Annotated in this window: 53 protein-coding genes, 1 other RNA gene, 1 pseudogene and 1 other annotated feature (1 of these 56 running past the window's edge); of the genes and pseudogenes, 37 read left to right on the forward strand and 18 right to left on the reverse strand. The window is 50.4% G+C overall.

Annotation, left to right across the window (positions count from 1 at the left end):
• A partial coding sequence (htpX, locus tag UC14_RS01400; RefSeq protein ID WP_112197119.1) for a protease HtpX occupies window positions 1-617 on the forward strand: 617 nt, incomplete at its 5' end.
• 56 nt (window positions 618-673) lie between these two features.
• On the opposite strand, the gene UC14_RS01405 is transcribed toward htpX, so the two are convergent.
• Window positions 674-2,071 (reverse strand): MFS transporter, encoded by a 1,398-nt coding sequence (locus tag UC14_RS01405; RefSeq protein WP_037037455.1) that lies wholly within the window; start codon window positions 2,069-2,071, stop codon window positions 674-676.
• Between the two features lie 239 nt (window positions 2,072-2,310).
• Here UC14_RS01405 and kdgR point away from each other — a divergent pair, with 239 nt between their 5' ends.
• The gene (gene kdgR / locus UC14_RS01410) at window positions 2,311-3,102 is read left to right on the forward strand and encodes a DNA-binding transcriptional regulator KdgR (protein WP_013576147.1); all 792 of its coding nucleotides are present in this window, start codon (window positions 2,311-2,313) and stop codon (window positions 3,100-3,102) included.
• Between the two features lie 87 nt (window positions 3,103-3,189).
• Here the strand turns inward: kdgR and UC14_RS01415 are convergent.
• From UC14_RS01415 to hxpB, 5 genes and pseudogenes are all read right to left on the reverse strand, one after another.
• Window positions 3,190-4,580: pseudogene (locus tag UC14_RS01415) on the reverse strand (L-cystine transporter).
• 189 nt (window positions 4,581-4,769) lie between these two features.
• The gene (locus tag UC14_RS01420) at window positions 4,770-5,327 is read right to left on the reverse strand and encodes a metal-dependent hydrolase (RefSeq protein ID WP_013576145.1); all 558 of its coding nucleotides are present in this window, start codon (window positions 5,325-5,327) and stop codon (window positions 4,770-4,772) included.
• A gap of 152 nt (window positions 5,328-5,479) precedes the next feature.
• Window positions 5,480-6,241 carry a 2-dehydro-3-deoxy-D-gluconate 5-dehydrogenase KduD gene (gene kduD, locus UC14_RS01425; protein ID WP_013576144.1) on the reverse strand — a complete coding sequence of 254 codons (762 nt, stop codon included), beginning with the start codon at window positions 6,239-6,241 and terminating at the stop codon, window positions 5,480-5,482.
• A gap of 78 nt (window positions 6,242-6,319) precedes the next feature.
• Window positions 6,320-7,156 (reverse strand): 5-dehydro-4-deoxy-D-glucuronate isomerase, encoded by an 837-nt coding sequence (gene kduI / locus UC14_RS01430; protein WP_013576143.1) that lies wholly within the window; start codon window positions 7,154-7,156, stop codon window positions 6,320-6,322.
• A 308-nt stretch (window positions 7,157-7,464) separates the two neighbouring features.
• Window positions 7,465-8,130 (reverse strand): hexitol phosphatase HxpB, encoded by a 666-nt coding sequence (gene hxpB, locus UC14_RS01435; RefSeq protein WP_013576142.1) that lies wholly within the window; start codon window positions 8,128-8,130, stop codon window positions 7,465-7,467.
• A 193-nt stretch (window positions 8,131-8,323) separates the two neighbouring features.
• Here hxpB and UC14_RS01440 point away from each other — a divergent pair, with 193 nt between their 5' ends.
• Window positions 8,324-8,872, forward strand: a complete 549-nt coding sequence (locus UC14_RS01440; protein ID WP_013576141.1) for a YniB family protein — start codon at window positions 8,324-8,326, stop codon at window positions 8,870-8,872.
• A 105-nt stretch (window positions 8,873-8,977) separates the two neighbouring features.
• Here the strand turns inward: UC14_RS01440 and UC14_RS01445 are convergent, their stop codons facing one another.
• On the reverse strand, window positions 8,978-9,847 hold the full coding sequence (locus tag UC14_RS01445) for a fructosamine kinase family protein (RefSeq protein WP_112152167.1): 870 nt from the start codon (window positions 9,845-9,847) through the stop codon (window positions 8,978-8,980).
• 319 nt (window positions 9,848-10,166) lie between these two features.
• On the opposite strand from UC14_RS01445, the gene UC14_RS01450 reads away from it, so the two are divergent.
• Window positions 10,167-10,802: a transglycosylase SLT domain-containing protein gene (locus UC14_RS01450; RefSeq protein ID WP_013576139.1), complete on the forward strand. Its 636-nt coding sequence runs from the start codon at window positions 10,167-10,169 to the stop codon at window positions 10,800-10,802.
• A 23-nt stretch (window positions 10,803-10,825) separates the two neighbouring features.
• On the opposite strand, the gene UC14_RS01455 is transcribed toward UC14_RS01450, so the two are convergent.
• Window positions 10,826-11,506, reverse strand: a complete 681-nt coding sequence (locus UC14_RS01455) for a MarC family NAAT transporter (RefSeq protein ID WP_013576138.1) — start codon at window positions 11,504-11,506, stop codon at window positions 10,826-10,828.
• A gap of 289 nt (window positions 11,507-11,795) precedes the next feature.
• Here UC14_RS01455 and thrS point away from each other — a divergent pair, with 289 nt between their 5' ends.
• From thrS to UC14_RS01565, 23 genes are all read left to right on the forward strand, one after another.
• On the forward strand, window positions 11,796-13,724 hold the full coding sequence (gene thrS / locus UC14_RS01460) for a threonine--tRNA ligase (RefSeq protein WP_013576137.1): 1,929 nt from the start codon (window positions 11,796-11,798) through the stop codon (window positions 13,722-13,724).
• A gap of 3 nt (window positions 13,725-13,727) precedes the next feature.
• Window positions 13,728-14,279 (forward strand): translation initiation factor IF-3, encoded by a 552-nt coding sequence (gene infC / locus UC14_RS01465; RefSeq protein ID WP_013576136.1) that lies wholly within the window; start codon window positions 13,728-13,730, stop codon window positions 14,277-14,279.
• 95 nt (window positions 14,280-14,374) lie between these two features.
• Window positions 14,375-14,572, forward strand: a complete 198-nt coding sequence (rpmI, locus tag UC14_RS01470) for a 50S ribosomal protein L35 (protein WP_013576135.1) — start codon at window positions 14,375-14,377, stop codon at window positions 14,570-14,572.
• A 42-nt stretch (window positions 14,573-14,614) separates the two neighbouring features.
• Entirely contained in the window at window positions 14,615-14,971 is a 357-nt protein-coding gene (gene rplT, locus UC14_RS01475) for a 50S ribosomal protein L20 (RefSeq protein WP_013576134.1), read from the forward strand.
• Between the two features lie 125 nt (window positions 14,972-15,096).
• Window positions 15,097-15,221, forward strand: a sequence feature (Phe leader region).
• Window positions 15,102-15,146, forward strand: coding sequence for a pheST operon leader peptide PheM (pheM, locus tag UC14_RS26850; RefSeq protein ID WP_106120997.1), 45 nt, complete (start codon window positions 15,102-15,104; stop codon window positions 15,144-15,146). Its footprint overlaps the feature before it by 45 nt.
• A 99-nt stretch (window positions 15,222-15,320) precedes the next feature.
• The gene (gene pheS / locus UC14_RS01480) at window positions 15,321-16,304 is read left to right on the forward strand and encodes a phenylalanine--tRNA ligase subunit alpha (protein WP_013576133.1); all 984 of its coding nucleotides are present in this window, start codon (window positions 15,321-15,323) and stop codon (window positions 16,302-16,304) included.
• 14 nt (window positions 16,305-16,318) lie between these two features.
• Complete coding sequence (gene pheT, locus UC14_RS01485) at window positions 16,319-18,706, forward strand: phenylalanine--tRNA ligase subunit beta (protein WP_112152168.1); 2,388 nt, start codon at window positions 16,319-16,321, stop codon at window positions 18,704-18,706.
• A 4-nt stretch (window positions 18,707-18,710) separates the two neighbouring features.
• Complete coding sequence (ihfA, locus tag UC14_RS01490) at window positions 18,711-19,007, forward strand: integration host factor subunit alpha (protein WP_004089944.1); 297 nt, start codon at window positions 18,711-18,713, stop codon at window positions 19,005-19,007.
• Between the two features lie 779 nt (window positions 19,008-19,786).
• Window positions 19,787-20,185, forward strand: coding sequence for a DUF2502 domain-containing protein (locus UC14_RS01495; protein ID WP_112197120.1), 399 nt, complete (start codon window positions 19,787-19,789; stop codon window positions 20,183-20,185).
• Window positions 20,186-20,338: 153 nt separating this feature from the next.
• Window positions 20,339-21,346 carry a vitamin B12 ABC transporter permease BtuC gene (gene btuC / locus UC14_RS01500; protein ID WP_037035293.1) on the forward strand — a complete coding sequence of 336 codons (1,008 nt, stop codon included), beginning with the start codon at window positions 20,339-20,341 and terminating at the stop codon, window positions 21,344-21,346.
• A 72-nt stretch (window positions 21,347-21,418) separates the two neighbouring features.
• Window positions 21,419-21,970, forward strand: coding sequence for a glutathione peroxidase (locus UC14_RS01505; protein ID WP_112197121.1), 552 nt, complete (start codon window positions 21,419-21,421; stop codon window positions 21,968-21,970).
• A gap of 19 nt (window positions 21,971-21,989) precedes the next feature.
• Window positions 21,990-22,739 (forward strand): vitamin B12 ABC transporter ATP-binding protein BtuD, encoded by a 750-nt coding sequence (btuD, locus tag UC14_RS01510; RefSeq protein WP_013576127.1) that lies wholly within the window; start codon window positions 21,990-21,992, stop codon window positions 22,737-22,739.
• A 348-nt stretch (window positions 22,740-23,087) separates the two neighbouring features.
• Window positions 23,088-24,230 carry a UDP-4-amino-4-deoxy-L-arabinose aminotransferase gene (arnB, locus tag UC14_RS01515; protein ID WP_013576125.1) on the forward strand — a complete coding sequence of 381 codons (1,143 nt, stop codon included), beginning with the start codon at window positions 23,088-23,090 and terminating at the stop codon, window positions 24,228-24,230.
• Complete coding sequence (gene arnC, locus UC14_RS01520; RefSeq protein WP_112197122.1) at window positions 24,230-25,210, forward strand: undecaprenyl-phosphate 4-deoxy-4-formamido-L-arabinose transferase; 981 nt, start codon at window positions 24,230-24,232, stop codon at window positions 25,208-25,210. The genes arnB and arnC overlap by 1 nt, the downstream gene beginning before the upstream one ends.
• The gene (gene arnA, locus UC14_RS01525; RefSeq protein ID WP_112197123.1) at window positions 25,210-27,192 is read left to right on the forward strand and encodes a bifunctional UDP-4-amino-4-deoxy-L-arabinose formyltransferase/UDP-glucuronic acid oxidase ArnA; all 1,983 of its coding nucleotides are present in this window, start codon (window positions 25,210-25,212) and stop codon (window positions 27,190-27,192) included. Before arnC ends, arnA begins: the two co-directional genes overlap by 1 nt.
• Before the next feature lie 13 nt (window positions 27,193-27,205).
• Complete coding sequence (arnD, locus tag UC14_RS01530; protein ID WP_112197124.1) at window positions 27,206-28,105, forward strand: 4-deoxy-4-formamido-L-arabinose-phosphoundecaprenol deformylase; 900 nt, start codon at window positions 27,206-27,208, stop codon at window positions 28,103-28,105.
• A complete protein-coding gene (arnT, locus tag UC14_RS01535) occupies window positions 28,105-29,775 on the forward strand; it encodes a lipid IV(A) 4-amino-4-deoxy-L-arabinosyltransferase (protein WP_013576121.1) in 1,671 nt (556 codons plus the stop codon). The genes arnD and arnT overlap by 1 nt, the downstream gene beginning before the upstream one ends.
• A complete protein-coding gene (arnE, locus tag UC14_RS01540; protein ID WP_013576120.1) occupies window positions 29,772-30,104 on the forward strand; it encodes a 4-amino-4-deoxy-L-arabinose-phosphoundecaprenol flippase subunit ArnE in 333 nt (110 codons plus the stop codon). Before arnT ends, arnE begins: the two co-directional genes overlap by 4 nt.
• Window positions 30,101-30,490: a 4-amino-4-deoxy-L-arabinose-phosphoundecaprenol flippase subunit ArnF gene (gene arnF, locus UC14_RS01545; RefSeq protein ID WP_013576119.1), complete on the forward strand. Its 390-nt coding sequence runs from the start codon at window positions 30,101-30,103 to the stop codon at window positions 30,488-30,490. Before arnE ends, arnF begins: the two co-directional genes overlap by 4 nt.
• A 154-nt stretch (window positions 30,491-30,644) precedes the next feature.
• The gene (locus tag UC14_RS01550) at window positions 30,645-31,124 is read left to right on the forward strand and encodes an NlpC/P60 family protein (protein WP_013576118.1); all 480 of its coding nucleotides are present in this window, start codon (window positions 30,645-30,647) and stop codon (window positions 31,122-31,124) included.
• A gap of 96 nt (window positions 31,125-31,220) precedes the next feature.
• On the forward strand, window positions 31,221-32,234 hold the full coding sequence (locus UC14_RS01555; RefSeq protein ID WP_112197125.1) for a lipoate--protein ligase A: 1,014 nt from the start codon (window positions 31,221-31,223) through the stop codon (window positions 32,232-32,234).
• A 516-nt stretch (window positions 32,235-32,750) separates the two neighbouring features.
• Complete coding sequence (locus UC14_RS01560; protein ID WP_112197135.1) at window positions 32,751-33,479, forward strand: EAL domain-containing protein; 729 nt, start codon at window positions 32,751-32,753, stop codon at window positions 33,477-33,479.
• Window positions 33,480-33,621: 142 nt separating this feature from the next.
• Window positions 33,622-35,076 carry a YdiU family protein gene (locus tag UC14_RS01565; RefSeq protein WP_037035284.1) on the forward strand — a complete coding sequence of 485 codons (1,455 nt, stop codon included), beginning with the start codon at window positions 33,622-33,624 and terminating at the stop codon, window positions 35,074-35,076.
• Window positions 35,077-35,122: 46 nt separating this feature from the next.
• Here UC14_RS01565 and UC14_RS01570 read toward each other — a convergent pair whose 3' ends face one another.
• The 6 genes from UC14_RS01570 to UC14_RS01595 all read right to left on the reverse strand — a co-directional run bounded on the left by UC14_RS01570 (window position 35,123) and on the right by UC14_RS01595 (window position 41,140).
• Window positions 35,123-35,911 (reverse strand): heme ABC transporter ATP-binding protein, encoded by a 789-nt coding sequence (locus UC14_RS01570; RefSeq protein WP_013576113.1) that lies wholly within the window; start codon window positions 35,909-35,911, stop codon window positions 35,123-35,125.
• The gene (locus UC14_RS01575; RefSeq protein WP_013576112.1) at window positions 35,904-36,932 is read right to left on the reverse strand and encodes an iron ABC transporter permease; all 1,029 of its coding nucleotides are present in this window, start codon (window positions 36,930-36,932) and stop codon (window positions 35,904-35,906) included. Before UC14_RS01575 ends, UC14_RS01570 begins: the two co-directional genes overlap by 8 nt.
• Window positions 36,929-37,759, reverse strand: a complete 831-nt coding sequence (locus tag UC14_RS01580) for a hemin ABC transporter substrate-binding protein (RefSeq protein WP_112152174.1) — start codon at window positions 37,757-37,759, stop codon at window positions 36,929-36,931. The genes UC14_RS01575 and UC14_RS01580 overlap by 4 nt, the downstream gene beginning before the upstream one ends.
• Entirely contained in the window at window positions 37,756-38,793 is a 1,038-nt protein-coding gene (locus UC14_RS01585) for a hemin-degrading factor (protein ID WP_013576110.1), read from the reverse strand. The genes UC14_RS01580 and UC14_RS01585 overlap by 4 nt, the downstream gene beginning before the upstream one ends.
• Window positions 38,794-39,142: 349 nt before the next feature.
• The gene (locus UC14_RS01590) at window positions 39,143-40,189 is read right to left on the reverse strand and encodes a 3-deoxy-7-phosphoheptulonate synthase (protein WP_037035279.1); all 1,047 of its coding nucleotides are present in this window, start codon (window positions 40,187-40,189) and stop codon (window positions 39,143-39,145) included.
• Between the two features lie 129 nt (window positions 40,190-40,318).
• Window positions 40,319-41,140, reverse strand: a complete 822-nt coding sequence (locus UC14_RS01595) for a pyruvate, water dikinase regulatory protein (protein ID WP_013576108.1) — start codon at window positions 41,138-41,140, stop codon at window positions 40,319-40,321.
• A 508-nt stretch (window positions 41,141-41,648) separates the two neighbouring features.
• On the opposite strand from UC14_RS01595, the gene ppsA reads away from it, so the two are divergent.
• The gene (gene ppsA / locus UC14_RS01600) at window positions 41,649-44,024 is read left to right on the forward strand and encodes a phosphoenolpyruvate synthase (RefSeq protein WP_112152175.1); all 2,376 of its coding nucleotides are present in this window, start codon (window positions 41,649-41,651) and stop codon (window positions 44,022-44,024) included.
• Window positions 44,025-44,161: 137 nt separating this feature from the next.
• On the opposite strand, the gene rprA is transcribed toward ppsA, so the two are convergent.
• Together rprA and ydiK are read right to left on the reverse strand one after the other, a co-directional pair.
• Window positions 44,162-44,272, reverse strand: an RNA gene (rprA, locus tag UC14_RS01605) — antisense sRNA RprA.
• A gap of 187 nt (window positions 44,273-44,459) precedes the next feature.
• The gene (ydiK, locus tag UC14_RS01610) at window positions 44,460-45,557 is read right to left on the reverse strand and encodes an AI-2E family transporter YdiK (RefSeq protein ID WP_013576106.1); all 1,098 of its coding nucleotides are present in this window, start codon (window positions 45,555-45,557) and stop codon (window positions 44,460-44,462) included.
• 327 nt (window positions 45,558-45,884) lie between these two features.
• On the opposite strand from ydiK, the gene UC14_RS01620 reads away from it, so the two are divergent.
• Window positions 45,885-48,941 (forward strand): FAD-binding and (Fe-S)-binding domain-containing protein, encoded by a 3,057-nt coding sequence (locus UC14_RS01620; protein ID WP_013576104.1) that lies wholly within the window; start codon window positions 45,885-45,887, stop codon window positions 48,939-48,941.
• Window positions 48,942-48,956: 15 nt separating this feature from the next.
• Window positions 48,957-49,376 (forward strand): hotdog fold thioesterase, encoded by a 420-nt coding sequence (locus tag UC14_RS01625; RefSeq protein ID WP_013576103.1) that lies wholly within the window; start codon window positions 48,957-48,959, stop codon window positions 49,374-49,376.
• Between the two features lie 116 nt (window positions 49,377-49,492).
• On the opposite strand, the gene UC14_RS01630 is transcribed toward UC14_RS01625, so the two are convergent.
• Window positions 49,493-49,897 (reverse strand): hypothetical protein, encoded by a 405-nt coding sequence (locus tag UC14_RS01630; protein ID WP_013576102.1) that lies wholly within the window; start codon window positions 49,895-49,897, stop codon window positions 49,493-49,495.
• 456 nt (window positions 49,898-50,353) lie between these two features.
• Here UC14_RS01630 and sufA point away from each other — a divergent pair, with 456 nt between their 5' ends.
• The 7 genes from sufA (at window position 50,354) to UC14_RS01665 (ending at window position 57,378) form a co-directional block, all read left to right on the forward strand.
• Window positions 50,354-50,725, forward strand: coding sequence for a Fe-S cluster assembly scaffold SufA (gene sufA, locus UC14_RS01635; RefSeq protein ID WP_013576101.1), 372 nt, complete (start codon window positions 50,354-50,356; stop codon window positions 50,723-50,725).
• A gap of 46 nt (window positions 50,726-50,771) precedes the next feature.
• Window positions 50,772-52,295, forward strand: coding sequence for a Fe-S cluster assembly protein SufB (sufB, locus tag UC14_RS01640; protein WP_013576100.1), 1,524 nt, complete (start codon window positions 50,772-50,774; stop codon window positions 52,293-52,295).
• Between the two features lie 123 nt (window positions 52,296-52,418).
• Complete coding sequence (sufC, locus tag UC14_RS01645; RefSeq protein ID WP_013576099.1) at window positions 52,419-53,165, forward strand: Fe-S cluster assembly ATPase SufC; 747 nt, start codon at window positions 52,419-52,421, stop codon at window positions 53,163-53,165.
• Window positions 53,140-54,441 (forward strand): Fe-S cluster assembly protein SufD, encoded by a 1,302-nt coding sequence (sufD, locus tag UC14_RS01650; protein WP_013576098.1) that lies wholly within the window; start codon window positions 53,140-53,142, stop codon window positions 54,439-54,441. The genes sufC and sufD overlap by 26 nt, the downstream gene beginning before the upstream one ends.
• Complete coding sequence (gene sufS / locus UC14_RS01655; RefSeq protein ID WP_112197126.1) at window positions 54,441-55,661, forward strand: cysteine desulfurase SufS; 1,221 nt, start codon at window positions 54,441-54,443, stop codon at window positions 55,659-55,661. The genes sufD and sufS overlap by 1 nt, the downstream gene beginning before the upstream one ends.
• A 28-nt stretch (window positions 55,662-55,689) precedes the next feature.
• A complete protein-coding gene (sufE, locus tag UC14_RS01660; protein WP_112152177.1) occupies window positions 55,690-56,103 on the forward strand; it encodes a cysteine desulfuration protein SufE in 414 nt (137 codons plus the stop codon).
• A 261-nt stretch (window positions 56,104-56,364) separates the two neighbouring features.
• The gene (locus tag UC14_RS01665; RefSeq protein ID WP_013576095.1) at window positions 56,365-57,378 is read left to right on the forward strand and encodes a L,D-transpeptidase family protein; all 1,014 of its coding nucleotides are present in this window, start codon (window positions 56,365-56,367) and stop codon (window positions 57,376-57,378) included.
• 214 nt (window positions 57,379-57,592) lie between these two features.
• Here the strand turns inward: UC14_RS01665 and UC14_RS01670 are convergent, their stop codons facing one another.
• Window positions 57,593-57,671, reverse strand: partial view of a major outer membrane lipoprotein gene (locus tag UC14_RS01670; RefSeq protein WP_013576093.1) — the end only. Its footprint extends 158 nt past the window's final position; 79 of the gene's 237 nt are visible here — the last part of the coding sequence; its start codon lies off the right edge, out of view; it ends in the stop codon at window positions 57,593-57,595.

Consider the following 57,671-nt stretch of genomic DNA (forward strand, 5'->3'; position numbering starts at 1 on the left):
CGGGCATTGCGATGCCACAGGTCGCGATTTATCACGCACCCGATATTAACGCCTTCGCCACGGGCGCACGTCGCGATGCCTCTCTGGTGGCGGTGAGCACCGGATTGCTGCAAAGCATGAGTCAGGACGAAGCCGAGGCGGTTATCGCCCATGAAATCAGCCACATTGCGAACGGCGATATGGTAACCATGACGCTGATTCAGGGGATCGTGAATACCTTCGTGATCTTCATTTCACGTATTATTGCGCAGGTGGCCTCGGGCTTCCTTTCCGGCAACCGTGATGGCGAAGAGAGCAGTAACGGCAATCCGCTGATTTATTTTGCCGTGGCGACCGTGCTTGAACTGGTCTTCGGTATTTTGGCCAGCATCATCACGATGTGGTTCTCACGTCACCGTGAATTCCATGCGGATGCCGGTTCTGCAAAACTGGTGGGCCGTGAAAAAATGATTGCTGCGTTGCAGCGCCTTAAAACCAGTCATGAACCGCAGGAAGCGGGGAGCATGATGGCGTTTTGCATCAACGGTAAATCGAAGTCATTCAGCGAGCTGTTTATGTCCCACCCGCCACTCGACAAGCGTATCGAAGCGCTGCGCAGTGGTGCATACATCAAGTAATTTGTTTCCAGCAATGCTGAACAAAAAGCCCGGCTACTCTGCCGGGCTTTTTCATATCAGGATTTCAGATTTTCCGATTCCTTCTGGCTGCTGGTTTTCTGCGTCATCCTCAGTAAACTGACCAGCGCGCCGGTTCCGGCCAGCATTCCTGCAAGGATCAGTGATGCGTGAGTGCCATGCTGCGGGAACAGGTTAAACATCAGGGCAACCATCGCCGCGCCGGTTGTCTGACCCAAAAGACGCGCAGTGCCCAGCAGTCCGCTCGCGCCGCCACTACGGTTTCGCGGGGCTGAACTGATGATTGTGTGATTATTCGGCGACTGGAATAACCCAAAGCCGGCACCACACAGCAACATGCGCCAGATAATGTTCAGATGCGAAGGCTCTGATGGCAGTAATGACAGGGAAAAGAGCCCGAATGAGAACACGATCAGACCAATCCCGCCCAGCATTCCCGGATGGAAGCGCTCAACCAGACGGCCGGCGATCGGCGCCATCACCATCGTCGCCAGCGGCCACGGCGTGAGCAGAAGGCCTGTTTCCACGGAATTCAGACCGAGAGTGTTTTGCAGGAAGAAGGGCAGTGAAACAAAAGCCAGCATCTGGGCGCTGAAAGAACACAGCGAAGTGCCCAGAGACATACTGAAAATAGGAATGCGCAATAAATCGATCGGCAGCAGCGGGAAAGGCTGGGAAAGCTGACGGCGTACGAAGAACCAGCCGATGATCAGGAGGGCAATGACTTCGCTCAGGATCAACATAGGGTTCTGACCTTGCGCAAATCCACTGATGGCGCTGATCAGCAGGCCAAAGGTCAGGGCATTCATCACGCTGCTGATGATATCAAAACGCTGACCCTGACTTCGCGTCGAGTTCGCCGGTAAAAACTTCAGACCGAGTATCAGAGCCACAATACCAATCGGAACGTTGATGGCAAACAGCCATTGCCAGGAGGCCACCGACAGAATACCGGCGGCAATGGTGGGTCCGGCCGCTGCTGAGACGGCAACGATAAGTGCATTAATACCGACACCACGTCCTAAGAAACGCTGCGGATAAATAATACGTATCAGCGCGGTATTTACACTCATGATCGCTGCCGCACCGAAACCTTGTAACACACGGGCGACAGTCAGTGTCATCAGTGAATCCGACAAGGCGCAAAAGAGCGAGGTGATACTAAATACCAGCAAACCCGTCTGGTAAATGCGGCGGTAGCCAAATATGTCGCCCAGTGACGCCAGAGAAAGCAGAGAAATCGTGATCGCCAGCTGATAGGCGTTAACCACCCAGATAGAGGTTGCCGGGCTGGCATGGAAATCATTAGCGATGGTGGGCAGTGCGACATTAGCGATAGCGCCATCCAGTACAGAAACGGTAATACCCAGCGCAATGGCCAGAATGGCACCATATCGTTGTGGAATGGGTAATCCGTCAGCAGGTGTAGAAGTCATGAGTTCTGTCAGTGCGTAGTCATCAGAGAGGGGAATATTACTACGCTAATTAACGTAAAGTGACAATTGTCACATGATGTAATGAATTTTTTATCTCTCTGTCGGGAATGAAACTGGCTTAACAGTTCTTACATTCTTGATCAATGGGTTGATTGCTTCTCAGCGATGCTTGCCAGTATAATAAAAACCACGTTCTATTTTTTTTGAAACAAACTCAACGCGAGCAGGTAATACACCCTATGGCTATCGCAGATCTTGATAAGCAACCCGATTCCGTCTCCTCAGTCCTGAAAGTTTTTGGCATTTTACAGGCGTTGGGGGAAGAGCGTGAGATTGGCATTACTGAACTTTCTCAGCGCGTAATGATGTCTAAAAGTACGGTCTACCGTTTTCTTCAGACCATGAAATCCCTGGGTTATGTCGCGCAGGAAGGAGAATCAGAGAAATATTCCCTGACGCTCAAGTTGTTTGAACTGGGTGCCAAAGCGTTGCAAAACGTCGATCTGATCCGCAGCGCTGATATTCAGATGCGCGAATTGTCCCGTCTGACCCGCGAAACGATCCACCTCGGTGCACTGGATGAAGACGGGATTGTCTACATCCATAAAATTGATTCGATGTACAACCTGCGCATGCATTCGCGTATTGGTCGCCGCAATCCGCTGCACACCACCGCAATCGGTAAAGTGCTGCTGGCGTGGGGCGATAAAGCAGAAGTCAGCGCGCTGTTGCAGGAAATTGAATTTACCCGCAGCACTGAAAATACCATCATGAATGCTGCCGATTTGCAGACTGCGCTGGATCAGGTTCGCGCGCAGGGTTTCGGCGAAGACAATGAAGAGCAGGAACAAGGGCTTCGTTGTATCGCAGTTCCGGTATTCGACCGCTTTGGCGTGGTGATTGCTGGTTTGAGTATTTCTTTCCCGACGATTCGTTTCTCCGAAGAAAGCAAAAGTCATTACGTAGAAATGCTGCATACTGCCGCGCGGAATATTTCAGAGCAAATAGGTTTTCACGACTATCCGTTCTGAATAATCGCGTTCTGAGTGATTGCGGAATTTCAGACATAAAAAAACCGAAGCCACTGGCTTCGGTTTTTTGTTTGCAGCAATCTGAAATTAACGGTGAGCCAGCTCAGCCGTTTCTTCAGCATCCATCACCGCTTTATCCGTCTGTTTCAGCAACTGACTTGTGATAGTGCCTGCCGTCATTGAACCGCTGACATTCAGCGCGGTACGGCCCATATCAATCAGCGGCTCAACAGAAATCAGCAGGGCAACCAGCGTAACCGGCAGGCCCATGGCCGGCAACACGATCAGGGCTGCAAATGTCGCACCACCACCCACACCGGCAACACCGGCAGAGCTCAGGGTAACAATACCCACTAATGTTGCAATCCATACCGGATCAAACGGGTCGATGCCGACGGTTGGCGCAACCATGACGGCAACATGGTTGGATACAGACCTGCACAGCCGTTCTGACCAATCGTTGCCCCGAACGATGCCGCAAAGCTGGCGATAGATTCAGGAATACCCAGACGGCGTGTCTGCGCTTCAACGCTCAGCGGGATGGTCGCGGCACTTGAACGGCTGGTGAAGGCAAAAGTCAGCACCGGCCAGACTTTACGGAAGAATTTCGCCGGATTAACACCGGTGAACGACAGCAGTATCGCGTGAACAACAAACATAATGCCAAGACCCAGGTAAGACGCGACCACAAAGCTGCCGAGTTTAATGATGTCCTGAATGTTCGAGCCGGCGACCACTTTGGTCATCAGAGCCAGTACCCCGTACGGGGTCAGTTTCATGACCAGACGCACCAGCTTCATCACCCATGCCTGCAGGGTATCAATAAAGGCCAGAATGCGCGGACCTTTTTCTGCATCATCTTTCACCAGTTGCAGGGCGGCTACACCAACGAAGGCGGCGAAGATCACGACGCTGATGATTGATGTCGGACTTGCGCCTGTCAGATCAGCAAACGGGTTCTTAGGTATAAAGGAAAGGATCAACTGAGGCACGCTCAGGTCAGCCACTTTGCCGACATAGTTAGACTGAATTGCCGTCAGTCGCGCCGTTTCCTGCGTACCCTGTACCAGGCCGTCAGCGGTGAGGCCGAACAGGCCCGTCACGAAGATACCCACCAGAGAAGCGATCAGTGTGGTGAACAGCAGGGTACCGATGGTCAGGAAGCTGATTTTCCCCAGCGATGACGCGTTATGCAGTTTCGCTACCGCGCTCAGAATAGAGACGAAAACCAGCGGCATGACGATCATTTGCAGCAACTGGACGTAGCCGTTACCGACAATATTGAACCAGGTAATTGAGGTTTTTAGTACCGGATCATCGGAACCGTAGATCAGCTGTAAAGCCAGGCCAAATACGACACCCATAGCCAGACCCAGTAAAACTTTTTTTGCCAGGCTCCATTGCTTGTGGCGGGTTTGTGCCAGCAGCAAAAGCAGGGCAACGAAAACCACTACGTTAAGAACGAGCGGAAGATTCATACCAGACTCCAAACTTATAATTTTGATAAATGAAACGGGTGTTTCCGGAAAAGGACTGCACCATCCCAAAGCATTGGGGGGCAGAATATCAGTTTGAGGGTCTGAGTATTTATATCCAAAAGGAATTCATTATAACTTTTTGTTGGTATTTGTATTAATTTTCATCATATCGGCAATATTTCATGCTATTCAGATGAATAATTTCAGGATGTGATTAAAAAAGTCAGGATTTATTGCACCAATGATGGGCGTCCAGTCTGGCCAGAAAAGCGTCAGGCCGACCAGCATAAGGCAGAGCGTGCGCTCGAGTTGATTACCTTTCTGGCTGTTAATCAGCGGTAGCCGGAAACGCCATCGACAAGGCCAGAGCAGCGGCACTCCTGCAGGCGTCAGCATATCTGCCAGGATATGGCTCAGGTAACCGATAATCATGGCGTGGAAAGCATCAGCGGGGATCACCCAGTCGTGAGGGAAATGAGTGCGTAGCAGGAAAATCCCTCCAGCCACCGCCAGCAAACTGTGAGTGAATCCACGGTGACCAAAAGCCCGGGCGATGGGGGCCGACAACCATTTGAGACGCTGGCCCAGCACCGATTTGGGGTGATCAATATCGGGCAGCAGACAGGTAAGCAAAGACCCTGGAATGATGTGCCACCAGTCACCATGCGCCAGTTCGGGAGAAAGCTGGGCCTTCTTAGCAAATACTGCACAGGCAATTGAGAAAATGAGATGGCCTTCCGCCGTCATGACGCGTCCGAACTGGATAACTGTTATTTTATCCAGTATAAGTGAAACTGTCACAATCTTGGAAGAGATGCCCTGTAACTAATTGTCAACGGACTGATAAAAAACAAAAAAGCGTATAAGAATACGCCTTTCTGGTGTCACTTATTCTGCCCTTAACGCGCGAGCCAACCACCATCGACGGCAATGGTGTAACCATTAACGTAATCAGAGGCTTTCGATGCCAGAAAGACTACCGGCCCCATGACATCTTCCGGCAGACCCCAGCGTCCGGCGGGGATTCTGTCGAGGATTTCTTTGCTGCGTTCTTCATCGGCGCGCAACTGTTCTGTATTGTTAGTCGCCATATACCCCGGCGCAATCGCATTCACATTGACGTTATGCTTCGCCCATTCATTGGCCATCAGTCGGGTCAGACCCATTACTGCGCTTTTTGACGCGGTATAGGAAGGCACCCTGATCCCCCCCTGATACGAGAGCATAGAGGCAATATTTATAATTTTGCCACCGTTACCCTGTTTGATGAACTGCTTCGCCACGGCCTGAGACATAAAGAACAGCGTTTTGCTGTTCACATTCATCACATCATCCCAGTTTTTCTCGCTGAATTCGATGGCATCTTCACGGCGGATAATACCGGCGTTATTGATCAGAATATCGATATGACCAAATTCCCCGACTGCTTTCTCGATCAGCTCAGGAATGCCTGTGATGGTGCTCAGATCAGCCCTCAGATCGAGAAAACGGCGGCCTAACATGGTGACTTTTTTTTCAGTTTCTTCAGGGGCGGAAACGTTAATGCCCACAATATCGCATCCCGCCTGCGCGAGACCCAGCGCCATGCCTTGTCCCAGCCCGGTATTGCAACCGGTGACGATTGCGACTTTGCCGCTTAATTCAAATGAACGGAGGATCATATTCAGAGTCTCTTTTGCAACGGCGCGTTCGCCATAAAAAATGAGTTGCTCTGCCGGTGAAGGCAGAGCAAGGGGGAGTTAGCGCAGTTCGCTGACTTTGACGTGATCCATGTCATCGAATACCTGGTTCTCACCGACCATACCCCAGATGAAGGTATAGTTTTTGGTACCCACTCCGGCGTGAATTGACCAACTAGGAGAGATGACAGCCTGCTCGTTGTGCACTAATAAATGACGGGTTTCCTGTGGTTGCCCCATCATATGGAACACGGCAGTTTCCGCTTCCATATTGAAGTAGAAATACACTTCCATACGACGTTCATGGGTGTGGCAAGGCATGGTATTCCACAGGCTCCCCTCTTCCAGTTTGGTCAGCCCCATGGTCAGCTGACAGGTTTCCAGAACGTCGGGCACGATGAATTTATTGATGGTGCGGCGGTTGCTGGTAGCTGCATCGCCGATGGTCTGCGGAGAGGCTTCCGCCAGTGTGATTTTTTTGTTCGGGAAAGTCGTGTGTGCCGGCGCACTGTTGTAGTAGAACTTGGCCGGTCTGGAGGCATCAACGCTGCTGAACTCGACCCGCTTTGCCCCTTTGCCGACATACAACGCTTCTTCATGACCGATTTCATAGGTTGTACCGTCAACCACGATCAGACCCGGGCCGCCGATATTAATCACGCCGAGTTCGCGACGTTCAAGAAAATAGCTCACACCAAGCTGTTTACCGACTTCATCACCCACGGATACCGTTTTTTCAGCGGGCATGACGCCGCCGACAATGATGCGGTCGATGTGGCTGTAAGTCATGGTATAGGCATTTTTCTCAAAGATTTTCTCAATGAGGAATTCACGGCGTAATTCAGCGGTATCAAGCGTTTTTGCGTGGTCGCTGTGGATACTTTGACGAACTTGCATGTCGGTGCCTCTCATGAATGACGATATCAAGGAGGACTTACCGGGCTAGTCTGACCGTTGCGTGGCAGTGACAGCGTACAGAAGCAGGAGAGCTCCCGGCTCGTCCTTGTTGCAGGAATCATAGGTTCATTGACATGCGAATTCAATAAAAATGAAATAACGTTTTATTTATTTTATGAGTCAGTTCAAGATTTACGAAATTAAACGAAGCTTCAAAAATTGTGGCAGGAGAAATGCGTAGATAAGGTATATGGAAAGGAGAGAAAGCAGAGAAGGTGCGCAGCGGCATGAGCGGCTGCGCATAAATTTTAGCTGATGTGTGCCACACGCAATTCTTCGAGGGAAGAAAGTTTGACATCGGCAAGCGCCCAGCGTGGATCCACACTGTATTCATGGTCCGGCACCACCACCGAGCGCATACGCGCGGCTTTGGTGGCGATCATGCCATTAAAGGAATCTTCCAGCGTCACACAGTTGAGCGGATCAACCTGTAATTCTCCGGCAGCCAGCAGATAGACCTCAGGATGCGGTTTGCTGTAAGGCAGCTTTTCCGCTGAAACACGAACCTTAAAGAAGGAGTGTAAATTAAACATTTCCAGCACGGTATCGAGCATAAACAGCGGTGATGCCGACGCGAGACCAATCTTCAGCCCCTGATCACGGCAAAGCTCAAGGGCATGATTCACGCCAGGCAGCAACGGCCGGGTTTGTTCTACCAGTTCAATCGTGCGGGCAATAATCATTGAGGACACTTCTTCCTGACCCGGACCCTGCCACGGAAGCGCCTGATACCACATCCTGACCACCTGATCGATACGCAAACCTAGCGTATCCGGCAGCAAATGGCGCTGGGAAATATCAACGCCCAGGCGACTGAAAACGTCCAGCTCAGCCTGAGTCCATAACCGTTCAGAATCAATTAACAGACCATCCATATCGAAAATTGCTGCATTAACAGGGCGGACATAAGCCATGAAAGCGGACTCCCTCACAATAAATAGAAACCCACTTTAACATCGGTGGGAATGCAGGTGAAATCTGATGTGAAAATGAACAGGATGGACGTTCCCGGTACAGCGTTACGCTAACTGATTAAAACATTGGGCGGAGCAGGCTTTCTGTGGGTAAACTTAGCCGTTGCTTTAGGTATCCTAACAAGGGGAATTCATGACGTACCAACAAGCCGGACGTGTGGCAGTAATTAAACGAATTGCGGGATGGATCATTTTTATCCCTGCGCTGCTTTCTACGCTGATTTCTTTGCTGAATTTTATCAACGAGCACACTAAGACGGAGCAGGGCATCAACGCGGTCATGCTGGATTTCATCCACGTGATGGTGGATATGGTGAAGTTCAATACCTCGTTTCTCAATGTCTTTTGGTACAACTCACCGGTGCCAGCTTTAGGGCAGGGTTTCACCAGCGCGAACATCATGTTCTTCATTATCTACTGGCTGATTTTTGTGGGGCTGGCACTTCAGGCTTCCGGCGCGAGAATGTCCCGTCAGGTAAAACACATTCGCGAAGGGATCCAGGATCAGCTTATTCTGGAACAGGCGAAAGGTGCTGAAGGCCGGACACGTCCGCAAATTGAAGAGCGTATCGTGATACCGCGACACACGATTTTGGTGCAGTATTTTCCATTGTATATTTTGCCAATTATCATCGCTGTCATCGGCTACTTCATTTTGAAATTATTAGGATTAATGGCCTGATAATTTGACGACATATTTATAACGGGTTTCTGTGAAAATGAAAAATAAGGCCTGAATATTAACGTTTTCAGGTCTTATTTGTTCAGAGCTGAAATATTTATCCCGCTAACTGATATCTTCGTGTAACAGCCTTTCTATGGCGCGTTGCGCCACCACAAGATGCTGACCACCGAATAAATTACTGCGGTTAAGCAGGTAATATAACTGGTAGATCGGTTGCCTCGAAATGAAGTCGTCAGGGAGTGGCGTTATACTCTGATAACCGTCATATAATTGCGGCGGAACATTCGGATATAACGGCAGCATCGCCAAATCGCATTCCCGATCTCCCCAGTAACAGGCCGGGTCAAAAATCACCGGACCATCATCAGATAAGCCACAGTTATGCGGCCATAAATCGCCGTGTAAAAGTGAAGGTTGCGGCTGATGATTCTGCAAGCGGGCATGAACCATGGCGGTGATATCTTCGATATTACCAAATATCATCCCTTTTTCAGCAGCCAGTTGCAGCTGCCAGCCAATGCGCTGCTCGGCAAAGAAGGCAGCCCAGCGCCGTTGCCAGCTGTTGGGTTGCGGAACTGTCGCCAGTTCATTATCGAAATCCAGACCGAATTGCAGTTGTTCACTCCACTGATGCAATGCGGCAAGTTGTTGGCCTAAAACATAGGCATTATGTGCATCCAGAGGTTTTTGCGGGATGTATTCGAGCAAGAGGAAACTGTAATCACGGTCGCTACCTACACCATAAACTTCCGGCACCCTGACGGTCTGGCTGCGCGCAAGTAAGGCCAGCTGATCGGCTTCAGCGGCAAAGATAGGCAACATTTCGCGTGCATTGCATTTCACAAACACGTTTCTGTCGCCGTAGCTCAGCCGCCATGCCGGGTGGATTTCGCCTCCCGGAAGCTCAACACGTTCGCGGATTTCAGCATTGCCTAAGTGTTCACTCAACAAACGATTGACGGCTTGCCACATGGTATGACCCCTTCTGACTGGCCAGATAATTCATTAAGTTAGCGTTTTTTCAGCTTCGAAAACCCGATCCGGCGCACGGCTGAATCAGATGATGATGTCAATTTATGCAATTTCTCAGATGTCTAAATAGAACGTATCATCAGCGGACAGATTAATTTAGGAATATGTGACATGAAACGGGTTTTATAAACGGAATTGTCTTATCGACATCCCTCTAACCCCTTTGTTTAACAAAACAATAATAATAGACGAAAAATATATTCAGGTGTTGGAAGAAGATGTATATGCTACATCTCGTCCCAGTCGCGAGAGAGATAACGTGAAACCAAACATTCTTTATTTGATGGCCGCGCTATTGCTGGCGGGTTGCGCTAAAGAAACACCGGTTCAGACGACGCGTTTTTTGAATCCATCGCCGCCACCTCAGCGCGATACTTCATTAATGCATCCAGGGCCTTATGGTGATGTTATTCACCAGGCGGCAAATACCTATGGCGTCGACGAAACACTTGTTAAAGCAATCATTCAGGTCGAATCTGGATATAACCCAACCGTTGTCAGCAAATCGAATGCGATTGGGTTAATGCAGCTAAAGGCCTCAACGGCAGGACGCGATGCCTACCGGATGAAAGGACGTTACGGTCAGCCCACGCCGCGTGATTTAAAAGATCCGGCGGTGAACATTGACCTAGGTACGGCTTATTTAAGTATTTTACAACAGCAGCTTGCGGGTATTAATAACCCTGAAACTCGTCGTTACGCCACCACACTGGCATATGTGAACGGAGCAGGGGCGTTGTTGAGAACGTTCGACAAAGATAAGACGTATGCGATTGCGAAAATCAATCTGATGACGCCTGCTGAGTTTTCTGCCCATGTGCAGAAAAAACACCCGGCGCCACAAGCGCCACGCTATCTGTGGAAAGTGAACAATGCCTACCTCGCGATGCGGTAAGCATTGATGTTTCCGCCAGCGGCTCAGGCTGCTGGCGGGAAGGTTTTAATAATCTCAAGAACCCCGTTGATAACGAACTGAACGCCCATACACACCAGCAAGAATCCCATCAGACGTGAAATAGCCTCAATCCCGCTTTTCCCGACCAGACGCATAATCGCCCCCGAACTGCGCAGAGATATCCACAAAATCAAACCCACTAAAAAGAAAATCATCACCGGAGCAACGGTAATAATCCAGTGCGGGAAATCAGATGATTTCACCGTTGAAGCACTGCTGATGATCATGGCAATGGTGCCCGGCCCGGCGGTACTTGGCATCGCCAGAGGAACAAAAGCGATATTTGGCGAATCCTGTTTTTTCATTTCCGCCGTTTTGTTCTCGATAAGGATCCTTTCTTCCACGTGTGGCTGTGGGAAAAGCATTCTGAAACCGATAAAGGTGACGATAAGTCCCCCCGCAATACGCAGGCCGGGAATGGAAATCCCGAACGTATTCATCACCAACTGTCCCGCGTAATACGCCACCATCATGATGATAAAGACATAGACCGAGGCCATCAGCGACTGCTGGTTTCTTTCCTGTGTGGTCATATTCCCGGAAAGACCGAGCATCAAAGCCACGGTCGTCAGTGGATTTGCCAGCGGAAGCAGTACCATCAGGCCCAATCCCAGTACTTCAAATAACTGCCTGACTTCTGTCATATCCTTCCCTTTTTTAAATGCTGCTCTGGTTACCTTAACGTGTCAGGGGGGATTACACGAAAAATATCCGCGTTTAGCAACACAGGTTGCTGGAAATTCGCACTTTACGAATGCTAAACTTATGGACTGTTTTCGCGTCGCATCCCGATACAATTACGTGATGTATTCAGGGTGCCTATATTTGGCAAGGTAAAGCTAAATAGCGTGAATAACTACGTGAATTTAAACTCAAATATTTTTCTAGATGTGCTCTGTCGTGTGGGGCACCACTGTAGATTAAGGAATTAGCATGCCTGTCATTACTCTTCCTGATGGAAGCCAGCGCGTTTTTGATCGCCCCGTTTCTCCCCTTGATGTTGCCCTTGATATCGGCCCTGGCCTGGCGAAAGCCTGTATCGCTGGTCGTGTTAACGGCGAACTGGTTGATGCAACCGACCTGATTGAGGTTGACGCGCAACTGGCGATCATCACCGCTAAAGACGAAGCCGGTCTTGAAATTTTGCGCCACTCCTGTGCGCACCTTTTGGGTCATGCCATTAAACAACTGTGGCCAGACACCAAAATGGCAATCGGCCCGGTTATCGATAATGGCTTCTATTACGACGTCGATTTAGATCGTACGCTGACTCAGGAAGATATCGAACTGCTTGAAAAGCGCATGCACGAACTGGCTGAAAAGAATTACGACGTCATTAAAAAGAAAGTCAGCTGGCAGGAAGCGCGCGATACCTTTGCAAGCCGTGGCGAAGAATACAAAGTGGCGATTCTGGATGAAAACATCAGTCATGATGACCATCCGGGTCTGTATCACCACGAAGAATACGTGGATATGTGCCGTGGTCCGCACGTACCGAACATGCGTTTCTGCCATCATTTCAAACTGCAGAAAACCTCCGGTGCTTACTGGCGTGGCAACAGCGATAACAAAATGTTGCAACGTATCTACGGCACTGCGTGGGCGGATAAAAAGCAACTGAATGCTTACATTCAGCGTCTGGAAGAAGCCGGTAAACGTGACCACCGTAAAATTGGTAAGCAACTTGACCTGTACCATATGCAGGAAGAAGCACCAGGTATGGTGTTCTGGCACAACGACGGCTGGACCATTTTCCGTGAGCTGGAAGCCTTTGTACGCATGAAACTGAAGTCTTATGACTATCAGGAAGTAAAAGGTCCGTTCATGATGGACCGCGTGCTGTGGGAAAAAACCGGTCACTGGGAAAACTACAAAGAAGCGATGTTCACGACCTCTTCTGAAAACCGTGAATATTGCATCAAGCCAATGAACTGTCCGGGACACGTTCAGATCTTCAATCAGGGTCTGAAATCTTACCGTGATCTGCCATTGCGTATGGCTGAGTTTGGCAGTTGCCACCGTAATGAGCCATCTGGTGCATTACATGGCCTGATGCGTGTTCGTGGCTTCACTCAGGACGATGCTCACATCTTCTGTACAGAAGAGCAGGTGCGTGATGAAGTGAACAGCTGTATCCGCATGGTGTATGACATGTACAGCACGTTTGGCTTCGAAAAAATCGTGGTGAAATTGTCCACCCGTCCTGAGAAGCGCATTGGTACTGACGAAATGTGGACTCGTGCTGAGGATGACCTGGCGGCTGCGCTGACGGAAAACGACATTCCGTTCGAATATCAGCCGGGTGAAGGGGCGTTCTACGGTCCAAAAATTGAATTTACCTTGCATGATTGTTTGGATCGTGCGTGGCAGTGTGGTACCGTGCAGCTCGACTTTTCATTACCTGGTCGTTTGAACGCCTCTTATATTGGCGAAAGTAACGACCGTCAGGTTCCGGTAATGATTCACCGTGCTATCCTGGGTTCAATGGAACGCTTCATTGGTATTCTGACTGAAGAATACGCGGGCTTCTTCCCAACCTGGATGGCTCCGGTTCAGGTAGTGATTATGAATATCACTGATTCACAAGCTACCTATGTCGAAGAATTAACTAAAAAACTGCAAGATGCAGGCATTCGCGTTAAAGCCGACTTGAGAAATGAGAAGATTGGCTTTAAAATCCGCGAACACACGCTACGCCGTGTTCCTTATATGTTAGTTTGTGGCGATAAAGAGGTCGAAGCAGGCAAAGTTGCTGTTCGTACCCGCCGCGGCAAAGACTTAGGAAGCATGGATGTTAGCGAAGTCGTTGACAAACTGCTGGCGGAAATCCGCAGCAGAAGTCTTCATCAACTGGAGGAATAAAGTATTAAAGGCGGAAAACGAGTTCAACCGGCGCGTCCTAATCGCATTAACAAAGAGATTCGCGCGCAAGAAGTTCGCCTCACCGGCGTCGATGGCGAGCAGATTGGTATTGTCAGTCTGAATGAAGCTCTTGAAAAAGCTGAGGAAGCGGGCGTCGATTTAGTAGAAATCAGTCCGAATGCCGAGCCGCCAGTTTGTCGAATCATGGATTACGGCAAATTCCTCTACGAGAAGAGCAAGTCGACCAAAGAGCAGAAAAAGAAACAAAAAGTTATTCAGGTTAAGGAAATCAAATTCCGACCTGGTACCGATGATGGCGACTATCAGGTCAAACTACGCAACCTGATTCGCTTTCTGGAAGATGGCGATAAAGCCAAAATCACCCTGCGTTTCCGTGGGCGTGAAATGGCGCACCAACAGATCGGTATGGAAGTGCTTAACCGCGTCCGTAAAGACCTGTGTGAAGATTCTGAACTGGCCGTTGTCGAATCCTTCCCTACGAAGATCGAAGGTCGTCAGATGATCATGGTGCTCGCACCTAAGAAGAAACAGTAAGGCTTCCAAGTAATCCTGCTACGCGGTGTTCGCACCGCGTATTCTGGATTCGCCTTTCTGATTCATGTTAATAACAATGCGAAGTGGAATTTAAAATGCCAAAGATCAAAACAGTACGCGGCGCCGCTAAACGCTTCAAAAAAACCGCCAATGGTGGTTTTAAGCGTAAGCACGCAAACCTGCGTCATATTCTGACCAAAAAAGCTACTAAGCGTAAACGTCACTTGCGTCCAAAAGGCCTGGTATCCAAGAACGATTTGGGTCTGGTCTCTGCATGTCTGCCGTACGCATAAATACACTTTTTTTCATCTAGAATATAAAACTCAGGAGAGCATATGGCTCGCGTAAAACGTGGTGTGATTGCACGTGCACGTCACAAGAAAATCTTAAAACAGGCGAAAGGCTACTACGGTGCCCGTTCTCGCGTATATCGTGTTGCATTCCAGGCTGTTATCAAAGCTGGTCAATACGCTTACCGTGACCGTCGTCAAAAGAAACGTCAGTTCCGTCAGCTGTGGATCGCGCGTATCAACGCAGCAGCTCGTCAGAACGACATGTCTTACAGCAAATTCATTAACGGCTTGAAAAAAGCTTCTATTGAAATTGACCGTAAGATCTTGGCTGACATCGCAGTATTCGACAAAGTGGCATTCTCTGCACTGGTCGAAAAAGCGAAAGCAGCTCTGGCGTAAGTCAGGTGAAAGAGGGAGCTTGCTCCCTCTTTTATATTTTGTGTTTAAAAACATTCTGTTTCGTTGTTTAATACCCACAGTTTCGTTTCAATTACGGCACAAGATTTACAACCGACAAGGTAACGCAAGCATGAATGCTGCTATTTTCCGTTTCTTTTTTTACTTTAGCGCCTGACTTTGGAAGGCTTTCGCGCGTAAGAGAAGAAACGAAAAGTAGCGCCTAAGCCTCCCTCGTGGAGGCTTTTTTGTATCTGTGCTTTATACGCTAAGGTTCAGGGTCAAAATCGCGCCCCTGATTAATCACGGTTATTTTACATCGGGCCATATTGGCCAGAAGAAGAGGAAAGCAATGCCACATCTCGCAGAGCTGGTTGCCAATGCCAAGGCAGCCGTAGAGAGTGCTCAGGATATCGCCGCGCTGGATAATGTGCGTGTCGAATATCTGGGTAAGAAAGGCCACCTGACACTCCAGATGACAACCCTCCGTGAATTACCTGCGGAAGAACGCCCGGCTGCGGGCGCGGTCATCAATGAAGCGAAAGCGCAGGTTCAGGAAGCCCTGAACGCGCGTAAAAATATGCTGGAGTCCGCTGAACTGAATGCCCGCCTGGCAGAGGAAACAATTGACGTTTCCCTGCCTGGCCGTCGCATCGAAAACGGTGGTCTGCACCCGGTGACCCGTACTATCGACCGCATTGAAACCTTCTTTGGTGAATTAGGCTTTACCGTGGAAACCGGCCCTGAAATCGAAGATGACTATCACAACTTTGATGCCCTGAACATTCCGGGTCATCACCCGGCACGTGCCGATCACGATACTTTCTGGTTTGATGCCAAGCGCCTGCTGCGTACGCAAACTTCCGGTGTTCAGATCCGCACCATGAAAGACCAGCAGCCGCCAATTCGTATTATCGCGCCGGGCCGCGTCTATCGTAACGATTACGATCAGACTCACACCCCGATGTTCCATCAGATGGAAGGCCTGATCGTTGATAAAGACATCAGCTTCTCTAACCTGAAAGGCACATTGCACGATTTCCTGAATAACTTCTTTGAAGCTGATTTGCAGATCCGTTTCCGTCCTTCCTATTTCCCGTTCACAGAACCTTCCGCAGAAGTGGATGTAATGGGCAAAAATGGCAAATGGCTGGAAGTGCTGGGTTGCGGCATGGTGCATCCGAATGTCCTGCGCAATGTGGGCATCGACCCTGAAGTGTATTCCGGTTTTGCCTTCGGAATGGGGATGGAACGTCTGACTATGTTGCGTTATGGCGTGACTGATCTGCGTGCATTCTTCGAAAACGATCTGCGTTTCCTCAAACAGTTTAAGTAAGGCGGGAATATCACATGAAATTCAGTGAACTCTGGTTGCGTGAGTGGGTAAACCCAGCCATTAGCAGCGAAGCATTATCAGACCAAATTACTATGGCCGGCCTGGAAGTTGATGGCGTTGAGCCGGTTGCAGGCGCATTTAATGGCGTGGTTGTCGGTGAAGTTGTCGAATGCGGTCAGCATCCAAACGCAGACAAACTGCGTGTGACTAAAGTCAATGTGGGCGGCGATCGTCTGCTGGACATCGTTTGTGGCGCGCCAAACTGTCGTCAGGGCCTTAAAGTTGCAGTTGCAACGGTGGGCGCCGTATTGCCGGGTGATTTCAAAATCAAAGCTGCCAAATTGCGTGGCGAGCCTTCAGAAGGCATGCTGTGTTCGTTCTCTGAGCTGGGTATTTCAGAGGATCACGACGGTATTATTGAACTGCCACTTGATGCGCCAGTCGGTACAGATATCCGTGAATTCCTGAAACTCGATGACACCACGATTGAAATCAGCGTAACGCCAAACCGTGCTGATTGCCTGGGTATCCTCGGCGTGGCGCGTGATGTTGCTGTCATCAACCAGTTGCCACTGGTTGAGCCGGAAATGAACCCGGTGAAAGCAACGATTGATGCCACCATCCCCATTGATGTGCAGGCGCCACAAGCGTGTCCGCGCTATCTGGGCCGTGTCGTTAAAGGCATCAACGTTAAAGCACCTACACCATTGTGGATGCGTGAAAAACTGCGTCGCTGTGGCACCCGTTCTATCGACGCCGTGGTCGATATCACGAACTACGTGTTACTCGAACTCGGTCAGCCAATGCATGCGTTTGATCTGAATCGCATCAGTGGTGGCATCGTCGTGCGCATGGCGCAGAAAAACGAAGCATTAACGTTGCTCGATGGCACAGAGGCGAAACTGGCGGAAGATACGCTGGTCATCGCAGACCATGAGAAAGCCCTGGCAATGGCCGGTATCTTTGGTGGCGAACATTCCGGTGTGAACGACGAGACGCAGGACGTCCTGCTGGAATCTGCATTCTTTGCTCCGCTCTCAATTACTGGCCGTGCACGCCGTCAGGGTCTGCACACGGATGCTTCTCATCGCTATGAACGTGGTGTGGATCCTGAGCTGCAGTTCAAAGCTATCGAACGGGCTACTGCGTTGTTGCTGAGCATTTGTGGTGGTGAAGCCGGTCCGGTCATTGAAGCGACCTCCGACGTTGATTTGCCGAAAGCGGCAACCATCACCTTGCGTCGTGAAAAACTGGATCGCCTGATCGGGCATCATGTTGAAGATGCTCAGGTGACTGACATCCTGACCCGTCTGGGGTGTAAGGTTCAGCATAATGGCGACCACTGGGTAGCTGTGGCGCCAAGCTGGCGTTTCGATATGCAAATCGAAGAAGACCTGGTGGAAGAAGTCGCGCGTGTCTACGGCTACAACAACATTCCTGATGTGCCGGTTAAAGCCAGTCTGGTGATGACCAAACACCGTGAAGCGAACCTTTCACTGAAACGTGTGAAAAATCTGCTGGTTGATCGTGGTTTCCAGGAAGCGATCACTTACAGTTTTGTCGATCCAAAAGTGCAGGCTCTGCTGCATCCTGGCGAAGAAGCGCTGATTTTACCCAGCCCGATCTCGGTTGAAATGTCTGCAATGCGTCTTTCCCTGTGGTCTGGCCTGCTGACTGCTGTAGTAAATAACCAGAATCGTCAGCAAAGTCGCGTACGTTTATTTGAAAGCGGCCTGCGCTTTGTACCTGATACGCAAGCCGATTTGGGTATCCGTCAGGACGTCATGCTGTCTGGTGTAATCTCCGGTACTAAAAATGAAGAGCATTGGGATCTGGCGCGTCAGGCAGTTGACTACTACGATTTGAAAGGTGATCTTGAGGCTATTCTTGAGCTTACCGGCAAAATGAACGATGTACAGTTCAAGGTGGAAGCGAATCCTGCGTTGCATCCTGGGCAGAGCGCAGCAATTTATTTACGCGGCGAACGTATTGGTTTCATTGGTGTAGTACACCCTGAGCTGGAACGTAAACTCGATCTTAATGGTCGTACCGTGGTCTTCGAACTGTTGTGGAATAAGGTCGCAGACCGCGTACTGCCTGATGCGAAAGAGATTTCTCGCTTCCCGGCGAACCGTCGTGACATCGCTGTTGTAGTGGCCGAAAACGTGCCCGCAGACGATATTTTGGCAGAGTGCAAGAAAGTTGGCGCAAATCAGGTAGTTGGCGTAAACTTGTTTGATGTGTACCGTGGCAAGGGCGTAGCTGAAGGTTACAAGAGCCTGGCTATCAGTCTGGTGTTGCAGGATACCGGCCGTACACTGGAAGAAGAGGAGATCGCCGCTACCGTTGCAAAATGTGTAGAGGCTCTAAAACAGCGATTCCAAGCATCCTTGAGGGATTGAACCTATGGCGCTTACTAAAGCTGAAATGTCAGAACACCTGTTTGAAAAGCTCGGGCTGAGCAAACGGGATGCCAAAGACCTTGTTGAAATATTTTTCGAAGAAGTACGTCGTGCTTTGGAAAATGGCGAGCAAGTTAAACTGTCTGGCTTTGGCAATTTTGATTTGCGTGACAAAAACCAACGTCCGGGACGTAACCCGAAAACCGGCGAAGATATTCCGATCACGGCGCGTCGTGTGGTGACTTTCCGTCCGGGACAGAAATTGAAAAGTCGTGTAGAGAATGCCACGCCGAAAGAATAAGTGAAAACATCAAAAAGGCCGCGAAAGCGGCCTTTTTTTTATCTGATTTTTAAGAGTGCAGTGTCATCGGAAACAATAGGTTTTAACGCTTTTAAGTAATTAGCACAGAAAGTGAAAAGATAGCGTTAAAGGGGTAGGCGGTTCAGGATTAGTCTGATAGATTAAATTTCAAGGCCTGAAAAGAACTTTGGTTTATTATTTATCCGGATGCCATTCAAATAAAACGGGGCCGAAGCCCCTATGGTAAGTCACTCATTATGTTCAGTTAATAATATGTACATATTAATATCTGAATAAAAGGCACCGGACAAATTAACCGGGAACGGGAGAATGGAATTATAAAAGGTGACTAGTGGTTATAGAACATACGAGGTCCACCCGGACCGCCGCCACCGTGCCCACCGCCGCCATGACCGCCACCACCAGGACCCCAAAATGGTGGGAATAAACAGCCACTGAGGCTGATGACAACCAGAGCAATGCTCAACAGAGCGAAAATACGACGCATAAAATACATCCTTCGTTTGAATAAACAGGTCGATTATAAATAGAATGCAGACAGGTTGTTGTCAGGCTTGCGTTAAGATTTGTTAGTGTCTTAATAGGAATTGAATAGATAACACACACCGTCTTGTTGAATTATTTCAACCAGGACATGTTTGTGTTTTTATTGTAAGGTCAGAGCAAGTTATCCGAAAATACGCTTATTTCTTATATTTTCTTCAATACCTGACTGATATAAAAATCACGTCATAAAAAATAAAGAAGGCGTAACTAACGTGAAAAAATCTCTCTTATTGCTTTGTTGTGCACTGGCTTTGCCTGTGATCGCGCAGGCAAATGTTTCTATTGACCTCAACGTACCTGGCGTATCACTTCACCTCGGGGATCAGGATCAGCGCGGTTACTATTGGGATGGCTATGACTGGCGTCCACCGCAGTGGTGGCGTGATCATCAGGGCCATCATTACGGTGAGCGTAATGAACATGGCATGTACTGGCACGGTAATCGCTGGGACGCTAAACCACCGCAGCGTAACCATGATAAGCCGGGGCGTAATCAGCCAGGACCGCAGCCCCATAACCCGGGCCGTCCGAACGGTAATGATCATCATGATAATAATGGTCATCAGGGGAACGGCCAGCCGATCCCGCCGAATGGTTATCAGGGACACTGATTTTCCCTGTAAATGCCCAACGTGTCCGAAGCCGGTGCTCAGTCACCGGCTTTTTCAATTTCTATTTATGGTATTCAGCCGTTCTTCGCTAGAGCTAACTGCCTAATATCGGTAGGATAGTCACTTCCCGTGAGCCCCAGGAATTAGCCATTCATGCCTATCCCGCAGACCTTTTCTGCCTTTGAACAGCAACAGAAATACCGTGACCGCCGCTGGTTATACGGGCTGGGTATGTTCTTGTTGTTGATATGGGTGTTCAGTCTGAGTGCGGGTGAACGCTGGCTGTGGCCGGATCAATGGCTCAGCACTGAGGCGCGTCTGTTCGTGTGGCAATTACGGTTTCCGCGCGCTGTCGCTGTCATTTTGGTGGGCGCAAGTCTCGCTGTCTCCGGGGCAGTGATGCAGTCGTTGTTCGAAAATCCTCTTGCCGAGCCCGGTTTACTCGGTGTTGCCAATGGTGCCTGCGTCGCGCTGGTTTTATGTGTCATGTTAAGCCACGGCCTGTTGCCTGTTTGGATCATGAGTCTGGCAGCCATCGCGGGCGCTCTGATTGTCACTTTCTTTCTGCTATATATTGCCCGTAAACGCCTTTTGACGAATGCCCGTATGCTTCTTGTCGGGATTGCTATTGGGATTGTCTGCAGTGCTTTAATGACCTGGGCGATTTATTTCAGCAACAATCTCGATTTACGGCAGTTGATGTACTGGATGATGGGCGGATTTGGCGGTGTTGACTGGAATCAGCTCTGGCTGGGATTAATGTTGCTGCCTGTTTTACTGTGGCTGGTCTTACAGGGGAATGCACTCAATCTATTGTCTCTCGGGACGCAGCAGGCGAGGCAACTCGGCATATCGCTGAACACCTGGCGTTATATTCTGGTGCTTGCCGTCGGCTGGATGGTCGGGTTGAGCGTCGCCTTATCGGGCGTCATCGGTTTTATCGGGCTGATCATCCCGCATATTCTCAGGCTTTGCGGGATCACCGATCAGCGCCGTTTGCTGCCCGCCTGTGCGCTTTGCGGCGCTTCAGTTTTACTGTTAGCGGATGTGCTGGCGCGAATTGGTTTATCTGCGGCGGAATTACCGATTGGTGTGGTGACTGCCACGCTGGGTGCACCGGTATTCATCTGGTTGCTGACCAGAACCGGACAAATCCGCTGATGCTTTTCGGTGTGTCGGCTATGCTGTTCACTGAAACCCTTCCCCTAACCTACAAATATCAGGACGAAAACGATGAGTAATGAAATTTATAATATCTCCCTGAAAACTATCGATGGCGAAACCACGACGCTCGGTGCTTATAAAGGTTCTGTATTGCTGGTCGTGAATGTGGCATCACAATGTGGCCTGACCAAGCAATATGAGGGGCTGGAAAATATCTACCAGGCCTGGCACGATCGTGGTTTTGAAGTGCTGGGGTTCCCGTGCAATGAATTCGGCGCACAGGAACCGGGCACTGAAGATGAGATCAAAACCTTCTGCACCACCCATTTTGGCGTGAAATTCCCGATGTTTAGCAAAATTAACGTCAACGGAGACAACCGTCATCCGCTGTATTCAGCGCTGATTGCAGCCTGCCCGACAGCCGTCAAACCGGAAGACAGCGCGTTCTACGAACGTCTGGCCAGCAAAGGTCGTCAACCTCTTAAGCCCGATGATATCTTGTGGAATTTTGAGAAATTCCTGATTGGTCGTGACGGCACCGTGGTTCAGCGTTTTGCACCCGATATGACACCGGAAGATCCGATCCTTATGGAAACCATCAAAGCCGCACTGGCGAAATAATTTGCGTGTGAATACACCAATGCTGGAATGTCGTGAGATAACCGTTGCGGGGCGGCTTAGCGCATTTAGCGCGCAGATTGTGCCGGGCTGTCGGATCCATATTATCGGCCCGAATGGCGCCGGGAAAAGCACTTTACTGACCCGTCTGGCGGGTATGTCGGCAGGGGGAGGCGAGGTTATTCTCGACGGACAACCGCTTGCCGACGTTCCCGGACCCAGGCTGGCACGTCTTCGCGCCTGGTTATGCCAGCAACTGACCCCGGCATCCCTGATGCCGGTATTTCAATATTTGTCCCTTCATCAGCCGCGAGAAGTGGATCCTGCTGTTCTTGAGCGCACGGTTTCATGTTTATGTGATGCTTTACATCTCAGCGATAAACTTGGCCGGCCGGTCACGCATTTATCCGGCGGGGAATGGCAGCGGGTGAGGCTGGCGGCTGCTTTATTGCAAGTGTGGCCGACGGTGAATCCTGATAGTCAGCTTTTATTCCTTGATGAGCCGATGAACAGCCTGGATGTTGCCCAGCAGCAGGCGCTGGATCAGTTACTTGCGGAGTTTTGCGCGGCAGGACGTTCCGTGGTGTTAAGCGATCATGATCTCAACCATACCCTCCATTACGCACATCAGATCTGGCTTATGTCGCAGGGTCAGGTGATGGCGGCGGGAAAATGTGCTGATGTCATGCAGCCTGAAATACTTTCAGACGTGTACAAAGTGGCATTTCAGATACACGAACTGGCAGGCAGGCAATGGATAATGGCGACCTGAGCTTAATGCATAGCGGTTTAATTATATTATTATTGGGGTTTACGCTTTACCCCAATTCTTATTTGTTCATAAAAAACGCAGAAGATGCATTGTTTTAATAAAGTTCATTTTTTTCATAAAAACATAATTTAATGTAATTGATTGTTATTAAATGATTTTTATTTTTTCCTGCTATTTAATTTTTGTTTATTTACTTTCTGTTTAGCTTCGCGTGACTGGTAAATCCTTAAGGTTAAATTAAGATTAAACCGACATCATAAGATCCATAATTTCATGACGGCGTTTACTTACTGTTAAATAAATGCGGTCTACAGTCGGTATCGGTAATTACCTTTTTGGGATAGCGTAATGGAAAACTTTTTGCCTTTTTCCCGTCCGTCTATGGGCGAAGAAGAAATAGCTGCAGTGGGGCAGGTTTTACGTTCTGGCTGGATCACCACAGGGCCACAGACTCATCAGCTTGAACAGGATTTTTCTGCCACTTTCGGTTGTAAGCATGCTATCGCAGTCAGTTCTGCGACCGGCGGCATGCATGTCACCCTGATGGCGCTCGGCATCGGACCGGGCGATGAAGTGATCACGCCTTCACAGACCTGGGTTTCAACCATCAACATGATTGTCCTGCTCGGCGCAGAACCGGTGATGATTGATGTTGATCCTGACACGTTGATGGTCAGTGCCGACGCGGTTGCTGCGGCTATCACGCCAAAAACCAAAGCGATTATCCCGGTGCATTACGCCGGCGCGCCTTTAGACCTTGACCCGATTTATGCTGTTGCTAATGAACACGGTATTCCGGTCGTGGAGGATGCTGCGCACGCGGCAGGCACAAAATACCGTGAACGCTGGATTGGCGCACAGGGGACAGCAATTTTCTCGTTCCACGCGATCAAAAATATGACCTGCGCAGAAGGCGGTCTGATTGCCACCGACGATGATGCTCTGGCTGAAAAAGTACGTGCGTTGAAATTCCACGGTCTGGCGGTTGATGCATTTGATCGTCAGGTGCTGGGGCGTAAACCGCAGGCTGAAGTGGTTGAGCCAGGCTTTAAATACAATCTCTCCGACATTCATGCCTCTGTGGCTGTCGTGCAGCTTAAACGTCTTGCACAAATGAATGCCCGCCGTGCGGAGCTGGCACAGCGTTATCTGGATAAATTACAGGGCTCACCTTATCTGCCAATGGCTGTACCGGCTTACCCGCACCTTCATGCGTGGCACTTATTCATGATCCGTGTGGATGAAGCGCGTTGTGGTATCAGCCGTGACGCACTGATGGAACGTCTGAAAGAGCAGGGGATCGGAACGGGTTTACATTTCCGTGCAGCTCACACCCAAAAATATTACCGCGAACGTTATCCGCACCTGAGCCTGCCAAACAGTGAATGGAATTCGGCACGTTTATGCAGTTTGCCGCTGTTCCCTGATATGCAGGACAGCGATGTGGACCGCGTTGTCGCGGCTCTTTTTTCCCTTCTGGAGGCGCAGTAGTGGCGCAATACGAACCAATCCGTAAAGTCTCGGTGGTTATCCCGGTCTACAACGAAGAAGAAAGCCTGCCGGCGTTGCTTTCCCGCACGCAGGCCGCTTGTCAGCAATTAACCCAGCAATACGAAATCATTCTGGTGGATGACGGCAGTTCTGACAGCTCCGGCGACATGCTCGCTGCCGCTGCAGAACAACCGAACAGCCATGTTATTGCCGTTTTGCTCAACCGCAATTACGGCCAGCATTCCGCCATTATGGCCGGTTTTAGCCATGTGACCGGTGATCTGGTCATTACGCTTGATGCTGACCTGCAAAATCCACCGGAAGAAATCCCGCGCCTGGTCGCCACTGCTGATGAAGGCTATGACGTTGTCGGCACCGTACGTGCAAATCGTCGCGATTCCTGGTTCCGTAAAACGGCATCAAAGATGATCAACATGATGATCCAACGTGCCACCGGTAAATCGATGGGTGACTACGGCTGTATGCTACGGGCTTATCGCCGTCACATTATCGAAGCTATGCTGCATTGCCATGAGCGCAGTACCTTTATTCCTATTCTGGCCAACACATTCGCGCGCAGAACCATAGAAATTCCGGTTCAGCATTCTGAGCGTGAGTTTGGTGATTCCAAATACAGTCTGATGAAACTGATTAACCTGATGTATGACCTGATCACTTGTCTGACGACAACACCGCTGAGAATGCTCAGTGTTGTTGGCAGTGTGATTGCCATCTTCGGTTTCCTGCTGGCGGTATTCCTCATTTTAATGCGCCTGATCAACGGCCCTGAGTGGTCTGCGGAAGGCGTATTCACGCTATTTGCATTGTTATTTATGTTTATCGGTGCGCAGTTTGTCGGTATGGGATTACTCGGTGAATACATCGGGCGGATCTACAACGATGTTCGTGCGCGTCCCCGTTATTTTGTTCAAAAAGTCGTCGGCGTTCGTTCCGAAGACCACAGTCAGGAAGAAGAGTAATGAAAGCGATTGTATTTGCCTATCATGATATTGGTTGTGTTGGTTTACAGGCTCTGGTTGACGCGGGTTATGATGTTCAGGCAGTTTTCACCCACACTGATTCCCCGAATGAAAACCAGTTCTTTTCTTCCGTTGCCCGTCAGGGCGCTGAGCTGAACCTGCCCGTTTATGCACCGGAAGATGTTAACCATCCATTGTGGGTTGACCGCATCCGTGCTTTACAGCCCGATATCATCTTCTCTTTCTACTACCGTAATATGCTGAGCGAAGAGATTTTATCTCTGGCGCCGCAGGGTGGCTTCAATCTGCACGGTTCATTGCTGCCGCGTTACCGTGGTCGTGCACCGGTTAACTGGGCGCTCCTCAACGGTGAAACCGAAACGGGTGTCACTTTGCATAAAATGGTCAAACGACCGGATGCAGGTGATATCGTTGGTCAGCGCAAAGTGGCGATCACTGGCGATGACACGGCGCTGAAACTTCATGCCAAAGTGCGTGAGGCAGCGAAAGCATTACTGACAGATCTGTTGCCGGAAATGAAAGCGGGTAACATCACACTGACGGCGCAAGACGAATCTCAGGCCAGTTACTTTGGTCGCCGTACCGCCGCTGACGGTGAAATTCACTGGCACAAATCGGCCACTGAAATTAATAACCTGATCCGCGCGGTGACTGAACCCTATCCCGGCGCATTCTCTTATCTCGGCCAACGTAAGCTGACTATCTGGCGCGCACGTCCGCTGGCAACTCAGCACGACAAACAACCGGGCACCGTGCTTTCTTCTGATCCGCTGACCATCGCCTGTGGCGAAGGCGCGCTGGAAATTCTGGCAGGGCAGAGTGAAAACGGCCTGTATGTACAGGGTTCCCGTCTGGCGCTGGAACTGGGCATTATGCCGGATATGCGTGTCGCAACGTTGCCCACGGCGGTGATGAAACGCCGTACCCGTGTTTTAATCCTCGGCGTGAATGGTTTTATCGGTAACCACCTGAGTGAGCGTTTGCTTCGCGAAGACCGCTATGAAATTTATGGCCTGGATATCAGCTCTGACGCGATCAGCCGCTTTATGGGTAATCCGCATTTCCACTTCGTGGAAGGCGATATCAGCATCCATTCAGAGTGGATCGAATATCACATCAAAAAATGCGACGTCGTTCTGCCGCTGGTGGCGATTGCAACGCCAATCGAATACACCCGTAATCCGCTGCGCGTATTCGAACTGGATTTCGAAGAAAACCTGAAAATTGTCCGCGATTGCGTTAAATACAAAAAACGCATTATCTTCCCGTCAACGTCTGAAGTTTACGGCATGTGTGATGATAAGGAATTCGACGAAGATCATTCCCGTCTGATTGTCGGCCCGATCAACAAACAGCGCTGGATTTACTCTGTTTCCAAGCAACTGCTGGACCGCGTGATCTGGGCTTACGGCGCGAAAGAAGGCCTGAAGTTCACCCTGTTCCGTCCGTTCAACTGGATGGGACCACGTCTGGATAACCTGGATGCTGCGCGTATCGGCAGTTCCCGTGCGATCACCCAACTGATTCTTAATCTGGTTGAAGGATCACCGATCAAACTGGTGGATGGCGGCGAGCAAAAGCGTTGCTTCACTGATATCAACGACGGTATTGAAGCGTTGTTCCGGATCATCGAGAACCGCGACAACTTATGTGATGGCCAGATTATTAACATCGGTAATCCGACTAACGAAGCGAGCATTCGTGAACTGGCAGAAATGCTGCTGAGCAGTTTTGAATCACATCCGTTGCGCGCGCAGTTCCCGCCGTTCGCTGGTTTCAATCTGGTGGAAAGCAGCACGTATTACGGAAAAGGCTATCAGGACGTGGAGCACCGTACGCCGAGCATCAAAAATGCCCGTCGTCTGCTTAACTGGAAACCGGAAATCGGCATGGATAAAACCGTTGCTGAAACCCTGGATTTCTTCCTGCGTTCAGTAAATCCTGACGCTGGCAAAGCCTGAAACGGTGCCCGTCATGAAGAAAGTGGGTCTGCGCATTGATGTGGATACCTGGAGTGGCACCCGCGAGGGTGTCCCTCAGCTTCTGCAAACTCTTGCAAATCATAAAATCACTGCCAGTTTCTTCTTCAGTGTTGGCCCGGATAATATGGGGCGTCATTTATGGCGCCTGCTTAAACCGCGCTTCCTGTGGAAAATGCTGCGCTCTAATGCGGCGTCTCTTTACGGCTGGGATATCTTACTGGCAGGCACCGCGTGGCCGGGTAAACTTATCGCGCGTGATCTCGGTTATCTGATGAAAGAAACTGCAAAACGCGGGCATGAAGTCGGGCTGCACGCCTGGGATCATCAGGGCTGGCAGGCAAAAGTCGGGAAATGGTCCGAGAAACAGCTGGAAGCACAAATCCGCCTGGGGCTGGATGCGCTCGAAAAAAGTTTGGGCCATGATGTCGAATGTTCGGCTGTCGCAGGCTGGCGTGCCGATGAGCGGGTTATCGAAGTCAAAGAACGTTTCCACTTTTACTACAACAGTGATTGCCGCGGAACGCGACCTTTCCTGCCGGTACTGGAAAACGGAACACTGGGCACTGTGCAGATTCCCGTGACGTTACCCACTTATGACGAAGTGGCTGGCGGCGAGATTAACGCCGATAACTTCAACGACTTTATTCTTGATGCTATTTCGAAAGAGCATGGTGTACCGGTTTATACCATTCATGCCGAAGTGGAAGGCATGTCACTGGCTAAACAGTTCGATGAATTGTTAACCCGTGCGTCTGCGCAGGGGATCCAGTTTTGCGCGCTGGGTGAGTTGCTGCCGCAAGATCTCAGTACATTGCCAAGAGGCAAAGTGGTTCGCGCCAGTTTCCCGGGTCGGGAAGGCTGGTTAGGCTGTCAGCAAGAAGGTTTTTCCTGATGTCGAAAACAATTAAAGGCTTGTGGGGCACGCTGATTTTGGTGTTCTTTGCCCTGGTTTACCTTGTTCCTCTTAACACCCGTCTCTTATGGCAACCCGATGAAACCCGTTATGCAGAAATCAGCCGCGAAATGCTCCAGCGCGGCGACTGGGTTGTGCCACATCTTCTCGGGTTACGCTATTTTGAGAAACCCGTCGCGGGTTACTGGTTTAACAATATCAGCCAGATGATTTTTGGCGACAGCAACTTTGCCGTGCGTTTTGGATCGGTATTCAGCACGGCGCTTAGCGCGATTTTAGTGTTCTGGCTGGCGCATCTTATGTGGCGCAACCGCCAGACGGCTTACACTGCGGCATTGATTTATCTGTCCATGACGTTGGTTTTCGGCATCGGGACTTACAGTGTGATGGATCCGATGATCACGCTGTGGATGACGGCCGCAATGGTCGCAAGCTATTTCTGCCTGCGGGTATCGCGTACACCGCAAAAAGCCCTGAGCTGGATTGCACTCGGGCTGGCCTGTGGTATGGGTTTTATGACCAAAGGCTTTCTGGCGCTGGCGTTACCGGTTATTGCGGTTCTGCCGATTATCTGGCGCGAAAAGCGTTTCAAAACCCTGCTTGGCTGGGGGCCCCTGGCGATTGTGAGTGCGGCGGTACTGAGCCTGCCGTGGGTGCTGGCGATAGCACACCGGGAGCCGGACTTCTGGAACTACTTCTTCTGGGTTGAGCATATTCAGCGTTTTGCTGAGGCTGATGCTCAGCACAAGGCACCTTTCTGGTATTACCTGCCGGTGCTGTTTCTGGGGGCGCTGCCATGGCTCGGGTTGTTACCGGGAGCTTTGCGGGCGGGCTGGACTCAACGCGTCATGCGTCCGGAATTGTTCTTCCTGCTGAGCTGGGCAATCATGCCGCTGATTTTCTTTAGCATTGCTAAAGGTAAATTGCCGACTTACATTTTGCCGTGCTTTGCGCCGCTTGCCCTGCTGATGGCGGATTATTTAGATAAGATCCTTGAGTCAGGAAAATTACGTGCACTGAAAGCCAATGGGACCCTCAACATCGTGTTTGGTGTGTTGCTGGCCGTGGCAGTTCTGTTGATCTCCGGCATATTACCTTTCCACATCAAAGCCGTGTTCAGTCGTTCTGAGTTGCCGCATGCCCTGATCGGTATTCTGTGTTTTGCCGTGTGGGCGCTGGCTGGCGCAGTGTCGCTGACGGATTTGAAAAAGCGCTGGTATTGGGCTGCCCTTTGCCCGCTGGTGCTGGCATTGCTGGCCGGACAGGCTATTCCGAAAAAAGTGATGGATTCCAAACAGCCACAGCCCTTTTTGACGCAAAATATGGCGTTGCTGAAAGACAGTCGTTATGTGCTGACAGATAACGTTGGTGTGGCAACCGCAGTTGCGTGGACACTCAAGCGCAGCGATATTCTGATGTTTGATGAAAAGGGTGAGCTGCAATACGGTTTGAGCTATCCGGATGCCAAAGACAATTTTGTCGATGCGGCACATTTCTCACAGTGGCTGCAACAAGCGCGTCAGGCAGGAAATGTCTCTCTGATCCTCAGACTTGACCGTAATGCTGCGGTGAAATCCTCTCTGCCTCCTGCGGATCAAACGGTGCGGATCGACCGTCAGGCACTGTTATTCTACAAAAAACTGCCATGACCGGTTTCCTTCTGGTTCTTGTCGTCAGCGTTGTCACCTGTGCCGGTCAGCTTTGTCAGAAGCAGGCCGCACAGGTTGCTGCGCATGGCATGGCGAGGGTTTTACGCTGGCTCGGGCTGGCGATATTGTTGCTCGGTATCGCCATGCTGTTATGGTTACGTGTATTGCAATTATTGCCGCTGAGCCTGGCTTATCCGATGCTCAGCCTGAATTTCGTCTTGATCACGCTGTGTGCCCGATGGTTCTTCGGTGAAGTTGTCGATGGCCGCCACTGGTGCGGCGTCGCACTGATCATGTGTGGTATTGCACTAATGAGTGTCAGCTTATGAAAGGATACCTGTGGAGTGCGGGAAGTGTTTTGCTGGTAACGGCGGCACAATTACTGATGAAATGGGGCATAGTGCAGATCCCGTTGTTTTCACTGGCCGCTATAGATACTCCCTTTATTGTTAGCCATTTACATGCCCTGATTGCCGTTTTTATGGGGCTGTGTGGCTATATATTATCGATGGGATGCTGGTTCTTTGCCTTGCGTTACCTGCCACTCAACCGGGCGTATACCTTACTGAGTCTGAGTTATGCGCTGGTGTATATTGCCGCAGTAACGCTGCCCTGGTTCAATGAAAGCATCAGCTTAAGTAAAACAATTGGCGGGTTGCTTATCCTGTCAGGTGTCTGGCTTATCCACAGTAAACCGGTAAAAAAATCCCATTGAATGATTTTTATGACGATAAAAAACATCATTAAACATTGGATGACGGATAAAATAGCGCTAAATTCTATTAGTTCTTAGATAACGGCGACTTATCCGGCGCGCGTAAACCTTCGCGTCTGGTCAGGCCGTGATGCTATTCGAGAAGGAATGCACTATGCGCTGCTCATCCGTATCCATGTATTCCCTGCTGGCCGTTGCCGCATTAATTCTTAACGGTTGCAGCAGCCACGCTCCGCCGCCAAGCGGCAGGTTTGCCGATTCTATTACTGTCGTGGCCGAGCTTAACGACCAGCTCAGCCAATGGCACGGTGCCCCGTATCGTTACGGCGGATTACAACCGAGCGGCGTTGACTGTTCTGGTTTTGTCTTCCGCACTTACCGCGATCGGTTTGGCGTCGTGCTGCCGAGAACGACCGCCGACCAGACCAAAATTGGCACCAAAGTGCCACGTGATGAATTGTTGCCCGGCGACTTAGTCTTCTTCAAAACCGGCAGCGGTGAAAATGGTTTGCATGTCGGTATTTATGATACTGCCGATCAGTTTATTCATGCCTCGACCAGCCAGGGCGTGACCCGTTCTTCACTCGACAACGTTTACTGGCGAAAAGTGTACTGGCAGGCGCGCCGTATCTGACACGGTGCCCAATCGCATTCCCCCTGATTTCACTGCGTATTTCATCCTGTTTTTTGCTGTTATTATCAAAGCAGACTCATTCAGGATGAATATGCAATGAAACCTCTCAGACTATTACTTTCCGATTCTTACGATCCCTGGTTCAATCTGGCCGTAGAAGATTGTATTTTCCGCGAGATGACCACGCAGCGTGTGTTATTCCTCTGGCGAAATTCCGAAACCGTGGTTATCGGGCAGGCGCAGAATCCGTGGAAAGAATGCAATACCCGCAGAATGGAAGAAGACGGCATTCGTCTGGCGCGGCGCAGCAGTGGCGGCGGGGCGGTTTTTCACGATCTCGGGAATACCTGTTTCACCTTCATGGCGGGCAAACCGGAATACGATAAAAGCGTTTCAACCGGCATTATTCTCAACGCACTAAAAACGCTGGGTATCGATGCTACTGCCTCGGGTCGTAACGATCTGGTGGTACAGACGCCGGAAGGCGAGCGGAAAATTTCCGGTTCCGCCTATCGTGAAACAGCCGACCGCGGCTTCCATCACGGCACGTTACTGCTTAATGCCGATCTCAGCCGTCTCGCCAACTATCTCAATCCGGACGTCAAAAAGTTGCAGGCGAAAGGGATCACTTCGGTGCGTTCGAGGGTCGCGAATCTCAATGAGTTTGTGCCGGATATCAATCATGAGCAAATTTGCCAGGCCGTGATTGCGGCATTTTTCGACTGGTATGGTGGGAATGTAAAACCTGAAATCATCTCTCCGGAGGTGTTTCCTGACATTCCGGGATTCCCCGAAAGATTTGCTAAACAAAGCAGCTGGGAATGGAATTTCGGGAAAGCACCGGCCTTCAGCCATTTACTGAACGAACGGTTTATCTGGGGCGGGGTGGATATTCACTTTGATGTGGAGAAGGGCAACATCAGCCGTGCGCAGATTTTCACCGACAGCCTTAATCCCGCACCGTTACAGAGATTAGCCGCGGAGCTGGCAGGCACGCGCTATCACGCGCAGGACGTCGGGGAAGCCTGCCAGCGCATCATTATCCGATATCCGGCGATGCAGGCTGAACTCACTGAACTGCAAAACTGGCTGGTGCGTTGTATCCAGTAAAGTTGAGAATGCCGGAGGTCGGTGATGATGACGAATAACCTCCGGTTTATTATTACCTTAGCAAAATTACTCATCATTCTTAAAAGCCCGGTTGTGAATCCCGTCACTTGCGCAATATTCCATAAGACACTATAACCATTAGCTAAAATATTTAGTAACATGCTTTTTGGGCATTAGCACAAAACAAAGCAGGAATTCTTGTTGAAAAAGGATTGATAGCGCTCACAAGGCAAGTTGCGTGTTTTCACCTCTGGCGATAAGATTAGTCTGAAATCCCTGTGTTGACTGTTATAACCCCTAAAAAGAAGGCAATAAGGGAAAGGCGTTTTTAAAAAACTTTGAATCGCAGCCGCTCGTGTGGTCGTCTCTGTACACTTACAACCGGACAGGCTCTTTATTGATATCAATTTCTCTAATATTTCGGTTTCGCCTCGGGGCTCCGGTATCTTTATGATCTGATTGATAGTCAAAAAAGTTATTAATCAATTAGTCGTGCCGTTGATGTTTTGGACAAAAATGAAAATACAATTCGATACGGCCTTTAACAGCAGCTACCTGTGCCAGCCGGTCTATACCATTGACGGGAAATTACTCGCCATAGAATTAATTTGCCGTTTTTCCAGCGCAGACAGCAAGTTAGTCATGCCCACAGAACTGGTACTGAACCTGTTAACACCGCAGCAGTTATTACGGTTTCTTAATGAGCAACAGATATGGGCGGGTGAGCATGCCCGATGGTTTAGCGATAATCAGGTTATTTTGAATATCAGTGTTGAGGAAAAACAGGTGGCCTTATTGCTGGAAGATGAAAATCTCCGCAATGCGTTCAGCATGCATACTTTCATTCATCTTAATCTGAGCGAGTCGTTTCCGCGTCTTTCCGAAGGCAAAAATAACCAGCAACTGGTTGCATTAAAACAATATTTTCCACTTTGTCTGGAAAGCTTCGGCTCAGGCACTATTAACATGGTGCCCGTTTTTGACCATCTTTTTCAGTGGGTGAAGCTCGACAAAAATCTTTTCTGGCAGCTCTGTGAGGGGGAACATTTCACTATCGTGATGCCCTCGCTGATAAGAAATGTTAACCGTTTTTGCCGTAATATTGTGGTCGACGGGCTCGACTCTCAGGACTATTTTGATGCGTTACGCAAAGTAGAAATACAAGGGGTGAAGGGTTTGCTATGGCCTGGTGTTGAGCCCGCTGAACTGGACAGCCTGCTTGTGCGGCCCACCCAATTTCACTGATCGTCGCAGGTTGTTTCACTCTCAGGATCCCGGCCAGCGCCTGCTGTGCCGGGATTTTTTATCACTCAAGGTCATAATCTCCCTGCATTCGCTCCGTGTTAATTAACGTCCCGCAGTCCTACACTATTAAAAAGGGGGATTTATGCCGCGATTTGAACATCATTATGCTGACCAGTTGCCTGACTTTTACACGCAACTGCAACCGACGCCGCTAAAAGGCGCACGGCTTCTTTATCACAGCGAACCACTGGCGCGTGAACTGGGGCTGGATGACTCGCTTTTCGATGCTCAGCATCGCGAATACTGGTGCGGTGAAAAACTCTTCCCCGGTATGCAGCCTCTGGCTCAGGTTTATAGCGGGCATCAGTTCGGCCAGTGGGCCGGACAACTGGGCGACGGACGGGGTATTTTACTGGGCGAACAGGTTTTACCTTCCGGAAAACGGTTCGACTGGCATCTGAAAGGGGCCGGGCTGACACCTTACTCACGAATGGGAGATGGTCGTGCGGTTTTGCGTTCTGTCGTGCGTGAGTTTCTCGCCTCGGAAGCGCTGCATCATTTATCGGTGCCGACAACGCGGGCGTTGACGATTGCCACCAGTGATGAGCCGGTTTTCCGCGAGCAGCCTGAGCGCGGTGCGATGCTGATCCGCGTGGCGGAAAGCCATGTTCGCTTTGGTCATTTCGAGCACTTCTACTACCGCAAACAGCCTGAACATGTCAGGCAACTGGCAGATTATGTCATCGCACATCACTGGCCCCGGTTGCTGGAAAGTGAGCCGGTTGACGCATCACGCTACCAGCAATGGTTTACCAGTGTGGTGGAACGAACCGCTGCACTGATTGCACAATGGCAAAGTATCGGGTTTGCACACGGCGTAATGAATACCGACAATATGTCGATTCTCGGACTGACTATCGATTACGGCCCTTACGGTTTCCTCGACGATTATCAGCCGGGTTATATCTGCAACCATTCCGATCATCAGGGGCGTTACAGCTACGATAATCAGCCGGCGGTGGCTTACTGGAACCTGCATCGTCTGGCACAAACGTTATCCGGCCTGATGTCCACGGAACAGCTCCAGACCGCGCTTGGCGAGTATGAACCGGCGCTGATGAGAGCCTATGGCACGCTGATGCGCGGCAAACTCGGTTTCTTTACCGAGAATAAACAGGATAACGATCTGCTCACCGGGCTGCTAAGTCTGATGGCGAAAGAGGGGCGGGATTTCACGCAGACTTTCAGGTTGCTCAGCCAGACAGAACAACAGCAGGCCGCGTCGCCTTTACGGGATGAATTCATCGACCGTGACGCTTTTGACAGCTGGTATCAGGCTTATCGTCAGCGTTTACAAACGGAAGATATTGATGATGCCACGCGGCAGGACGCCATGAAACAAAGTAATCCACGCATTATTTTGAGAAATTATCTGGCGCAGAAAGCCATCGAAAGGGCTGAAGTGGATGATATCAGTGCGCTGGAGCAACTTCACCAGGCATTGCGTGACCCTTACAGCGATGCGCCTCAATATGACGAAATGGCGAAACTGCCACCCGACTGGGGAAAACACCTCGAAATATCTTGTTCGAGCTGAGATAAAAAATGCCACATCTGAATGTGGCATTTTTATTGAACCGTCTCTACTGGCGTAAGAAAACTTGCGGCAATGCGGTTTCCGGATGCGGGCAGACGTTCAAATCGGCCTGATACCAGCGGCTCAGTATGGCCTCGCTCAGTACGTCAACGGGCGTCCCGCTGGCGACCACTTTTCCGCCGTGCAATAAAATAATCCGGTCGGCATACAACGCTGCAAGATTGAGATCATGCAGCACGCAACATACCGCCAGCGGCGTTTGCCGGGTTAGCTGTCGCAGCAAACGCAACGCGTGTTGCTGATGATATAAATCCAGCGCCGATGTAGGTTCATCGAGAAACAACCAGCGTGAGGAAGGGGCGGGTTGCCAGAGCTGGATCAGTACCCGCGCCAGTTGAACCCGCTGCTGTTCGCCCCCCGATAAATGGCGATAATCTCTTTCTGCCAGATTCAGACAATCGGTTTGCGTCATGACTTCAGTCAGTGCCCGTTGCATATTTTGCTGACCGTGCGGTGAACGCCCGAGTGTCAGTACTTCCCGCACGCTAAAGCCAAACGCCAATGTACTGTTCTGACGCATAACTGCCCGGGTGCGCGCCAGTTCCTGTGCTGGCCAGTCATTGAGTTGCCTTCCCTGAAGCGAAATCTGCCCCGATTGTGGCATCAGGTAGCCGGTCAGCATACGCATCAGTGTTGATTTTCCGGCACCGTTTGGCCCAATCAACGCCACCATCTCTCCGCTTTGCAAGCTGAGTGAAACATCGTCAATTAACCGGCGGCTATTGACGGAATACGTCAGATTTTCTGCAACCATTGATGAAGTAAAGTCAGACATTACGCGGAACTCCCGGGCGCAGGATCAGCCATAAGAAATACGGCCCGCCAATCAGGCTGGTGAGCAATCCCACCGGCATTTCTGCCGGAGCAACCAGTGTGCGGGCCAGCGTGTCAGCGAGCAAAAGCAGGCAGGCACCCGCCATGGCCGATCCCGGTAATAGCCAGCGGTGGTCTGCGCCAATACGCATCCGCAACAGGTGCGGGATCACCAGACCGATAAAACCGATCACACCAGAAACCGCGACAGCAGCCCCGACCAGCAGGGCGCTCAGCAGCAATAATTGCAACTGCGTGCGGCGGACATTCACACCGAGATAGTGCGCGTCTTCTTCACCTAATTGCAGGATATTCAGGCGCCGCGCCATGAACAGGGCCGCAACACAGGCTGGCAGGATCAGCGAAGAGGCCACAGCCAGTGTCGGCCATTGCGCCTGCCCGAGACTGCCCATGCTCCACAAAGAGAACTGGCGTAACTGCTGGTCATCACTGACGTAGGTCAGCACGCCGACAGCGGCACCGCACAGTGCATTGATGGCAATACCGGCAAGCAGTAAGCGCGATAACCCACCATGGCCGAAACGACTCAGTGTAAAGACGATGGCTGAAATGGCCAGACTGCCAGCAAATGCGCTGATCATATGGCTGTACAGGGCCAGCAAGGGTGGCAATGCCAGTGGCATCACTATAGTCAGGGCAACCGCAAGCGCCGCGCCGCTGCTGATCCCAAGCAGGCCGGGGTCCGCCAGCGGGTTGCGAAACAATCCCTGCATAACCGCACCGGAACTGGCCAGCGCGCAACCGACTACCACAGCCAGCAGCACGCGGGGAAGGCGGATTGTCAGCCAGACCTGCCATAAACTATCGCCAAATGGACGTGCGAGTAACGTCCTTAACGACAGTGACATCGCGCCGGTATTCGCGGCCATCACGGCCAGCACCAGCAGAGCGCCGCCAAGGCCAATCATCGCCCAAACTGGCGAACGGCGACCTGACGGCACCGGAGGGCTCATGCTACTCATTTTGCTTGTTCCGCAGCCTGACGAAGTTGTGCCATCACCGCAGGTGTTTGCAAACCAAAGCCCAGCAGGGACATATCATCGATGACCAGCACACGCTTATTTTTGCCCGCAGGCGTCATAGCAACACCCGGCAGTTTCCACACCTGATCCATTCCACCCAGGGTTTTAACTCCGTCAGCGGTCAGTAGCAGGATATCCGGCGCACCGGCAATCACCCCTTCCTGTGACAGCGGACGGTAACGACTGAATCCCTGCATGGCATTTTTCGCCCCGACAGACGTAATCATCGCATCTGCCGCAGTATTCTGACCTGCTGCCATAGATGACATGCCACCGTGGCTCATCACAAACAACATTTTTACCGGCAGGGCATCGTGTTGAATAGCAGAAATCTGCGAACGATAGGTCGCGATCAGTTTTTCACCTTCCGCCTGACGGTTCAGCGCTGCGGCAATTACTTCGATTTTATCCGGGACGATGTCCGCAGAAGGTTTCCCCGGCACACGAACCACTTTTACGCCGTTCTGCTCAAGCTGTTTTAACACCAGTGAGGGTTCTGCCAGTTCGCTGCTCAGCACCAGCGACGGGTGCATAGACAAAATCCCTTCAGTATTGAGCTGGCGCATATAACCGACGTCCGGCAGGGCCAGTACTGCCTGCGGACGCAAGCTGGTACTGTCGCGGGCGACCACTTCGTTGCCCGCACCGAGTGCGTAAACAATTTCGGTAACGTCACCGCCAATACTGACAAGCTTTTCAGCGGCATACAGCATCGGGGTCGCCAGCAATGCTGTAATAGCGGCCACCATTTTCAAGGTTTTGTTCATGCTGCAACACCTTCATTGCTAAGTTGCGCCAGTTGTTCCCGCCACTGAGTTTGTTCAGGATTGCCTTCGTTACGCTGACCGTAAAGTTGCGCGATCTGCGTACCATCAGCGGCAAATAACTCCAGGCTGGTCACGAAACCGTCTTTGGTCGGCTTACGGGTGATCCAGCTTTCCGCGATAGCACTTTCCACCAGATGCAGGGTGAACTGTTTGTTGAAGACGTTAATCCATTCACCGTGCGGCATGACCTTTTCAATCGGACCGGTGAAAATTTGCACGCAACCCCGGTTGCCTACAAAAATCATGATTTCGTTTTGGTCATCTTTGGCGATATTCAGTAAACGCGTCAGCGAGCCGTTATCGACGCGCCATGCCAGATCATCCCCGACAGCTTTAAACGCTTGCTGGCGGGTGACATCGTGACGTTTCAGCAACTGGAAGAACTGGTGAACGTCGGTCATTGCACGCCATTCAGCATCGAGAGTGCTGGTGTCGGCGGCAGTCGTCGGAGCCGGAACTTCAGGGGCGACTTCAATTTGCAGCGGAGGATTGACGTCACTTTTGTACTGCGCAATCAGCGCGTCCCATGCTGCCATGTCAGTTTCATCGGTGTTATACACTTTATGAACGGCATCACCGTGCGCATCGAAGAACTGAATGCTGTGGCGAACGCCGCGGGCCGTGGTTTCTGACAGGCTGAAAATGTGCAGCCAGTGTTGCAGGAACAAACGCAGGTCCAGCGCGCGTGGATTAAGGATCAGACCGGCGTGACCGCTGAGATGCTGATTCTCATAGCGACCTTCCTGCTCGTGTACGGCAAAGTTGTTACGGGTGATTGACTTGGTGCCACCGACATTCTCCAGAGCAGCCAGCAAGCTACGGGCATCAACATCCAGACGCGCAGCATCATGGGAAACACGTAAAGCCGTTAACTCAGCTTCGCTTATCCGTAAAATTCCCGCCAGATCGCGGGCATATTTACCGGGATTAGCTTCTTTTGCCTGTAAATAGTCCTGATAGTGAACTGAATGCATTGCTGTTTCCTCGTTGTCTAAAGTCACCCGCTCTTTGGCGGATAAAGCTTGCGATGTTATGTGAATGATTTGTAAAAATATTTATGGCAAGAGTACGTTTAATATACGCATGGTAATAGGAATTAATATCAATTTGATAATCATTATCAAATCATTACCTAAACACATCAAGAAAATTTTTGTCGCTGGAATGTAATTCTGTGGCGTTAACCCCTTAATTTAAGAGGGGAAGCCGGAGGGGATGCGCGGAGAAGCATCAGAACAGACAGAGGGTTACACGCCCTCAGGCCTGCTACTGACACAAAAAAGGGCAACCAAAGTTGCCCTTAAGAAGGTTACAGCAAAGTGATCAGAACCGGCTGTTTGTTGCCTGCGCAAGCATTGAGAGTAATGTCTCGGTGTCTTCCCAACTCAGACATGGGTCGGTAATCGATTTGCCGTAAATCAGAGGTTTGCCGGGAACGATGGGCTGTGTGCCTTCAACCAGGAAACTTTCCGCCATGATGCCCGCAATGGCAGTTGAACCGCTGATGATTTGCTGGCAAATATCTTCTGCTACCTCAAGCTGACGACGGTGCTGTTTCTGGCAGTTGCCATGACTGAAATCGACCACCAGCCGCTGCGGCAAATCGAATTCCGCCAGATTCAGGCAGGCTTGTTCGAGGTCATCCGCATGATAATTCGGTTTTTTACCTCCACGCATAATCACATGGCCGTAAGGGTTGCCGGCGGTACGGTAAATGGTCATCTGACCCTTTTTGTCCGGTGACAGGAACATATGACTGGTGCGCGACGAACGGATAGCATCGATGGCGATGCGGGTATTTCCGTCAGTGCCATTTTTAAAACCAACAGGGCAGGAAAGTGCCGAGGCCATTTCGCGGTGGATCTGACTTTCGGTGGTGCGAGCGCCGATGGCACCCCAGCTGATCAAGTCGGCAATATATTGTCCGATCACCATATCAAGGAATTCGGTCGCTGTCGGGATGCCTAGTTGGTTGACGGTCAGTAATACCTTACGTGCCAGCTCAATACCGTCATTCACACGGCAGGAACCGTTCAGTTCAGGGTCTGAAATCAGGCCTTTCCAGCCGACAACGGTACGTGGCTTTTCAAAGTACGTACGCATGACGATTTCCAGGCGATCCTGATACTTTTCACGCAATACGCTGAGCTTGCCCGCGTAATCAATAGCCGCTTCTATATCGTGGATTGAGCAGGGGCCAACAACGACCAGCAACCGCTGATCTTCACCGCTGATAATCTTTTCAATTCGTTTACGTGATTCCATCACGTGTTGTGCGACCGACGGGGAAATTGGCAGTTTGTCTGCCAGTGCCTGAGGCGTAATCAGGCTGTCGATGCGCGTCGTACGCAGTTCATCTGTTTGTGACATCGTGTTCTCGAAAAATTTGTTTCTTCGCTGCGGCAGGAATACCGGGAAGTGATGCCGATCACAATAACGCAAAACCCGATGAATTCAACCATTGGCGGCAGGATATGCCATCTACATCAGTAAAAGGATTCAGAACATCCGGCGACTCATGCCGAAGCTGTCCATGATCTTCGCCGAAATCTCCTCAACAGAATAATTTGTACTGTTGAGGTAACGGATCTGATTTTTGCGGAATAAGGCTTCTACCTCAGAGACTTCCATCCGGCACTGGCGCAAAGATGCATAGCGGCTGTTTTCAACGCGTTCCTGGCGAATTGCCGTCAGTCGTTCCGGGTCAATCGTCAGGCCAAATAGCTTATGCATATGCGGTTTTAACGCGGCAGGTAACTGGATATTGTCCATATCGTCGGCGGTAAATGGGTAGTTAGCCGCGCGGATACCAAACTGTAATGCCAGATAAAGGCTGGTCGGCGTTTTACCGCAACGCGAGACCCCCAGTAAAATCACCTGCGCCTGATCGAGGTTGCGCAGGGAAATCCCGTCGTCGTGGGCCAGCGTGTAATCAATCGCGGCAATGCGCGCATCGTATTTGCTGATGTTGCTGGCTGTCAGGCCATGCGTCCGGTTGGCAATTGGGGTAGGATCTACGCCCAGCTCATTCTGTAAGGGGGCGACCAGCGACTGAACAATATCCTGACAGAAGCCCTCACTGTTTTTAATGATGTCGCGGATGTTGGGTGAAATGATGGAATAAAACACCAGTGGGCGGGCACCGGTTTTCTCAAAAATTTCATTAATTTGCCGGCAGACAGCTTTGGCGCGCTCTTCACTTTCAACAAAGGGGAGTGAATAGGTTGTGGCATTTACCGGAAATTGTGAAAGCACAGCATGGCCTAAAACTTCTGCTGTAATCGCGGTACCGTCCGAAATGTAAAACACGCATCTGTCCACAAACTGCTCCTGAGTTATCGCACTTCATTTATCTTCAACTTATCGCTTATTTAGTAATAACCAGAATTTCAGGAAATAAAAAGCGTATTCGTTCCAGCCAGCAATGTTCTGCTCATTGCTGCGAGACAGTGCGCAAAATGACTGTAATAAATGAAATGGTATTTTAAATTTTCCACGATTTCTCGCAGCTTTTTGATTTGCTTCAGCAGAGCTTCAGCAGCTCTGTTAGCATTAATTTAGTTTCGAAACTAAAGGCAACTTCTCCATGATTCATAAGGAATATTGTTGATTTCCATCGCGTGAGTAATTTTGCTGCTGTGGAATTTTCCTAAACAAAAATAGTTTGATTTGCTGGATCGATTCACCTGTCCATCTCTTATGGATCATTATGCTAATCTCAAAATGACAGCGTTGTTAAATGACAGAAAAAGCGTCGCTGACAATGACTAGACAACCGGTTTGCACGCCTACTGACTTTTACTGTAAATAAATAAGAAAGGATTGTTTCATGGCTCATCTCGATCCCGATTTACGCAATGTTATCTGGTACAACCAACTGGGTATGAAGGACGTTGATAAAGTCGGGGGCAAGAACGCATCCCTCGGGGAAATGATCACCAATTTGTCTGATCTGGGTGTTTCAGTTCCAAATGGTTTTGCAACGACTTCTCAGGCATTCAATGATTTTCTCGATCAGAGCGGTGTCAACCACCGTATTCATGAGTTGCTGGATAAAACGGATGTTGACGATATCGGGCAATTAACTCAGGCGGGCATGCAAATCCGCGAGTGGATCATTGAGACGCCATTCCAGCCTGAACTTGAGAAATCCATCCGCGAGGCCTATCAGCAGCTTTCCGACGGTGAGCCTGATGCGTCATTCGCTGTGCGTTCTTCCGCAACTGCCGAAGACATGCCGGACGCATCATTTGCCGGACAGCAGGAAACCTTCCTGAATGTTCAGGGATTTGATGCTGTACTGACCGCCGTGAAACATGTTTACGCTTCCTTATTTAATGACCGTGCCATTTCTTATCGTGTGCATCAGGGCTACGACCATCGTGGCGTGGCGCTGTCTGCTGGTGTGCAGCGCATGGTGCGTTCTGATCTCGCTTCTGCAGGCGTGATGTTCACCATTGATACCGAGTCGGGTTTTGATCAGGTGGTCTTTATCACCTCGGCTTATGGTCTGGGTGAAATGGTCGTTCAGGGTGCGGTTAACCCTGATGAGTTTTACGTACATAAACCTACGCTGGAAAAGAATAAGCCTTCTATTGTCCGCCGTACGATGGGCTCGAAGAAAATTCGCATGGTATATGCTCCGAGCCAGGAACATGGCAAACAGGTTCAGATTGAAGATGTGCCGGCTGAACAGAGCACGCGTTTCTCCCTGACGGACGACGAAGTGCAGGCACTGGCACGTCAGGCATTATTGATTGAAAAACACTATGGTCGTCCGATGGATATCGAATGGGCGAAAGACGGACATAACGGCAACCTTTATATCGTGCAGGCACGTCCGGAGACAGTTCGTTCAAACGGTCAGGTGATGGAACGCTATCAGCTAAATGGCAGCAGTAAAGTGTTGGTTGAAGGCCGCGCTATCGGCCATCGCATTGGGGCCGGACCGGTAAAAATCATTCATAATATCAGCGAAATGCACCACGTTAAGGCAGGTGATATTCTGGTAACTGACATGACGGACCCTGACTGGGAGCCGATCATGAAAAAGGCATCGGCGATTGTCACCAACCGCGGCGGGCGTACCTGTCACGCAGCCATCATTGCGCGTGAATTGGGTATTCCTGCGGTAGTCGGTTGTGGTGATGCCACTGAAAAACTGACAGAAAACCAGAAAGTGACGGTTTCCTGTTCTGAAGGCGATACCGGTTACGTCTATCAGGATGAGCTGGACTTCACCGTGCAGAGCTCTGAAATTGATGAGCTGCCAAAATTACCGCTGAAGATCATGATGAATATCGGTAACCCTGACCGCGCATTCGACTTTGCCTGTCTGCCGAATGAAGGTGTCGGGCTGGCGCGTTTAGAATTCATTATTAACCGTATGATTGGTGTTCATCCCAAAGCATTACTGGAGTTTGATCAGCAGCCGGCGGAGTTGCAGGAAACCATCAATAAGATGATCCAGGGCTATGACAGCCCGCGTGAATATTATGTGGCACGTCTGACGGAAGGGATCGCGACGCTCGGCGCTGCATTCTGGCCGAAACGGGTGATTGTGCGTTTGTCCGATTTTAAATCGAATGAATACGCCAATCTGGTCGGCGGCGAAAAATACGAGCCTCACGAAGAAAACCCGATGCTGGGCTTCCGTGGTGCGGGTCGTTATGTCTCTGACAGCTTCCGGGATTGTTTCGCGCTGGAATGTGAGGCCATGAAGCGCGTGCGCAATGATATGGGGCTGACTAACGTTGAAGTGATGATCCCGTTTGTTCGTACCGTGGCACAGGCTGAAGCTGTCGTTAAAGAGCTGGCGAGTCAGGGGCTGAAACGGGGCGAAAATGGCCTGAAAGTGATTATGATGTGTGAAATACCGTCAAATGCATTGCTTGCAGATCAGTTCCTTGAGCACTTCGACGGATTCTCTATTGGGTCTAATGACATGACGCAGCTTGCGCTGGGGCTGGATCGTGATTCCGGCGTGGTTTCTGAACTCTTTGATGAACGAAACGAAGCCGTTAAAGCCCTTTTGTCGATGGCAATCAAAGCCGCTAAGAAGCAGGGGAAATATGTCGGTATTTGCGGGCAGGGGCCATCAGATCATCAGGACTTCGCGCAATGGCTGATGGAAGAAGGAATCGACAGTTTGTCACTCAACCCGGATACCGTTGTCCAGACCTGGTTAGCGTTAGCTGAAAAGTAAATAAATGACTAATGACTGACGCTAAGGCTGTCACTTTCGGGTGGCGGCCTTTTTCTTTTTTACCGGGATGGAAGTTAAGGGAATAAAAATAACGGTTAGCGGGTTACGGAATAAATAGAACGGTGAGGAAAAGAAATAAAAAAAAAAGCCCGTCATAGCAGACAGGCAAAGACTACACACAGCAATTTGGGATATACCAGCTCAGGGGGAAGCTTGTATATAAATCAGTGGGTTGAAATCCGAACTGTTAATAATACTAAGTTTCTCAAGGTATTTAGTCTGTAAGAATTCTCCTAATAGATATTATTCTCATGCTAATTGATGAGAAGAAGTGTTTTTAGTGTGAGTCATTCAGGAAGGAAGCAGGAATAAAAAAAGCGCTGCCCGGTTGAATTATCAGGGGCAGCGCCGGTGGTCAGTTAAAACGCAACGAAATTATTCATCCAGCGCTTTTAGTGCTTCTTCAGGTTCCATGTCAGGCTCAGGAGCCTCATTGACCCAAAGCGAAATCAGGCGATATGAGACGGCCAGCACGACCGGTCCGATAAACAGGCCAATCATGCCAAAAGCAAATAAACCACCAATAACACCGGACAAGATAAGCAGCATCGGTAAATCCGCACCCATGCGGATCAGAACCGGGCGAAGCACGTTATCCAGGGAACCAACCACGCAACTCCATACCAGCAGAACGGTGCCCCAGGTATTGTCGCCGGACCAGTACAGCCAGATGATGGCCGGTATCAGAACCAGTAACGGACCGATTTGCGCGACGCAGCACACGAACATCACGACGGTCAGCACGGTGGCATAAGGAATGCCAGCGATGGCCAGTCCGATCCCACCCAGAACTGACTGAACAATGGCGGTAACAACGACACCTAACGCCACGGCACGGATTGCCTGACCGGCAAGAATAACGGCTGCATCACCACGTTCTGCTGCCAGTCGCACCGCGAAATGGCGGATACCCATGGCAACATTTTCTCCACGGCTATAAAGCAGGGCACTGAACAATAACATCAGCGCACAGTGGACAATGAAACGGCCCAGATGACCTGCCTGCGTCACAAACCAGGCTGCTGTTTGTCCGACGTAGGGCTGCACTTTGCTCATCAGCGCGTTCCCGCCGCCATTGATCAGGGCATGCCAGCCGTTGTAAAGCTTATTACCCACCAGCGGGATCGCGTTCAGCCACTGAAAATCAGGCATATGTAACGATGAAGGATGGCTCGCAATTTCGACCAGCGGCGCACCATTTTCCACGGCGCTGCTGACCAGCAAGGCGATAGGCAAGACGAATAATAAGATCAACAACAGCGTCATGATAATGACGGCCAGAAAACGGCGTCCCCAGAGAAGGCGCTGGAGCTTGATCATTAATGGCCATGTGGCAATGACTACCATCCCGGCCCAGACAAACCCGAGAATAAAGGGCTGTACAATCCAGATGCTGGCAACGGTCATCAGGGCAATAAATAGCACCCCAAACATAATCTGGGGCAAGTCATAACGTTTAATTGGGAGATTCATTCATGTTTCTCAATGTGATAAACGAAGTAAGGCACAAACCCTGTGCCTCCAAACACTATATTCATAAACAGGGGGCTAAAAATAAGCATGGAACATACGACGGCTTTTGGATAGCCCGCCACATAATTAGTTGCAAGGCGTTGTTGCCGTACGTGCTTTTTGCGGTACGTCATGAAACATCTGCAACAAAGGTGAACCAGACGGAGCGCTTAAAAACGAAGTATGTTAGTTTTTATTCTGGATAAAGAACAGGGTGGATCTGCCCGGCAGATCCGGCAGGTCGCCTCGGGCCCGCCAGGCATACAACAAAGACAGAGTCATAATTCAATGATCCCACAGATTTCTCAGGCACCGGGTGTCATCCAGCTGGTGCTCGATTTTTTGGAAGCATTAAAAAGCAACGGTTTTACGGGTGATGTCACAACAACTTATGCCGACAGGCTGACGATGGCGACGGACAACAGCGTCTATCAGTTGCTGCCGGATGCGGTCTTATTCCCCATCGCAACGTCAGACGTTGCATTGATTGCCCGCCTTGCGGGGCAGGAACGTTTTAAAACACTCGTGTTTACTCCGCGCGGTGGCGGTACCGGTACCAACGGTCAGTCACTGAACCGCGGCATTGTGGTTGATATGTCCCGTCATATGAACCGCATTCTGGATATCAACGTGGAACAAGGGTGGGTCAAGGTCGAAGCCGGGGTGATCAAAGATCAGCTCAATGATTATCTGCGCCCGTTTGGCTTTTTCTTCTCTCCCGAGTTATCAACCAGTAACCGTGCGACGCTGGGGGGCATGATTAACACCGATGCCTCCGGTCAGGGCTCGCTGGTTTATGGCAAAACGTCTGACCACGTTCTCGGTGTCCGTGCGATTGTTCTCGGTGGCGACATGCTGGATACCACCGCTATTCCGACGGCGCTGGCCGATAAGCTGGGTGAAGAGGATTCGGTCATTGGACGGATTTACCGCACCGTGCTGGACAGTTGTCGTGATAACCGCGCGCTGGTGATTGAAAAATTCCCGAAACTTAATCGTTTCCTCACAGGTTACGACCTGCGCCATGTGCTGAGTGACGATCTGCAAACCTTCAACCTGACACGCATTCTGACCGGTTCAGAAGGCTCGCTGGCCTTTATCACCGAGGCGCGTCTGAATATCACGCCGATCCCCAAAGTGCGTCGTCTGGTCAATATCAAATACGACTCCTTTAATTCAGCGTTACGTAATGCGCCTTTTATGGTGGAGGCGAAGGCGCTATCGGTTGAAACCGTCGATTCCAAAGTACTGAATCTGGCGCGAGAAGACATTGTCTGGCACAGCGTTCGTGATTACATCACCGACGTTGAAGGCAAAGACATGCAGGGACTGAACATTGTTGAGTTCGCCGGAGATGATGCAGACCTGATTGAAACTCAGGTCAGTGCGTTGTGCGAACGCCTTGATAGCCTGATAAGTGATAAAGAAGGCGGTGTGATTGGCTACCAGATTTGCGCTGATCTGGCTGGTATCGAGCGTATTTATAATATGCGCAAGAAAGCCGTCGGTCTGCTGGGTAATGCCAAAGGGCAGGCTAAACCGTTGCCGTTTGCGGAGGACACCTGTGTGCCTCCCCAGCATCTGGCGGATTATATTGTCGAATTCCGTGCGCTGCTCGACAGTCATCATCTCAGTTATGGCATGTTCGGGCATGTCGATGCGGGTGTATTGCATGTGCGTCCCGCGCTGGACATGTGTGACCCGCAACAGGAGATATTGCTCAAACAAATCTCCGATGAAGTCGTAGCCCTGACCGCTAAATATGGTGGTTTGCTATGGGGAGAGCACGGAAAGGGTTTCCGTGCAGAATACAGCCCGGCATTCTTTGGCGAAGCGCTGTTCCATGAACTGCGCCGGATCAAAACCGTATTCGATCCGGATAACCGCCTGAATCCCGGTAAGATCTGCGCGCCGCTTGAGTGCGATGAACCGATGATGAAAGTCGATGCGCCAAAACGCGGAACCTTGGATCGCCGTATTCCGCTGGAAGTCCGTCAGTCATTCCGCGGTGCGATGGAATGTAACGGTAACGGCCTGTGCTTTAACTTTGATGTGAAAAGCCCGATGTGTCCGTCAATGAAAATTACCGGCAGCCGTATCCACTCGCCAAAAGGTCGCGCGGGTCTGGTTCGCGAATGGTTGCGTTTATTGTCAGAACAAGGTGTAGATCCGCTGGCGCTTGAGAATGCGCTGCCGGAGAAAGGCATGAGTTTCCGCAGCCTGATCGAACGTACGCGTAACACCTGGCATGCCAATAAAGGCGAATATGATTTCTCCCATGAAGTGAAAGAGGCAATGTCCGGCTGTCTGGCCTGCAAAGCCTGCTCGACGCAGTGCCCGATAAAAATTGATGTGCCGGGGTTCCGCTCACGTTTCCTGCAGCTTTATCACACGCGTTATCTGCGCCCGGCACGCGACCATTTTGTTGCGAGTGTTGAAAGCTATGCCCCCCTGATGGCCAAAGCCCCCAAGGTGTTCAACTTCTTCCTCAGGCAACCCTGGTTGCGCGAGATGAGCCGGAAAAATATCGGCATGGTTGATTTGCCTTTGCTGTCTTCTCCGACACTGCGCGAGCAGTTATCAGGGCATCGCGCCAGTAAGATGACGCTTGAACAACTGGAAGCCATTCCGCCTGCCCGGCGTGGTGAATACGTGCTGGTCGTACAGGATCCGTTTACCAGTTTTTATGATGCTCAGGTCGTTGCTGATTTTATCCGTCTGATTGAAAAACTGGGCCTTAAACCTGTTCTGTTGCCTTTCTCACCTAATGGCAAAGCGCAGCACATAAAAGGTTTCCTGACCCGCTTTGCCAAAACAGCGAAGAAAACGTCACTGTTCCTTAACCGTGTATCGCAATTGGGAATGCCGATGGTGGGGGTCGATCCTGCGCTGGTACTGTGTTATCGCGATGAATATAAAGAAATTCTCGGTGACACACGCGGATCGTTCCAGGTCCAGCTTGTGCATGAATGGCTTGACAGCTGGCTGGCTGAGCGTCCGGCACAACAACAAAGTGGCGAGTCCTGGTATCTGTTCGGACATTGTACGGAAAGCACCGCCTTGCCCAACAGCGGCAAACAGTGGGGCGACATCTTTGCCCGCTACGGTGCGAAGCTGGAAAACGTCAGTGTCGGGTGTTGCGGAATGGCAGGGACGTACGGTCATGAAACCAAGAATCTCGAAAACTCACTGGGAATTTATGAGCTTTCCTGGCATACCTCTTTGCAACGGTTGCCACGCCAGCGCTGTCTGGCAACCGGTTATTCCTGCCGCAGCCAGGTAAAACGAATCGAAGGAAACGGTGTTCGCCATCCGTTACAGGCACTGCTGGAAATCATCCCCTAACAATAAGGAAGTATTATGTCATTCTGGAAACGGAGTACCACGCTTGAAGCCCTGAATCAGCGCAGTCAAGGATGTATGGTGGGCCATGTGGGGATTGAGTTCACGCAGTTGGGTGAGGATTTCCTCGAAGCGACCATGCCGGTAGATGTACGCACAACACAGCCTTTTGGTTTACTGCACGGCGGCGCATCTGTTGTTCTGGCCGAAACGATGGGATCAATGGCGGGTTATTTATGCTGCGAAGGAAATCAAACTGTAGTGGGCGTGGAAATTAATGCCAGCCATATGCAGTCTGCACGGGAAGGGCATGTGCGCGGTGTTTGCCGCGCATTGCGCACCGGCCGCCGCAGTCAGGTGTGGCAGATTGAGATTTTTGATCAGAAAGGGAATCTGTGCTGCGTATCGCGGTTGACGACCATGGTAATCGAACATTAATACAGGCTGTTAATCAACACTGATCATACAGTCAGAAAGTGGACAGGCGGATGCATGATGAATGTGTCCGCTTTTTTATTTGACTTAGTAAAGGGAAGTAACCTGTTGAAAGCACATCAAAGCTGGAACGGAACGCGTTTGGCAAAGTCAGTTTGAAATGCCGTTGCTTTTTCCCAGATGCCCATCATGGCATAATACTGACAAATGAGTTTTAACGTGTGCCGTGCGAAATGGTAACTCTGAACACGGAAGAGTTCACACCGAACCACGCTGTTGATTTCCAGGATCAGGCGGTTATGTAATTTGCATAACGCATGAAGATAACTGTGATCATCCCCGTTTTGCAGGCACAGATTGGCCATATCCAGACAGATGCTGTTGAAGCGTTTGAGCTGGCAAAGATGCGCATCCGGGCGTCGTAAGGCGGCATCCGCCATATAAAAATCCACGGTGGCATCGCGGACACTCGATTTATATTCGTCGATCTTGCCTTGCAACCACGCATTTACCGATTGAGTCATTCTCAGTATTCCGGGTTATCTGAATGATAATCATTATCAAATAATGAACATCATATTGGCAAAAAATCGCCGGATCAACGTTTTCATCCGGTTTTTTTATTTTTGTGTAATTAAGCCAGTAAGCAAAAAGAGCTTTAATTCTTCAAATATGGCGAATTCATAAATAGGCATTTCCGATGAATGTTTTATAATAGACACAATGAAAGCTATTAAACCTTACATTTTATAAGGTTTATTTCAATTTTTAACAAAAAATTGACAATTTATTCAATCAGTTGATGGTCGCGGTGTTCAAGACCCGCCAGTGGCCAGATGTAAAGACGGTGCACATTGAGTGTCTTTCCTCGTGTGTAATCGCTATACCCTCTTAAAACAAGAGGTTGAAGTGATTAATGTTATCACTAGAATAGAGACAATAGGTCTTGTCTATGACCGTAAAATTATGAGGTAAGACAGATGCAAACTGAAACTGTCGGCTCTTTCTCTTTAGACGACAACGTATGGCAAGGCGTTAGCCTGACAGATTCTGCAGCGAAACAGATTAATACTCTGGTGGCTCAGGATCCCGAAGTCAAAGGTCTCCAGCTTTCCGTGAAACAATCGGGCTGTGCTGGCTTTGGCTACGTTTTGGATTTAACCAAACAACCGGCCAGCGATGACCTGGTGTTTGAACATGACGGCGCTTTGCTGTTTGTTCCGCTGAAGGCCATGCCTTTCATCGACGGAACCGAGGTAGATTTTGTCCGCGAAGGACTGAATCAGATATTTAAATTCAATAATCCTAAAGCTCAGCATGCCTGCGGGTGTGGCGAAAGTTTCGGTGTTTAAAACTTTCTGTTTCTAAGATTATTGTAAACAAAGCGATGTAACCAACATGTCACGAAGCAACGTAGAAATTCCAGATGATGTGCAGTCTTGGGTCGGCGAGGGGACGAATTACAAGGAAGGGTTCTTTACCCAGCTGGCAACCGATGAATTAGCATCAGGCATCAACGAAGATGTGGTGCGTGCGATTTCCGCTAAGCGCAACGAGCCTGAGTGGATGCTGGAGTTCCGTCTGCAGGCTTATCATGCCTGGTTGAAAATGGAAGAGCCACACTGGCTGAAGGCGTATTACACGCCTCTGGATTACCAGGATTACAGCTATTATTCCGCGCCATCTTGTGGCAGCTGCGATGATAGTTGTGGCTCACAACCGGGTGCGACGCAGCAATCGGGCGGCGAATCCCTCGGTGTTCCTGCGGGCGAAGCGAATAATTATCTGACCAGCGAAGTTGAAAAGGCTTTCGAACAGCTGGGCGTTCCGGTTCGTGAAGGCAAAGAAGTCGCCGTTGATGCGATTTTTGACTCCGTATCTGTCTCCACAACGTATCGCGATAAGCTGGCTGAATCGGGCGTCATTTTCTGCTCATTTGGTGAGGCAATTCATGAATACCCTGAGCTGGTGCGCAAATACCTGGGTACCGTCGTGCCTGCGCAGGATAACTTCTTTGCGGCGCTGAATGCGGCAGTGGCCTCGGATGGTACTTTTGTTTACGTGCCTAAAGGCGTGCGTTGTCCGATGGAACTGTCGACTTACTTCCGTATCAATGCAGCGAAAACCGGTCAATTCGAACGTACGATCCTGATTGCTGACGAAGGCAGTTATGTCAGTTACATCGAAGGCTGCTCCGCGCCGGTACGTGATACCTACCAGCTGCACGCAGCGGTGGTTGAAGTCATCCTGCACAAAGACGCGGAAGTGAAATATTCCACCGTGCAGAACTGGTTCTCCGGCAGCAAAGACAGCAGCGGCGGTATTCTGAACTTCGTGACTAAACGTGCATTGTGCGAAGGCGCTGGCTCGAAGATGTCCTGGACGCAGTCTGAAACCGGCTCAGCTATCACCTGGAAATACCCAAGCGTTATTCTTAAAGGTGATAACTCAATCGGTGAATTCTTCTCGGTTGCGCTGACCAGTGGTAAACAGCAGGCGGATACCGGTACCAAGATGATCCACATTGGTAAAAATACCAAGTCGACCATTATTTCCAAAGGGATTTCCGCCGGTCACAGCCAGAACAGCTATCGCGGTCTGGTGAAGATCCTGCCAAGTGCAGAAAATGCCCGTAACTTTACGCAGTGTGACTCCATGCTGATTGGCGCCGACAGTGCCGCGCATACGTTCCCGTATGTTGAAGTGCGCAATAATACGGCTCAGCTGGAACATGAAGCCACGACGTCAAAAATCGGCGATGACCAGCTGTTCTACTGTCTGCAACGTGGTATCAGCGAAGATGACGCTATTTCCATGATTGTGAATGGTTTCTGTAAAGATGTCTTTTCCGAGCTGCCGCTGGAGTTTGCTGTCGAAGCACAGAAACTGCTGGCGATCAGCCTTGAACACAGCGTCGGTTAATTCGCCGTACGTTTTCCCTGCCGTCGCAGCATGGTGTGATGTGTGCGACGTGCAGGTGTGAGTTCTCAAAGTCACAGCATAAAACAGAATTATGAGCGCCCAGGCGCAAACTCAAGGATACGTATGTTAAGCATTAAGAATTTGAAGGTCCGTGTCGAAGAAAAGGAAATTCTGAAAGGACTTGATCTGGAGATCAAACCGGGTGAAGTACACGCCATCATGGGCCCGAACGGCTCAGGTAAAAGTACGCTCTCCGCGACACTGGCTGGCCGTGAAGATTACGAAGTCACTGACGGTTCCGTCATCTTCAACGGTAAAGATTTGCTGGAACTCGCGCCGGAAGATCGTGCTGGCGAAGGCGTATTCATGGCTTTCCAGTATCCGGTAGAAATCCCTGGTGTGACCAACCATTTCTTCCTGCAAACAGCAGTGAATGCGGTGCGTAAATACCGCGGGCAGGAGCCGATGGATCGTTTTGACTTCGCAGATTTCATCGAAGAGAAAATCGCGATGCTCAAGATGCCTGCCGATTTGCTCACCCGTTCAGTGAATGTAGGTTTCTCCGGTGGCGAGAAAAAGCGTAACGACATTCTGCAAATGGCAGCGCTTGAACCAAACCTGTGCATCCTTGATGAAACCGACTCCGGTCTGGACATTGATGCGCTGAAGATTGTTTCTGATGGTGTCAACACACTGCGTGACGGCAAACGTTCATTCGTTATTGTCACCCACTACCAGCGTATCCTCGACTACATCAAGCCTGACTACGTGCACGTTCTGTATCAGGGCCGCATTGTTAAATCCGGCGATTTCACCTTGGTTAAACAGTTAGAGGAGCAAGGTTATGGCTGGCTTACCGACGAAGAGTAATGTCCCTGCGGCGGGCAGTTCGCACGCCATGCAGCAACTTTACCGTCTTTTTGAAAGCCGTGGCGGTGAGCAATCCCCCCACGCGCATGCTCACTGGCAACAGGTGCTGCGCCTCGGTTTTCCGCATGCCAAACTGGAAGACTGGAAATACACGCCGGTTTCTTCACTGCTGGGCAATCAGTTCTTTGCTCCTCAGCAGCAGGCGCTGACGGTTGAGAAAATCAAATCCCTTGCGCTGCCACTGGAGTGCTACCGTCTGGTTTTCGTGGATGGCCGTTTTGATGCGAGCCTGAGCGACAGCGATACCGGTGCGTTTGAAATCGAAAAACTGAGCCCTTCCGCGCAACAAACGTTACCGGATCCGATTCAGTCAGAGGTGTTTTTGCATCTGACTGAAAGTCTGGCGCAGGATTCTTTCTCTGTGCGTTTGCCTGTAGGCAAGCACGCTGAGAAACCGCTGTATCTGCTCCATCTGAGCAGTGGTCGTGACCAGTCGCGCGAAATGAATACCGTTCATCATCGTTATCACCTGGCGATTGAGAATGGTGCGAATGCAGAAGTTATCGAGCATTACCTGAGTCTGAACGACCAGGGACATTTCACCGGTGCACGTATGACGATAAATGTGGGCGATAATGCAGATTTCACGCATTACAAACTGGCCTTTGAAAGCCAGGCCAGTTTCCACTTCTCGCATAATGATCTGGTCATCGGGCGCGATGCACGTGTTTCCAGCCACAGTTTCCTGCTGGGTGCGGGCCTGACCCGAAATAACACCAGCGCGCAGCTTAACGGCGAAAACAGCAATCTGGATATCAACAGTCTGGTTCTGCCGGTTGATTCTGAGATTGCCGATACCCGGACGTATCTGGAACATAATAAAGGCTATTGCAACAGCAAACAGTTGCACAAAGTGATCGTGAACGATCGCGCTAAAGCGATTTTCAACGGCATGATTAAAGTGGCCCAGCACGCACTGAAAACTGATGGCAAAATGACCAACAACAACTTGTTGCTGGGCAAACACACTGAGGTTGATACCAAACCTCAGCTGGAAATTTATGCCGATGACGTTAAGTGCAGCCACGGTGCGACAGTGGGTCGTATCGACGACGAACAGCTTTTCTATCTGCGTACCCGTGGGATCAGCGGGCAGGATGCTCAGCAAATGATCATCTTCGCTTTTGCTGCCGAACTGACGGAAGCCATTAAGAATGAAACCCTGCGTGAAGTCGTCATTGCCCGTATTGCAGGCAGACTAAATCGAGGTAAGTAATGAGTTTTCCACTGGAAAGAGTACGTAGCGATTTCCCTGTGCTGAGCCGTGAAGTTAACGGCCAGCCGCTGGCCTACCTTGACAGCGCGGCCAGCGCGCAGAAACCGCATCAGGTTATTCAACGAGAAATGTCTTTCTTCGAACAAGGTTATGCTGCGGTTCACCGTGGTATTCACACCATGAGCGCGGAAGCGACTGAGCAGATGGAAAACGTCCGCACTCAGGCCGCCCATTTCATGAATGCCGCATCGGCGGAAGAAATCGTCTTCGTCAAAGGTTCCACGGAAGCCATTAACCTGGTCGCCAATACCTGGGGACGTGAGTTTTTACACGCCGGCGACCACATTATTCTGACTGAAATGGAACACCACGCGAACATCGTGCCATGGCAGATGCTGGCGAAAGAACGTGATCTTCATATCGATGTCTGGCACCTGACACCCGAAGGTGAGCTGGATTTGTCACAGCTTGAATCGCTGATCACGCCACGCACAAAATTACTGACGCTGGCGCATGTTTCCAATGTATTGGGCACTGTTAACCCGATCGAAAAAATCATCCCTCAGGCTAAGGCTGCTGGTCTGACCGTCCTGGTCGATGGCGCGCAGGCGGTCATGCATCATGCGGTTGACGTGCAGGCGCTGGGCTGTGATTTCTATGTCTGGTCCGGACATAAACTTTACGGGCCGACCGGTATTGGTATTCTGTACGGCCGCAAGGCGTTGCTGGATCAGATGCCTCCGTGGGAAGGTGGCGGCTCAATGATCAAACATGTCAGTCTGACCGAAGGCACGACATTCGCGGCGGCGCCGTGGCGGTTTGAAGCGGGCACACCTAACACCGGCGGAATTATGGGGCTGGGTGCGGCAATGGAATACGTGACTGAGCTGGGTCTGGAAAATATCCATGCTTATGAACAGGAACTGATGAGCTATGCGCTCAACGCGATGGCGCAGGTGCCTGATATTCAGATCTACGGCCCTGCCACCCGAGCTGGGGTTATTGCGTTCAATCTCGGCAAACACCATGCGTACGACGTAGGCAGTTTCCTTGACCAATACGGTATTGCCATCCGCACCGGTCACCACTGTGCGATGCCATTAATGTCCTTCTACGGTGTTCCGGCTATGTGCCGCGCGTCGCTTGCGATGTACAATACACGTGAAGAAGTCGACCGTTTGGTCGCTGGACTGCAACGTATTCACCGGTTGTTGGGTTAATCCTGACAGCCCAGATCAGGATGTCTTTATGGCTTTGCCAGATAGAAACAAGTTAGTCAGAAATTTTTCCCGATGCCCGAATTGGGAAGAAAAATATCTGTACGTGATTGAGCTGGGTGGCCAGTTACCGGCTTTACCGGAAGAACACCGTCAGGATCAAAACCTGATTTCCGGCTGCCAGAGTCAGGTATGGATTGTGATGCGCACTGATGAAAATGGTGCACTGACCTTCGAAGGTGACAGTGATGCAGCCATTGTTAAAGGTCTGGTCGCGATTGTCTTCAGCCTGTATCAGGGTTTAACGCCTCGTGATGTGGTGGAACTGGATGTACGTCCGTTTTTCACTGAACTTGAACTGAGTCAGCATCTGACACCTTCACGCTCGCAAGGGCTGGAAGCGATGATTCGCTCTATTCGCGCTAAAGCCGCAGAGTTGTCTTAATACCGCTCGCTGCTGTACTGCCTTGCTCATTAGGAATTATCTGCTAATGAGCAAGGCAGATGACTTCTTTCTCTGCGTATATCTCCTTTTACTCCTGATTTTTCAACCCACTATCCTCCTGCTTTTTATTCTGACTTCTGTAAGGTAACTTTCTGATTTACAGTGGTTTGATTGCCATGAAATTCTGTGCTGCTAATATTACCAGACAAGATAATTGTCTTGCCTCAGATTCGCTGAGCGCAGGCCGAAAAAGGACTGAGTATGAGACGCGCATTACCCCTTCTGGCAATGTTAGTTGGCACAATAATGGCAACGCATTCCATGACCGCAAGTGCAGCAGAATATCCATTGCCGCCGGATAATAGCCGCCTGATTGGCGAAAATACAACGTATGTTGTGCCCAACGACGGTAAGCCGCTGGAAGACGTGGCAGCCAAATACCAGATTGGCCTGATTGCGATGCTGGAAGCGAATCCGGGAACTGACCCTTATTTGCCAAAAGCCGGAACTGTGCTGACCATTCCTTCGCAGATGCTGTTACCGGATACCAAACGTGAAGGTATCGTAGTCAATCTGGCTGAAATGCGTCTTTACTACTATCCGAAAGGCGAGGACAAAGTCATTGTCTATCCGATTGGTATCGGCCAGTTAGGGCGTAACACACCGGAGATGGTGACATCAGTCAGCCAGAAGATCCCCAATCCTACCTGGACGCCCACTGCCAATATCCGTAAAGCTTATCTGAAAGAGGGGATCACATTGCCGGGCATGGTGCCAGCCGGGCCGGATAATCCGATGGGCTTGTTTGCGATGCGTCTGTCTGCAGGAACAGGACAGTATCTGATCCACGGCACCAATGCGAACTTCGGCATTGGTATGCGCGTGAGCTCCGGTTGTATCCGTCTGCGTCCCGACGATATCGAAGCGCTGTTTAACTCGGTGCCTAAAGGGACACGCGTACAAATCGTGAATCAGCCAATCAAGTTTGATATCGAACCGGACGGTAAACGCTATATCGAGGTGCATCAGCCGTTGTCTCACACGGAGAAAGATGACCCGCAGACCAAACCAATTCCTCTGACTGCAGCAATGAAGAAATTTATTAAGCATGATGAGACTAACGCTGAGATGGTAAAAGAAGCGATTAAACGTCGTGCGGGTATGCCGGTTGTTGTCAGCGTTGGCGATAAAGCGGGGGATACACCACCGGCTATCAATCAGCCGCAAACAGCGACTTCGGGCGAACCGGCAGTCAATACAGCCAGTACGCAGTAAACGTCGCAGAAACACATCAGAAACGATTTAAACTTCAGGGGCCATCATGGTCCCTTTTTTATGTCTGACATTCATGTGAGTGATTGAGGGCGTTTTAAATGGGGGATTTAGTGATGATTCAAAGACCTGAAGGCGAGGGAGAAAAAAAACATAATGAAATTGCAGGTAAAAAAAATGGCGCACTGAGTGCGCCATTGAACTAGAGAAGTAAATATTACTTCTTGTAAGCGTGAGCTTGGTTATCCAGACGTTGGTTAGCGCGAGCTGCATCGTCTTTAGCTGCTTGAACGTCA

Origin of the sequence: Rahnella sp. NRRL B-41462 (genome assembly GCF_003263525.1) — a bacterium.
Classification (GTDB): Bacteria; Pseudomonadota; Gammaproteobacteria; order Enterobacterales; family Enterobacteriaceae; genus Rahnella; species Rahnella aceris.

Bases quoted from the DNA above. Each gene is read 5' to 3' on its own strand.
- arnT (WP_013576121.1), top strand. From the start codon at position 28,105: ATGTCGAAAACAATTAAAGGCTTGTGGGGCACGCTGATTTTGGTGTTC.
- UC14_RS01585 (WP_013576110.1), bottom strand. From the start codon at position 38,793: ATGCATTCAGTTCACTATCAGGACTATTTACAGGCAAAAGAAGCTAAT.
- UC14_RS01440 (WP_013576141.1), top strand. From the start codon at position 8,324: ATGACGTACCAACAAGCCGGACGTGTGGCAGTAATTAAACGAATTGCG.
- kduI (WP_013576143.1), bottom strand. From the start codon at position 7,156: ATGCAAGTTCGTCAAAGTATCCACAGCGACCACGCAAAAACGCTTGAT.
- ppsA (WP_112152175.1), top strand. From the start codon at position 41,649: ATGGCTCATCTCGATCCCGATTTACGCAATGTTATCTGGTACAACCAA.
- hxpB (WP_013576142.1), bottom strand. From the start codon at position 8,130: ATGGCTTATGTCCGCCCTGTTAATGCAGCAATTTTCGATATGGATGGT.
- UC14_RS01405 (WP_037037455.1), bottom strand. From the start codon at position 2,071: ATGACTTCTACACCTGCTGACGGATTACCCATTCCACAACGATATGGT.
- sufD (WP_013576098.1), top strand. From the start codon at position 53,140: ATGGCTGGCTTACCGACGAAGAGTAATGTCCCTGCGGCGGGCAGTTCG.
- UC14_RS01665 (WP_013576095.1), top strand. From the start codon at position 56,365: ATGAGACGCGCATTACCCCTTCTGGCAATGTTAGTTGGCACAATAATG.
- UC14_RS01550 (WP_013576118.1), top strand. From the start codon at position 30,645: ATGCGCTGCTCATCCGTATCCATGTATTCCCTGCTGGCCGTTGCCGCA.
- rpmI (WP_013576135.1), top strand. From the start codon at position 14,375: ATGCCAAAGATCAAAACAGTACGCGGCGCCGCTAAACGCTTCAAAAAA.
- sufC (WP_013576099.1), top strand. From the start codon at position 52,419: ATGTTAAGCATTAAGAATTTGAAGGTCCGTGTCGAAGAAAAGGAAATT.
- kduD (WP_013576144.1), bottom strand. From the start codon at position 6,241: ATGATCCTCCGTTCATTTGAATTAAGCGGCAAAGTCGCAATCGTCACC.
- ihfA (WP_004089944.1), top strand. From the start codon at position 18,711: ATGGCGCTTACTAAAGCTGAAATGTCAGAACACCTGTTTGAAAAGCTC.
- pheT (WP_112152168.1), top strand. From the start codon at position 16,319: ATGAAATTCAGTGAACTCTGGTTGCGTGAGTGGGTAAACCCAGCCATT.
- UC14_RS01570 (WP_013576113.1), bottom strand. From the start codon at position 35,911: ATGTCTGACTTTACTTCATCAATGGTTGCAGAAAATCTGACGTATTCC.
- UC14_RS01620 (WP_013576104.1), top strand. From the start codon at position 45,885: ATGATCCCACAGATTTCTCAGGCACCGGGTGTCATCCAGCTGGTGCTC.
- sufS (WP_112197126.1), top strand. From the start codon at position 54,441: ATGAGTTTTCCACTGGAAAGAGTACGTAGCGATTTCCCTGTGCTGAGC.
- arnE (WP_013576120.1), top strand. From the start codon at position 29,772: ATGACCGGTTTCCTTCTGGTTCTTGTCGTCAGCGTTGTCACCTGTGCC.
- pheS (WP_013576133.1), top strand. From the start codon at position 15,321: ATGCCACATCTCGCAGAGCTGGTTGCCAATGCCAAGGCAGCCGTAGAG.
- UC14_RS01565 (WP_037035284.1), top strand. From the start codon at position 33,622: ATGCCGCGATTTGAACATCATTATGCTGACCAGTTGCCTGACTTTTAC.
- UC14_RS01630 (WP_013576102.1), bottom strand. From the start codon at position 49,897: ATGACTCAATCGGTAAATGCGTGGTTGCAAGGCAAGATCGACGAATAT.
- UC14_RS01575 (WP_013576112.1), bottom strand. From the start codon at position 36,932: ATGAGTAGCATGAGCCCTCCGGTGCCGTCAGGTCGCCGTTCGCCAGTT.
- rplT (WP_013576134.1), top strand. From the start codon at position 14,615: ATGGCTCGCGTAAAACGTGGTGTGATTGCACGTGCACGTCACAAGAAA.
- UC14_RS01445 (WP_112152167.1), bottom strand. From the start codon at position 9,847: ATGTGGCAAGCCGTCAATCGTTTGTTGAGTGAACACTTAGGCAATGCT.
- sufB (WP_013576100.1), top strand. From the start codon at position 50,772: ATGTCACGAAGCAACGTAGAAATTCCAGATGATGTGCAGTCTTGGGTC.
- thrS (WP_013576137.1), top strand. From the start codon at position 11,796: ATGCCTGTCATTACTCTTCCTGATGGAAGCCAGCGCGTTTTTGATCGC.
- kdgR (WP_013576147.1), top strand. From the start codon at position 2,311: ATGGCTATCGCAGATCTTGATAAGCAACCCGATTCCGTCTCCTCAGTC.
- btuD (WP_013576127.1), top strand. From the start codon at position 21,990: ATGCTGGAATGTCGTGAGATAACCGTTGCGGGGCGGCTTAGCGCATTT.
- UC14_RS01555 (WP_112197125.1), top strand. From the start codon at position 31,221: ATGAAACCTCTCAGACTATTACTTTCCGATTCTTACGATCCCTGGTTC.
- UC14_RS01455 (WP_013576138.1), bottom strand. From the start codon at position 11,506: ATGACAGAAGTCAGGCAGTTATTTGAAGTACTGGGATTGGGCCTGATG.
- sufE (WP_112152177.1), top strand. From the start codon at position 55,690: ATGGCTTTGCCAGATAGAAACAAGTTAGTCAGAAATTTTTCCCGATGC.
- arnD (WP_112197124.1), top strand. From the start codon at position 27,206: ATGAAGAAAGTGGGTCTGCGCATTGATGTGGATACCTGGAGTGGCACC.
- ydiK (WP_013576106.1), bottom strand. From the start codon at position 45,557: ATGAATCTCCCAATTAAACGTTATGACTTGCCCCAGATTATGTTTGGG.
- arnB (WP_013576125.1), top strand. From the start codon at position 23,088: ATGGAAAACTTTTTGCCTTTTTCCCGTCCGTCTATGGGCGAAGAAGAA.
- UC14_RS01560 (WP_112197135.1), top strand. From the start codon at position 32,751: ATGAAAATACAATTCGATACGGCCTTTAACAGCAGCTACCTGTGCCAG.
- arnF (WP_013576119.1), top strand. From the start codon at position 30,101: ATGAAAGGATACCTGTGGAGTGCGGGAAGTGTTTTGCTGGTAACGGCG.
- btuC (WP_037035293.1), top strand. From the start codon at position 20,339: ATGCCTATCCCGCAGACCTTTTCTGCCTTTGAACAGCAACAGAAATAC.
- UC14_RS01505 (WP_112197121.1), top strand. From the start codon at position 21,419: ATGAGTAATGAAATTTATAATATCTCCCTGAAAACTATCGATGGCGAA.
- UC14_RS01580 (WP_112152174.1), bottom strand. From the start codon at position 37,759: ATGAACAAAACCTTGAAAATGGTGGCCGCTATTACAGCATTGCTGGCG.
- arnA (WP_112197123.1), top strand. From the start codon at position 25,210: ATGAAAGCGATTGTATTTGCCTATCATGATATTGGTTGTGTTGGTTTA.
- UC14_RS01590 (WP_037035279.1), bottom strand. From the start codon at position 40,189: ATGTCACAAACAGATGAACTGCGTACGACGCGCATCGACAGCCTGATT.
- UC14_RS01625 (WP_013576103.1), top strand. From the start codon at position 48,957: ATGTCATTCTGGAAACGGAGTACCACGCTTGAAGCCCTGAATCAGCGC.
- sufA (WP_013576101.1), top strand. From the start codon at position 50,354: ATGCAAACTGAAACTGTCGGCTCTTTCTCTTTAGACGACAACGTATGG.
- UC14_RS01420 (WP_013576145.1), bottom strand. From the start codon at position 5,327: ATGACGGCGGAAGGCCATCTCATTTTCTCAATTGCCTGTGCAGTATTT.